The organism is Actinoplanes derwentensis, assembly GCF_900104725.1.
GTDB lineage: Bacteria > Actinomycetota > Actinomycetes > Mycobacteriales > Micromonosporaceae > Actinoplanes > Actinoplanes derwentensis.
Window position 1 is genome coordinate 1544610 of record NZ_LT629758.1, and the last position, 56794, is coordinate 1601403.

The window sequence follows — 56794 nt, forward strand, 5'->3', positions numbered from 1 at the left end:
AGGCCGCCAGCATGATCGGGCATATCGAGCTCAACCGCGAGATCAATCGGCGCGAGAGCGAGGCATATTTTCGGACGCTCGTGCTCAACGCGGGTGATGTCATCCTGATCGTCGACGACGTCGGCCGGCTCCGCTACAGCAGCCCGTCGGCAGCGGGCCTGTTCGGGACGGACGACCTGGCCGGCAAAGCACTGGAGGATCTCTTCGTTGTCGAGCAGAGATCCGAGATCCACTCGACCATCGAGGGCGTGTCCGCGGATGCGAAGATCGACACCGCGACCGACTGGACTGTTCTCGGAGCGGCCGGAGAGCACGCCGACGTGGAGGTGTCGCTCCGTAATCTCCGGCACGAACCCTCCGTCAACGGCATCGTGCTCACCCTCCGTGACGTGACCGACCGCCGGCGGATGCAACGTGAACTCGAGGAGCGCGCCTACCTCGACCCGCTCACCGGTCTGGGCAGCCGGCTGCGTTTCCAGGACGACGTCGAACGCGCGGCGCTGTCAGCGAACTTCACCGGTGTCCTGCTGGTGGACATCGACGAGTTCCGGACCGTCAACGAGGCGTTCGGCCATCACACCGCCGACGAACTGCTCCGGGCCGTGGGCCGCCGGCTGCGTGATTGTCTGCGGGCCCCGTCATCGGTGGCGCGTCTGGGCGCTGACGAGTTCGGCGCGGTGGTCGAGGGTGCCCGGGACGCTGCCGAGATCGACCGGCTGCTCGACGAGGTCATGTGCCGGTTCACGGAGCCGTTCGTGCTGGCCGGCAGCAGCCTGACCGTGCAGTTGAGTATCGGCGTCGCCACCACGGCCGACGCCGACAATCACGAGCAACTGCTCAGCCAGGCCGCTGCCGCACTGCGCAATGCCAAATCGACGGGCAAACGACGATGGCGCCGGTACGAGGCGGCCCTGCACCGCGAGATCATCGGGCAGGCGCAGTTGCGCGCCGAACTCGAGCATGCGATCACCGCGGACCAGCTGGTACTGCATTTCCAGCCGATCATCGAGCTGGAGTCCGGCCGGGTCGACGGCCTGGAGAGCCTTGTCCGCTGGCAGCACCCGGTGAAGGGATTGCTGCCGCCGGCGGGCTTCATCGAGCTTGCCGAGGAGTCCGGGCTGATCGTGCCACTCGGCATGTGGGTGCTCGAACACTCACTCCGGGAAGCCGTGAAATGGCAGGAACTGTTCCCCCAGGACCCACCGCACGTCAGTGTCAACGTGTCGGCCCGGCAGTTCCGCAGCCCGGGTTTCGTCGACCAGGTTCTCGTCCTGGTGGACCAGATGGGTCTGGCGCCACATCTGCTCACCGTCGAGATCACCGAGAGCCTGCTCTTGACGGAGCCGGAACAGGTCAGGGCGGAACTCTGCGTGCTGCGCAACGCGGGAGTACGGGTGTCCATCGATGACTTCGGCACCGGATACTCCTCGCTCAGCTACCTTCACCAGGTTCCCGCCGACATCCTGAAACTCGACAAGTCCTTCGTCGACACGATGAGTGTCTCGAGCCGTCAACATGACCTGGTCCAGGGCATCGTTCAGCTCGCGCACACGTTGGCACTCGACGTGGTGGCCGAGGGCATCGAGACCGTCACCGACCGCGCCCTGCTGACGGCGACCGGCTGCCGTTACGGGCAGGGCTATCTGATCTCCCGGCCGATACCCGAGCCCGACGTCGTCGCTTGGCTCACTGCGAACCTCGTGACTCCGGTGTCCACCTGAGTCATGGTCGCGTGCGGGTCAGGTCGAGCCACGCACGATCAGGTCGGTCGGCAGTATCGTCGGTTCCGGCTGGGCTGCCGTGCCCTGCAACATCGTCATGATCGCTTCGGCGGCCGCGGTGCCGATCCCGGTCTTGTCCTGGGCGATCGTGGTCAGTCCCGGCGGCACGAGCGCGGCCACCTCGATGTCGTCGAATCCGATGATCGCGATGTCGTCCGGCACACGCAGTCCGGCCTCGTGTGCCGCCCGCAGTGCCCCGACCGCCATCTCGTCGCCGGCCGCGAACACCGCAGTCGCCCGGGGAGCACGGCTGATCAGCTGCTTCATCGCGGTGTAGCCGCTGTCCAGGTACCAGTCGCCGGCCACCACGTCGTCGTCGGCGAGGGTGATGCCGGATGAGACGAGCGCGGACCGGAAGCCGTCGAGGCGCTGGACGGCCGGCCAGGTCGGCATCGGTCCGGTGATGGTGGCGATGTGCCGGTGACCGAGTTCGATCAGGTGCTGTGCGGCCTGGCGACCGCCCCCGGCATTGTCGGAGGTGATGTAGGTGCAGGTCGGGCCGGTGAACCGCAGGTCCAGGGCGACGCACGGCACCTCGGCGTCGGCGAGCGCCAGCACGGCCGGGTCGCGGCTGCCGTTGTCGATGATGACGACGCCGTCCACGTTGTGCCGGTGGACCGCGCGCAGGAAGCGCTGCCGGCTGTCCGGGCCGGCGTTCTGGTCCGGGGCGAGCATCAGCAGGTGCAGGCCGTGTGCGCTCAGCGCGCTCTTCAACGCGACCAGGATGTCCTGCAGGAACGGGTGCCGCCAGCCGGGGCGGCGGTGGTCGGTGTCCCAGACCAGGCCGACCATGTTGGACTTCTTCGTCGCGAGGGTGCGGGCCGATTCGTTCGGCAGGTAGCCGATCTCGGCGGCCATGTCGAGCACGAGCTGCCGTGTCTGCTGGCTGACCACCTCCGGCATGTTGAAGACCCGCGAGACGGTGGCGACGGAAACGCCGCACCGACGTGCCACTTCTCTGATGCTGGACACCCTGAACGCCCCTATGTAACCGGTTTCACGACCGTAACATCGACGTATCGCACAGGTCAACGCCGGTTGATCTCGTTACCTCTTCGTGACTTGACACTCGGGGCATCGATGACGGCAAACTCTTGGCTCAAGGGCCCACCCTTCGCCCCGGTTCCTCGCCAGCCGCGCACCCTGACCCGGCTGATCCCGTACCAAAGCCTCGCTCTGCTCTTGATCTTTGTCGTGTAACCGGTTTCATGTAACCGGTTTCGTCTGCGGAACGGAGACTTCGACATGCATTCGTCCAGAAGGGTGCGCCTGGTCGCTGCGGCGATGGCCACCGCGTTGGCGCTGACCGCCTGCGGCTCCGGCGGTGGTTCCGGCAGTGACGGCGGCGCCGATGGCGACGTCACGCTCAACGTCAACCTGTTCGGCAACTTCGGCTACCAGGAGCTCTACAAGGAGTACGAGCAAGCGCACCCGAACATCAAGATCAGCGAGCACACCGCTGCCTACAACGACCACCACCGTGATCTAGCCACCCACCTGGCCACCGGAAACGGCGCCGGCGACATCGAGGCGGTGGACACCGGCTTCATCGCCCAGATGCGCGGGGCCGGCAAGCAGTTCACCGACCTGGGCACCGACCGCGCCGCGGACTACCTGCCGTGGAAATGGCAGGCGTCGCTGACCAAGGACGGACAGCAGATCGGGTACGGCACCGACGTCGGCGGACTGGCCATCTGTTACCGGCGCGACCTGTTCGAGCAGGCCGGGCTGCCCGCGGACCGGGACGCGGTGTCCGCTTTGTGGGCGTCCGGCTGGGACGGCTACATCGAGGCCGGCAAGAAGTACACCGCGAAGGCGCCGAAGGGCACCGCGTTCTTCGACGGTGGGGGAGCGCTGTACAACGCCGTCATCGGGCAGGCCCCGCAGGGGTTCTACAGCGAGGACGACACCATCGTGGTCGGCACCAACCCCGAGGTGCGCAAGGCGTGGGACCTGGTGGTCCGGGCGATCCAGGAGAACCTGTCGGCCAAGTTGCTGGAGAGCTCGCCGGAGTGGAACAACGGCTTCGCCAAGGGCCAGTTCGCCACGATCGCCTGCCCGGCCTGGATGATGGCCAAGATCAAGGACCAGGCGAAAGCGTACGCCGGTAAATGGGACATCGCGTCCATCCCGGGTGGCGGCGGCAACTGGGGCGGGTCGTACCTGACCATCCCCAAGCAGGGCAAGCACATCGAGGAAGCCAAGCAGCTCGCCACCTGGCTGACAGCACCCGAGCAGCAGGCGAAGATCTTCACCTCCTCCGGGCTGCTGCCGTCCATCCCGGCGCTCTACGACAAGCCGGAGATCGCCGAGTACAAGGACCCGTTCTTCAACAACGCACCGGTCGGCACCATCTTCACCACCGCCGCCAAACAGCTCAAGCCGCAGTACCAGGGTCCGCGCACCGGTGACATCCAGACCACCATCCGCGATGGCCTCGTCCGGATCGAGCAGGGCAAACAGAGCTCCGACCAGTCCTGGACACAAACGGTCAGCGACGTCGAGCGTCTGAAGAAATAAGCCAACCTCGCCCGGCCGGCGGTTCTTGGGGGGACCGCCGGCCACTCCGGTTAGGACCGACGATGTCCCTTCCCACACTGGCCCGGCTCGACACGAAGGGCTCGCCCTACCTGTACGTCACGCCGTTCTTCCTGCTCTTCGGCGCGTTCGGGCTGTTCCCGCTGCTCTACACCGGGTACGTCTCGTTCAACGACTGGAACCTGCTCGACGGCGGTGAGCACACCTGGATCGGCTTCGCCAACTACACCGAGCTGCTGCACGATCCGTACTTCTGGAACTCGCTGGGTAACACGCTGAGCATCTGGGTGCTGTCCACGGTGCCGCAACTTCTCGCGGCGCTCTGGATCGCGCACCTGCTCAACCACCGGCTGCGCGCCCGCACCAGCCTGCGGATGGGCATACTGCTGCCGAACATCACCTCCATCGTGGCGGTGACCATCGTCTTCACCCAGATGTTCGGTCGTGACTTCGGCATGATCAACTGGCTGTTCGGCCTGGTCGGCGCGGGCCCGGTCGACTGGCAGGCGAACACCTGGAGCTCGCACCTGGCCATCTCGATCATCGTCGCCTGGCGCTGGACCGGCTACAACGCCCTCATCTACCTGGCCTCCATGCAGGCCATCCCGCACGACCTCTACGAAGCCGCCGAACTCGACGGCGCCTCCTCCGGCCAGCAGTTCCGCCGGATCACCGTGCCGATGCTGCGGCCGACGATCATCTTCACCGCCGTCATCTCCACCATCGGCGGCCTGCAGATCATGGCCGAGCCGTTGCTCTTCGCCGGCACCTCGACTCCCACCGGCGGTTCCGACCGGCAGTTCCAGACCGCCGCGCTGTTCATGTACGAACAGGGCTTCCGGGAATTCCGCTTCGGCTACGCCTCCGCTATCGCCTGGACGCTGTTCCTGGTCATCGCGATCTTCGCGGTCGCCAACCTCCTGCTGACCCGGCGCATCGCCAACGACGAGGACTGAGAGCCTTGACCGTCTTGACCCCAGAAAAGCCTTCCGCCCGTACGGCGACGGCGCCCCGTAGCCGTACGGCGAGCCGGCGGAGTTTCGGCTATCCGCGCCGCGCCTCAGTCTGGACCTACGCCGCCCTGCTCGCCGTCGTCGCCGGGTCGGTCTTCCCGCTCTACTGGTCCCTGGTGGTGTCCTCGCAGACCAGCGAGGCCGTCGCCCAGGTGCCCCCGGTCCTGATCCCGGGCGGCCACCTGTTCGACAACATCGCGCGTGTCTTCGCCACCACCGACTTCGCTCGCGCGCTGATGAACTCGTTCATCGTCAGTGCCTCGGTGACTGTCTCGGTGGTATTTTTCTCCACCCTGGCCGGCTTCGCCTTCGCCAAACTCCGCTTCCGCGGCCGCCAGGCGCTGCTGGTGCTGGCGATCGGCACCTCGGTGGTCCCGCAGCAGCTCGGAATCATCCCGCTCTACCTACTGATGTCCAAGCTCGGCTGGACCGACCAGCTGGCCGCCGTGATCGTCCCCGGCCTGGTCACCGCGTTCGGCGTGTTCTTCATGACCCAGTACCTGGGCCGCGCGGTCCCCGATGAACTTCTGGAGGCCGGCCGGATCGACGGATGCACCACGTTCGGCCTGTACTGGCACGTGGTGCTGCCGGCCGCGCGCCCCGCGGCGGCGGTGCTCGGGCTGTTCACCTTCATGCAGGCGTGGAACGATTTCTTCTGGCCCCTGGTGGTGCTGCAGAACAACGCCACCGTCCAGGTCGCCCTGTCCTCGCTGGCCAGTGGCTACACCACCGACTACACGCTGACACTGACCGGCACGCTGCTGTCCACGCTCCCGATCCTGGTGATCTTCATGGTCCTCGGCCGGCAGATCGTCGGCGGCATCATGCAAGGAGCGATCAAGGGATGACGATGTCGTTCGAACTGCCGCAGATGCCAGCCGGATTCGTCTGGGGCGCCGCCACCGCCGCCTACCAGATCGAGGGGGCGGTCGCCGAGGACGGCCGCGGTGAATCGATCTGGGACGTGTTCTGCCAGCGGCCGGGCACGGTCGTCGACGGCACCTCCGGGGCAGTCGCCTGCGACAGCTACCACCGGTGGCGCGATGACGTGGAACTGCTCGCCGGGCTGGGCGTCGACGCGTACCGCTTCTCGATCGCCTGGCCCCGAGTCGTGCCGGCCGGGCAGGGCGCGATCAACCAGGCCGGACTCGACCACTACGACCGGCTCGTCGATGCGCTGTGCGAGCGGGGCATCCGGCCGTTCGTCACGCTCTACCACTGGGACCTGCCGCAAGCGCTGGAAGACGCCGGTGGCTGGCGGGTCCGGGACACCGCGGACCGGTTCGCCGACTACGCGGCGGTCGTCGCCGGCCGCCTCGGCGACCGGGTTCAGGACTGGATCACGCTCAACGAGCCGTACGTCTCCTCGATGGTCGGCTACGCCGAGGGCAGACATGCGCCCGGCGCCACCGAGGGCCACGGCGCGCTCGCCGCCGCCCACCACCTGCTCGTCGGCCACGGCCGGGCCCTCGCGGTGCTACGCGCCGCCCGCCCGGAGGCCCGCGTCGGCATCACGCTCAACATCTCCCCGGCCATCCCGGCCACCGACTCCGCGGCCGACCGCGAGGCCGCGAACCGGATGGACCTGATGCTCAACCGGCAGTTCACCGACCCGGTGCTGGGTTGCGCCTACCCGGACGGGTTCGAGCGCCTCTACGCCGGAGTCAGCGACCTGTCCTTCCGTCTGCCCGGCGACCTGGAACTGATCGGTGCCCCGCTGGACTTTCTCGGCGTCAACTACTACTACCGCATCCATGCCGCCGACGCCCCGCTCGACCAGCCCGAGCCGGCGCGGCGCAGCGCCTTCGACATCGGGGTGCGGTCGGCGCCGCGTGACGGCGTTCCGCTCACCGATCTGGGATGGCCGATCGAGGCACAAGGCCTCTACGACACGCTGACCGGGTTGGCCGGGCGCTATCCCGGACTGCCGCCGATCTACGTGACCGAGAACGGCATCGCCCATTTCGGTGACGACCCAGCCGTGCCCGACCCGGAACGCATCCGGTTCGTCGCCCAGCACCTGAGCGCGGCAGCCCGCGCGGTCACCGACGCGGCCGTCGACCTGCGCGGCTACTTCTACTGGTCCCTGATCGACAACTTCGAGTGGGCGCGGGGTTACGCCCCACGGTTCGGCCTGGTGCACGTCGACTACCCGACCGGCGTACGCACCCCGCGCGCCAGCTACCACTGGCTGCGAGAGCGTCTTTCCGCCCGTACGGGAAAGGCGGTCTCGAATTCGCCCGGCTCGTTCCTGACACCGTGAAACAGCGGGTAGACCCGACCGGCTAGCTGATCGTGCCTGATGGCGCCGAGGATGTCGCCGCCACGCGCGCGAAATCCGCGAGTTGTTCCGCCGGCATGGGGCGCGCGAACAGATAGCCCTGGGCCACCTGGCAGCCCAGCATTTGAAGTTCGGTGGCCTGTACGGCGGTCTCGACACCCTCGGCGACGGTGTACATGCCCAGGACCTGACCGAGTCGGATCACTGCTTCGGCGACCGCGGCGCCACGGTTGGTGCCGTCGAGTTCCGCGACGAAACTGCGGTCGATCTTCAGGACGTCCACCGGTAGCCGGGTGAGCTGGTGCAGTGACGAGTAGCCGGTGCCGAAGTCGTCCACGGCGATCCGGATACCGTGTGCCCGCAGCGCTTCCAACGCGGGGATGGCGATTTCCTCGTCGACGATCGCCGACTCGGTGATCTCCAGGAGCAGGCTCTCCGCCGGCAGGCCCACCTCGGTGAGGATGCTGAGGACGTCCGGCAGGAAGGACGGCTCGCGCAACTGCAGGGGGGAGACGTTCACGCTCGCGCGGAGGCAGCCCAGGTCGGGGATCTCGGTGCGCCACGACTGAACCTGGGCACACGCCTGCCGCAGCACGGTCATGCCGATCTGGTGGATCACCCCGGCGCGTTCGGCGACGGGGATGAACTCGACCGGCGAGATCGGCCCGAGCTGTGGATGCTGCCAGCGCAGCAGGGCCTCCACCGCCACCGGCTGATGGGTGTCCAGGGCGACTATCGGCTGGTAGAGCAGACTGAGCTGATCGGTGCCGACCGCCTGGAGCAGCCCGTCGGCGAGGGCGGCGTCGCGGGTCCGCCGGTCGGTCATCGACGAGTCGTGCAGCCGCCAGCCGTGGCTACCGGATCTCTTCGACTCGTACATGGCCAGGTCTGCTCGGCGTTTGAGGTTTTCGGCGGTGTCGTCCGGGCGTGCGGTGGCCAGGCCGATGCTGGCCCGGATGGTGATCTCGTCACCGGCCACCGTCACCGGGTTGTCGGCCAGCACGGCGAGGATGCGTTCGGCCACCGCCACCGCCCGGTCGTCGTCGGCCATGTGGTCCAGCACGACGATGAACTCGTCGCCGCCGACGCGGGCGGCGATGTCCTCGTTGCGGGTCGCGCCGCGTACGAGCCGGGCGAACTCGACCAGGATGCGGTCGCCCACGTCGTGGCCGTACCGATCGTTGATCTGTTTGAAGCCGTCCAGATCGAGCAGCATGAGCGCCGGCTGGGCCCGGCGCTGCAGCGAGCGGTTGACGGCGTTCTGCAGTCCGGTGAGGTTGGTGAGGCCGGTGAGCGGGTCGGTGACGTTGAGCCGGCGGCTCTCCCGCAGCGAGACGATCTGCCGTACGGCGAGGGCGAAGGTCATGGTGGTCTCGGCGAGGATCAACCCACTCCAATGTTGTACGGGGTACCCACCCAGAGTGATCGTGACCAGCAGCGCGTTGCCGATCCCGACCGCGATGTACGGCAGATGAGCCGACCAGGCGGGCATCTGCGCGCGAGGAGAGGGATCGTGGGCGGCGGCCGAACCGGTACCGACCGCCATGGCGGCGACTGCCATCAGCAGCGAGGCGATCACCAGGGCGGCGTTCGCGAGGGGGGATCCCGCGGTGGTCTCGCCGCGCAACCGGATGGCGGTGAAGGCGACGTCGGCGATCGTGTAGAGCAGGATGCCCGCGATCAGCGTTGTCAACGGCGGTGTCAACTGGGTGACCGCGCCGCGCAGCACCACCGCGGTGACCGCCGCGAGTGCGACCAGGTTACCCAGCGGATAGCCGAGTTCGTAGATGAGATCCAAGCCGTCCGCGGTGCTGAGGGCCTTGTCGATCGCGAGGTACCAGATGAGCATGAAGCCGCTGCTCAAGATGATGACGACCTCGATGACGAAAGCCCACCTCTCGGTCTGGCGCAGCCGCAGGGCCGACACCGACAGAGCGGTGGCGGTCAGACAGCCGAACATCGCCAGCCCGCAGAGGACGGCGGCCCATTTCCACGCCGCGAGCCCGGTTACCGCGTTGATGGTGAAGGACGTCGTCGCGGCCAGCGACAGCGCCCGGCTGGCACCGGCGAGCCGCCAGGGCAGCGGGTTGGGACTGCGCCGGGCGGCTCGTACGCAGTAGGCGGTGCCGAGCAGATCCAGGAGCAGCAGTGACAGTCCGAGGATGGCGTTGCGGGCCCGGATGTCGGCGAAGGCCAGCACCTGTCCCATCAGGACCACCAGTATCAGCGCTCGCGCTGTCCTCGGCAGTCCGGTTCTCGGCATCCTCACCCAGTTCAGGTTGGCAGCGAAAACCGGACCCGGGTTCCACTCCCGGAAACTGCACCCACCTTGCAACTCCCGGCGACCCGTCCCGCTTGTCGTGGATGTCGATCAGTGCTGGGCGGCTTCGGCAGGTGTCCGTCGGGCCGATCCGAACTGCGTATATGTCACGAGTCCGCCGAGGGCGAGCGCTACTGCCGTTCCGGCTGCCGCGACGTCGTCCGGCGCTTGTAACTGCCAGGTCAGGACCCGGCCGAGGTTCGTTTCGGGCTGCGGGAACAGCACCGCGACCAGGGTCCACCCCAGCGGCAGGAACCAGGCGCGGGCGGAGCCCAGCACCGTGGCGCTCAGCGCGGTCAGGCCCAGTAGCCCCGCGGCGTCGCGGATCACCAGGACAGCGGGCCCGAAGCGGGCCCCGGTCGCTAGTGTGACCAGCAGCGGTGCCGTGACGACCAGCAGGGCTGTCAGCAGGTGCGCAGCCCGGCGCGGACGCCACGGCAGCGCGCCGGTGTTGTCGAGCTCGTCGTCGGGTCCGCTCAGAGTGGCGGTCAGAGCGGCTACCAGAATCAGCACGGTCATCACCACCATCTGTACGCCCACGGTTCGCGCGTCGGAGAAGAACGACCACAGGGCCCAGCAGCCGACTACGCCGGTAGCGACCGCGGCAAGCGCTTCCGGGGCGTACCGGGAACGCAGGTGAAGCACCAGCCACCTCATGGCCGTGCGCCGCCGAGCAGAATGCCGTCCGCCGCCGCGCAGTTCGTCGCGGCCGTGCGCAGCGCCGCCACCCGGGCCGCCGCCTCGTCGGCGGGCAGCTTCACCAGGGCCCGCCAGCGGGCGGTCGCGTCCTCGGCGAACCCTTGGTCGTCTTCGCCGTGCAACGCCGGTTCGCGGTCGAGGAGCCAGAACGCGGCGGCCATCGCGTCTTCACCTGCCGAGGTGTTCTCGCAGGACCAGGGGTTCCGGAACGCTTTGATCAGTACGTTGGCCGCCAGGTCCTCGCGGTCCTCGAGGTGGGCGTCCTGGCCGACGGTGATGTCGAGCAGCACGACGTCGGCCTCCCGTGGCGGGAAGACGTCGGGGGAGTAGGTGCTGGTGTCCTCGTGGACCCGGTTCGGTGCGCCCGGGACCGTCGCCAGCAGCGTCAGCGCCTCCCGAGCGGGGCCGGTCACCTCGGGCAACAGGCCGGCATGAACCCGGCTGAGGCACACCCGTGGCTCGTCAGCGGTGCACACGAGTTCCTGCGCTCTGGTGTCGACCGCGGTGACGACCCGATCCGTATGCGGCATGACCATGACACCGACTGCGAAGCCCAGGGCCACCGGCAGCAGCGCCGCCACCCGCAGCCGCCAGTCGGCGGAGATCAGCAGCAGCATCGCGGTGCCGGCGAGTCCGGCCAGCCAGAGAGCCTGTGCGGCGCTGGCCACGCCGGGCACCGTCTCGTACGGCTGGGGCATGTTCATGTCGAAGATCGGCGAGAGCAGCAGCGCCATCCAGCCGTTCGGGCTGGTGGCCCCGGGGATGAGCAGCAGCGCCGCCAGGCCCGCGACGCCCAGCAGCGGGGCGGTCACCGGCGAGGGCAGCAGACGGCCGACGGCCGACCCCAGCCAGACCGCGGTGACCTGTGCCAGCAGGCCGACGCCGACCACCGCGAAGACCGTACCCGGCAGGTACCGGGCGGTGCCGGCGATCCATAGTGCTCCGGCGAGTCCCATCGTGAGGTAGCCGGCCACCACCGCGATGGTCATCGCGAGGATGACCGGCATGATCCGCTGGGCCCGTGGTCGCGGGGTGGTGGCGAAGAGCTCCGCCACCGCGGAACGCTGCTCGCGGCGGGCCTGCCAGGCCCCGGCCGCGAGGGCCAGCGGCAACAGCAGCCCCAGATACAGGCGCATGGTCATGGCGAGCTGCATCCAGCCGTCGGCGAAATAGACCGCCTCGAGGAAGTAGATCAGCAGGGTGCCGGTCACCGCCAGGATCACGGCGGTGCCGATCGCCGCGGAACGCCGCAGCTCGATGAACAGGACGCGGCTCATCGGCCCGCCTCCGCCCGGGTGCGGCGCAGCATCGCCGAGTAGCCACGCTCGGCCGGGCTGTCGCCGGGATCGCCCGGGCCGCCCTGAGCGATCAGGTCGGGCGGGGTGCCCTGGAACACCACCCGGCCCTCGTTCATCATCACCACATCGGTGCACGCCGCCACCACGTCCTCGACGAGGTGGGTGGAGACCAGGACACAACTATCGGCACCGAGGTCGCGCAGTAGCTCGCGGAAGTCGAGGCGCTGCTCCGGGTCGAGACCGACGGTGGGCTCGTCGAGCAGCAACACGGCCGGGTCGTTGACGATGGCCTGGGCGATGCCGGCCCGGCGCAGCATGCCCCCGGACAGCGTCTTCATCCGCGCGTCGGCCTTCGCCGTGAGCCCTACCCGGTCCACGGCGCGCTGCACGGCACTCGGGACGACCTGTTTGGGCATCTCCTTCAGCCAGGCCATGTACTCCACGAACTCCCGGACCGTGAAACGCGGGTAGAAGCCGAACTGCTGAGGGAGATACCCCAGGCCGCGCCGGACTCTCCGCATGTCGGCGCGGGCGCTGATCTGCTCACCCAGCAGGGTCAGAGTTCCGCCGGCCGGTGCGACGGCGGTGGCCAGGGCACGCATCAGGGTCGTCTTGCCGGCGCCGTTCGGGCCGAGGAGCCCGTGTACGCCGGTGCCGAGGGCCAGGTCGAGGCCGTCGACGGCCAGGTGCCGCCGTCCGGCGCGGACCTGCAGGCCGGCGGCGTGCACAGCCCAGAAATGGGTGGCCGGGGCGGTTTCGGCCGCACTCACGATTCGCATCGTCGACTCGCAATCTCAGTTGTGGCTGGAGAGCCCGCGGAAGTGGTGGGAACGCATCGCGACGACACCGGCCAAGGCCAGGATGAGCAGCGCCCAGACGGGGGAACTCGCCGGCCGCAGCACCACCGGGAGGTCTGCGGTGAGCAGCGTCGGCAGCAGTACGGTCACCGACCAGGCACTGCCGAGCAGCAGCGCGGCGCGATTCACCCCGACGAACGTGCCCAGTGCGATGGTGGCGGTGGTGAAGGCGAGGCACGGCAGCAACGCCAGGGCGAGCGAGGCGCCGGAGCCGGAGCCGGAGCTGGCCAGGGCCAGAGCAGGGACGATGACGACCAAGACCGCGGCCGTACGGCGTAACAACATGGCGAGACCTGCTGCCGGCGTGGTGGCGAGCAGTTCCCATGCGGGATCGTGCCGGCGGCTCCAGGCGACGGCCACTCCCGGCAGAGGGGCCACCGGGGCCAGCAGCGTCACCAGCGACGGCATGCTCGGTGCGAGGGTCTGTAGCGCTACCGCGCAGCTCAGCGCCGCGACCGTCATGATCATCCAGGGCGACAGGTGCCATACGAGCCAGCGGCGGTGTGCCGCCCCGAAGCCTCGCCGCCGGGCCGGGGCGGGACCGGCGTCGATGCCGGCGTCGATGCCGGCGGCGACCTGTGCCAGCAGGTCGTGGCGTGGTGCGGGCAGGCTGTCGGCGACCAGGTCCCGGCAGTCGGCGCAGTTCTCCAGATGGATCTCCACCGCCCAGACCGTCACCTCGTCCAGGATCGCGTGCCGGTCGGCGTACCGCGCGATCGTCGCGGGGCTCGGATGCGGGGTCATGACAACGCCTCCCGGAGCGCGATCCGGGCCCGGCGGGCCCGCGTCTTCACCGTGTTCTCCGGGATCCCCAGCAGCAGCGAGGTCTCCCGTACCGACAACCCGTCGAGAGTCATCGCCCGCAGCACCTGACGGGCCTCCGCCGGCAGTTCCAGCAGCGCCTGTTCCAGTTCGTGGCTGATCCGCCCGGCGAGTGCCTCGTCCTCGGCGGCCGGAGCGACCGTCTCGGACAGTGCTATCGGCGGCCGTTGGGCCTGCCGGGCACGACGCCGGAACGCGTCGATCAACCGGTGCGCGGCGATGGTCCAGAGCCAGCTGACCGCGCTGCTCTCGACGCCCGCCGGAGCGAAGCCGCCGGCGGCCCGCCACACGGTCAGATAGGTCTCCTGCAGCACGTCGGCGACCACGTCGTCGTCGGCGCAGCGGCGCTGTAGACGGGCGAGCAGCCACGGCGAGGTGCGCCGATACAGCTCGGCGAACGCCTGCCGATCGCCTGCGGCGGTCCGGCGAACGAGTGTCGCCTCGTCCGGATCCTGATTCACATCCGTAAAGACGACCGCTCATACGTCGTGGTTTCATACCTTGATGTGACCTGGATCACGCCTTCGTTCTGATCATCCACCGGCTCGCCGACGTCACCCACGCCGCCCGGATCATCGTGCTGGAACACCGGCGTCTCATCGAGTCCGACACCCATCAGCAGTTGATGTCCACCGGCGGTGTGTACTCCCAGTAGTTCACGTTGCAGGCGGCCGGCTACCAGACCGGGCCCGCCGCTGCGGAGGGTGTGCCGTCTCGTCAAGAGAACACACCATGACCACGACCGAGGAGAGGTACATCGTGACGGCAGACGACGTGATCTGGAGTGAGGCAGACCGCTGGCGGGCGCTGCTCGACGAAAGGAACGGCACCGATCGTCTGGAGCTGACGTGCCGGATCCTCAAGATCACCGAAGAAGCGGGCGAGGTCACGCAGGCATGGCTCGGGGTACTGGGCCAGAACCCCCGCAAAGGGATCACCCACACGGTCGATGACGTGGTCGGTGAACTCGCCGACGTGGTGTTCACCGGCCTGGTAGCGATCGCCAGCCTGGGCGCCGACCCCCATGAAGCGGTCACCGCCGTCGCGGCGAAAGCCGCGAAGTACCGGTTGTCGCTCGACACCACGCCCGCGGATCCGCCCGGGGCCGGCACATGACGGACTGACCCCCGCCCCGGCAGCAGACCCACGACGGCGCGGCCCAGGTGGGGTGATCGGCCCAGACGTCTCTGTGCACGGAACACGGCCGGGGGCCGTGCGGGGCGAGGTCATGGTGTGGACGGCGGTCGCCTGGTGGTGTGCAGGAGGCGGTCGAGGCGGATCGCGAAGTAGCCGAGGCTCGCGAGGACGGTGACGACGAGCAGGTCGGTGATCGCCAGCGGCTGGGTGCCGAGCAGGGCTTGTAAGGGCGGCAGGTAGATGCCGGCGAGTTGCAGGGCGAGTGCGGCGGCGACGGCGGCGAGCAGCATCGGGTTGGCGCGGGTGCCGGGCCGGGCTCGGGAGCCGAGCGCGACGGCGAGTTGGGTGACGCCGAGGGCGAGGAAGGTCAGGGTCTGCCAGGGGCGGTCGGTGGCGTGCGCCCAGATGCCGACGCCGATGGTGACGGCTGCGATGACGGTGCCGACGCGAAGGATGCGTTGCCAGAGTCCGGCGCCGAGGATGGTCTCGGACGGCGGTCGCGGTGGCTTGTCCATGACGTCGGGGTCGACGGGTTCGCTGCCGAGGGCGAGTCCGGGCAGGCCGTGGGTGATCAGGTTGATCCAGAGGATCTGCGCGGGCAGCAGTGGCAGCGCCAAGCCGGCGAACGGTCCGGCGAGCATCACGGCGATCTCTGCGGCGCCTCCGGACAGGGCGTAGAGCAGGAAGCGGCGGATGTTGGCGTAGACGCGGCGTCCTTCTTCGGCGGCGGCGACGACGGTGGCGAGTTCGTCGTCGGCGAGGACCAGGTCGGCGGCCTGACGGGCGACTTCGGTGCCGCGTTTGCCCATGGCGACGCCGATGTCGGCGCGGTGCAGGGCGGGGCCGTCGTTGACGCCGTCACCGGTCATCGCGACGACCTGCCCGGCCGTACGCAGGGCGTCGATGATGGCGACCTTCTGCTGCGGGGTCGCCCGGGCGAAGACCCGCGCGCCTTCTCCGGCGCGTGCGCCAGGCTCATCGGTACGGCAGTCGACCACATCGTCACCGGCGCCGATGATGCCGAGTTCGACGGCGATCGCACCGGCGGTGGCCGGATGGTCACCGGTGATCAGCACCGGGGTGATGCCCGCGCGCTGACACGCGGCGATGGTCGCGGCGGCCGACGCCCGCGGCGGGTCGAGGATCGCGACCAGGCCCAGCAGGGTCAGACCACGCTCCGGGGCACCGAGGTCGGTGGCGGCCGGGTGGTCGGCCTGGGCCACCGCGAGGACCCGGTAACCGTCGCCGGCCAGCGCGTCCGCCCGAGCCGCCGCGCGGCCGATCAGCTCCGTGGGGTCGGCGAGGACCGCCGGTTGCAGGACTGCTTCTGGCGCGCCCTTGCAGACGATCCGGGTCGCGCCGTCGGGGAGCCGGTGGGTGGTCGACATGCGTTTGCGGACGCTGTCGAACGGTTCCTCACCGATGCGGGGGAACTGGCCTTGCAGGGTTGCGCGGTCGATGCCGAGTTTCGCAGCGGCGGTGAGCAGGGCGACCTCGGTGGGGTCACCGACCGGCAGCCAGTCCGGGTTGTCGCTGTCAGGCGCGTGCAGGGAGCCGTCGTTGCACAACACCGCGGCCCGCAGCAGCTGCGACAGGTCGGGGACGTCACCGCCGGCCACGACCGTACCCTCGCGTCTGATGTCGCCGTGTGGCGCGTAACCGGACCCTTCGACCTGGGCGTCTCCGGTGGGGGTCCACAGCTGTCGTAGGACCATCTGGCCCTCGGTGAGCGTGCCGGTCTTGTCGGTGGCCAGGACGGTGACCGAGCCGAGGGTCTCCACCGCGGGCAGGCGCCGGATGACGGCGTTGCGGGCGGTCATCCGGCGGGCGCCGAGCGCGAGGCTGAGCGTGACGACGGCCGGAAGCGATTCGGGGACGGCCGCGACGACCAGGGTGATCGCGGTGACGATCATCAGCTGGAGCGGCTGGCCGCGGAACACTCCGAGGGCCAGGACGATGGCGCACAGCACCAGGGCGCCGGCGGCCAGAAGCCGGCCGACCCCGGCCAGGCGGCGCTGCAACGGCGTCATGGCAGGCGCGGCGGTCATCATCGCGGCGATGCGGCCCATGGCGCTGGCCGCGCCGGTCGCGGTGATGACGGCCTGACCGCGCCCGCGGACGACCACCGTTCCCGCGGACACCTCCGCCGGCGGGCCGTCCGGGGCGGCGGATTTGTCGACCGGCGCGGACTCGCCGGTCAGTGCTGCTTCGTCGATCAGCAGGGCGCTGGCCTCGACGACGTGGGCGTCGGCGGGCACGATGTCGCCCTCAGCGAGGACGAGAAGATCACCGACGACCAGATCCGCGGCGGGTACCTCGCGTTGCGCGCCGTCACGCACTACCCGGGCGGCGGGTGCGGTCAGCGCGGAGAGTGCGGAGATCGCCCGCTCGGCTTTGACCTCCTGGATCACCCCGACCGTGGTGTTCACGACGATCACGAACAGGATCACCGACGCGTCGGTGAAATCGGCGGTGGCCAGCGTGAACCCGGCAGCGGCCAGCAGGACCAGCACGAGCGGGTCACGCAGTTGCGACACGACGCGGCGCCACAACGGCGGAGGCCGGCGGGCCGGCAGCACGTTACCGCCGTCGCGTACCAGTCGGTCCGCCGCCTGAGCCGAGGAGAGCCCGCCGGGTGGTCCTGCTGGTCGTGGCAGTGCGTCGAAGCTGGTGTTGCCGCTCGCCGGGACGTGGCGCTCCGGGTCGATGGTGTGGCTCATGCTGTTCATCCGTTCCTGCGAGCGGGCGGGTCCGCCGGCTCGCTGTAACCGTGGGCGGGCCGTGTCGGTCCTCGCTGGGTCACCGGTGTTCGATGGTCTGGTCCATCGGCAGGCGTGGCGCGCGTACCTGGCCCGCGGTGTCGGCGTCGAGGACCGCGAACCGGAGGATGAGGTACGGGTGGCCGAGGCCGGACAGCAGGTGCCGGACGGTTTCGCGGGTGGCGGTGACCTCGATGGCAGCGCTCGACGGCAGCACGGAGACACCGAGTTCGGTGGCCTTGAGCCACGCCGAGGACAGGGCCTCGCCGGCGCGTAGCCAGTCGAGGTCGCTGTCTCCGGGGCCGTACAGGATCGCGAAGACTGCTGTCCGGTCGTGGGTGTCCGCGATGGCCATGTCGCCGGGGTGGCCGAAGTCGCGGCCGGGCACCGTCGTCTGCGATGCCTTGTCCGGGATGGCCGTGGCGGGGATGCCGCTGCCCAGAGGGCGGGTACCGCCGGTCCAAAAGCGCAGTTCTGCCTGCCAGGTCTCGTCGTCGGACTCGATGCGCTGTGCGTGGTCCGAGGCGGCGGCGAGGTCGAGGACCTGGCGTGGGCGCAGCACGTGCAGCAACGTCTGCCGGGACCCGGCCGCGGCGACGATCGACCGCAGGGTGTCCGCGTCGATCGCCGCCCCGCTCACCGTGCGGCGGTCGGTGTGGCGCAGGGCGATGGTTTGCAGGTGCCGGATCGCTGCGGGTTCGACCGGAACCCGGCCGTCGACTCTTATCGTCGCGAGGTGTCCGGGCCTGGCGGTGTCGGGCAGCCGGTTCAGGGTGGCGTGCTGGCCGTCCGCAGCGAGGCTGATCAGGGCGTGGTGCAGGGCGGCGCCGCAGCTCAGGATCGCCAGGCGGCGGTCCGGGTCGGTGACCGGCAAGGCGCGGCTTTCGTCGAGGAACAGGTCGAGGTGATCGCTGTGCGCGCGCCATCGCCACGGTTGGGTGTTGTGGATCGATGGGGCGTGGCTCGCCGTGGTGGCGGCGCTCGTCAACGCCCGGGTCACTGCCCCGGCGTCGACGGTCCGTGGGGAAGTCATCGTGGTCTCCTCGACATGTGCGGTGCGGCGTACGGGATGTGCCGGGTCATGTCGTGGGCCAGGTCCAGTCGCGGATCTCGGGCAGGTCCTCGCCGGTACGGCGGACGTAGGCGCGGTGTTCTGCGCGTTTGTCGACCATCTGCTGGCGTAGTACGGCGGCACGCCGGGCGAGGCCGGGGACCCTGTCGATGACGTCCATGACGAGGTGGAAGCGGTCCATGTCGTTGACGACGAGCATGTCGAACGGTGTGGTGGTGGTGCCTTCCTCCTTGTAGCCGCGGACGTGCAGGTTGTGGTGGTTGGTGCGGCGGTAGGTCAGGCGGTGGATCAGCCACGGGTAGCCGTGGTAGGCCATGACGATCGGCCGGTCGGTGGTGAAGATGGCGTCGAACTCGGGGTCCGGCAGGCCGTGCGGGTGTTCGGAGACCGGTTGCAGGCGCATCAGGTCGACGACGTTGACCACCCGTACCTTCAGGTCGGGCAGATGCCGGCGCAGCAGATCGGTCGCGGCCAGGACCTCCAGGGTGGGAACGTCGCCGGCGGCGGCCAGCACGACGTCGGGGTCACCGTCGTCGTTGCTCGCCCAGTCCCAGATGCCGAGGCCGCGGGCGCAGTGCAGGGCGGCGTCGTCCATGTCGAGCCAGGTCGGCGCGGGTTGTTTGCCGGCGACGATGACGTTGATGTAGTCGCGGCTGCGCAGGCAGTGGTCGGCCACCGAGAGCAGGGTGTTGGCGTCCGGCGGCAGGTAGACCCGGACGACTTCGGCCTTCTTGTTGACGACGTGGTCGATGAAACCGGGGTCCTGGTGGGAGGTGCCGTTGTGGTCCTGGCGCCACACGTGTGAGGTGAGCAGGTAGTTCAGCGACGGTACGGGCCTGCGCCAGCCCAGGTGGCGGGTCGTCTTCAACCATTTGGCGTGCTGGTTGACCATCGAGTCGACGATGTGGACGAACGCCTCGTAGCAGGAGAACAGGCCGTGCCGGCCGGTCAGCAGGTAACCCTCCAGCCAGCCCTGACAGGTGGTCTCGGACAGGATCTCCATGACCCGGCCGTGCCGATCGAGGTGCTGGTCCACGTCGTCGACTCGGGCCTGCCACGCCTTGCCGGTGGTGTCCAGGACCGCGCCGAGCCGGTTCGACTCGGTCTCGTCCGGCCCGACGAGCCGGAAATTGCGGTGTACGGCGTTCGCGGTCATCACGTCGCGCAGCCAGCCGCCCAGTACCCGGGTCGCTTCGGCGGTCTCGCCGGCTTTGACCGCGTAGTCGCGGAAGGCGGGCAGTTCCAGGTCACGCGGGTACCGGCCGCCGTTGGTGTGCGGGTTCGCCGACATGCGCAGGTCACCGCGGGGCAGCCAGTCGACGACCCAGGATTGCGGGGCGCCGTCGGTGTCGAACAACTCCCCGGGCCGGTACGACATCATCCAGTCGTGCAGGGCCCCGAGGTGCGCGGCGTCGTCCCGGGCCGCGGTCAACGGAACCTGGTGAGCACGCCAGGTCCCCTCCACCGGTAGGCCGTCGACGACCTTCGGACCGGTCCAGCCCTTCGGGGTACGCAGCACGACCATCGGCCACCGTGGCCGGGCGGTGACATCGTCCTCGCGGGCGGCCCGCTGGATCTCGGTGATCTCGTCGAAGACCGTGTCGAGAGTGGCGGCGAGCAGCTGGTGGACGGTGTCCGGGTCGTCACCGTCGACGAGGTAGGGCTTGTGGCCGTACCCCTCGAGAAGGGCCTTGAGCTCTTCGTCGCCGATGAGGGCCAGGACCGTCGGGTTGGCGATCTTGTAGCCGTTGAGGTGCAGGATCGGCAGGACCGCGCCGTCACCGACCGGGTCGAGGAACTTGTTCGAATGCCACGACGCGGCCAGCGGCCCCGTCTCGGCCTCACCGTCGCCGATCACACACGCCACGACGAGATCGGGATTGTCCAAGGCGGCACCGTAGGCGTGTGACAGCGAATAGCCGAGCTCACCGCCCTCGTGGATCGAGCCGGGTGTCTCCGGGGCGACATGCGACGGGATGCCGCCGGGGAACGAGAACTGGGTGAACAGCCGCTGCATGCCCGTGACGTCCTGGGAGATCCGCGGGTATACCTCGGAGTAGGTGCCTTCCAGCCAGGTGTTCGCGACCAGGCCGGGACCTCCGTGACCTGGCCCGGTCACGTAGACGACCTCCCGCCCGCGGGCCGCGACGATCCGCGACAGATGGGCGTAGAGCAGATTCAGTCCGGGAGTGGTGCCCCAGTGCCCGAGCAGCCGCGGCTTGACCTGGGCCGGCTGCAGCGGCTCCCGCAGCAGCGGGTTACCCATCAGATAGATCTGCCCGACCGACAGATAGTTCGCGGCCCGCCAGTACCCGTCGATGCGGTGCAACTCGTCAGCGTCCAGCGGTTCACCCGCTGCGATGGGGAGGGTGCCGGTGTCGTTCGAGTGCGCGGTGCGGGTCGCGGTCATCAGGACCGCCGCCTTTCCTGTCATGCCGGCATGGGTGTCCAGCAGCGTGCCCGGGGCGCGTATCCGATCAGGTACGCGTCCTTTTGCCGTTGGCCGGCAGCACGGGCGGTGTGGTGATTGCTGCCGCGCTGTTCTCGCGGGCGACGAAGGTGCCGAGTTCGCCGATCGTGCTCATCGTCGAGGTGGGGACAGTCTGCGTGAGGAACGCACCTGATCACTGCGGAGGCGACGAGGCGCCGGGACCCTCGCAGTGGCCAAATACCAGGCCACCGGGGTCTCGGGCGACGCCTTGACCCTACGCCTGTTCACGTCGGCCGGTAGCGGGCGCCGGGTGGCCGGGCAGTCCAGGCGTAATGCGCGTACGGTCGGACTGTCGCCCGGGACCCCGGTGGCCGTTCGAGCCCCCCGTCCCGCCGACCTCTCCCACCGATCGTGGATCCTGCCACCGTCGACGTGGTCTCGAACGGCTTCGAGTCCCTACAGGATCACGGCTGCCGCCCTGAGTAGGTGGCGCCGCGATCCGATCGATCCGGGGGCGCGCTCGACGCGCCGCGGAACCTGCGCCATGAACACCGCAGAAGGAATGTGAGCGCGTTGGTCAACATCGCCGACGATCACGAATCCGCACCGACCGTGACCACTACTGAACGTCCAGAACGGGGAGCCAGGCACCAGACCAGCACCGCCACCGTCCCGGACACCGCCATCTCGATCACCGGCCGGACTGCCACCGCGACGCGATACCTGCTCGCCGGCATCCGGATCGCGCTGGGCTGGATCTTCCTGTGGGCTTTCCTCGACAAACTGTTCGGCCTCGGCCGCGGCACCCCCGCCGCGAACGCCTGGCTGGACGGCGGCAGCCCCACCGCCGGGTTTCTCGGCAAGGCAGCCAGCGGCCCCTTCGCCGGGGTCTACCACTCGATGGCCGGCAACACCGTCGTCGACGCGCTGTTCATGACGGCCCTGCTCGGCATCGGCACGGCGCTGATCCTCGGTATCGGCATGCGGCTCGCCGCGGCCTCGGGCGCACTGTTGACCGTCCTGATGTGGACCGCCGTCCTCCCGCCGGAGACCAACCCGTTCATGGACGACCACCTCATCTATGCCGCCGTCCTCATCCTGCTCGCGCTGCTCGGCGCCGGAACCACCTGGGGACTCGGCCGCCGATGGGCGGCGACTCCACTCGTACGACGCAACACCTGGCTCACGTAGCCCGAGCCCACGTCAACGTCGCGCCGGCCACCGCCGGTAGCCCGGCCGCGCCGTCACTACCAGAAGCCGCCAGGCCATGAGGCCATCGGAACCAGGCCCATCTCGCCCGCCCTTTCGAGCGGGATCCTCACGTCAGGAGCTCGACATGGTCGATCAGAAACCGGTACAGGATCATCGCATCGTCGTGGGCGTGGACAGCTCTGCCGGCTCGGTGGAAGCGCTGCGCTGGGCGCTGGCGTATGCCCGGCTGACCGGTGGGTCCGTCGAGGCTGTCGCCGCGTGGCAGGTGCCTCCCATGTACGTCTACGCCGCCGGCTGGACGCCTACTGGCATCGACGACGCCGGCATCATCAGGTACACCGAGAAGACTCTGGCCGAAACGGTGGCGCAGGCCCAGGACCAGCAGGACAGCCCCGTACCCGTCACCACCCGCGTCGTGCAGGGGCCCGCGGTGCAGGTCCTGGTCGAGGCCGGTAAGGGGGCGGAACTGATGGTTCTGGGCAGCCGCGGCCACGGTGCCTTCGCCGGCATGCTGCTCGGCTCGGTCAGTCAACACTGCGTCCAGCACGCCACCTGCCCCACCGTCGTCATCCCGAAGTAGACCGGCGCCCGGACCGGACGCATCGGGCACGTCAGCATTGTCGGCGACGGCAGGTGAAGAGGCTCAACCATGACCGCATCAGCAACCGCGCCGGAGAACACCACCGGTATCGAGGTGAACGCCCGGGAACCGGTCGCCGTGCTGCTCCGCGACCTGCGCACCTCACCACAGGGGCTGGCCGGCCGCGAAGCCGCCCGCCGGACCGTCGTGCACGGGCCCAACGAACTGGCCCGGCGCACCGGCCGGCGCTGGCCCGGCGAGTTGCTGTCGCAGTTCACCCAGCCCCTGGCCATCCTGCTGGCCGTCGCCGCCGGACTCGCCTGGGCCGGCGGCACCCCGGCACTCGCCGTCGCCGTGGTGGCGGTGATCCTGCTCAACGCGGGCTTCGCGTTCGTCCAGGAGATGCAGGCCGAACACGCCGTCGACGCCCTCGCCGCGTTCCTGCCCGCGACGGCCCGGGTGATCCGCGACGGCGCCCGGGCGGAGATCCCCGCCCGGGACCTGGTACCCGGTGACGTTCTGGTCATCGCCGAAGGTGACCGGGTCAGCGCCGACGCCCGACTCATCGACGGCGCGATCACCGTCGATGAGTCCGCGCTGACCGGCGAATCGGTGCCCGCGTCCCGCAGCGCTGAACCCACCGAGGTGACCGGCTCGCTGTTCGACGCCCACGACCTGGTCTTCAGCGGCACCACCTGCACCGGCGGCGAGGCCACCACCGTCGTGACCCGTACCGGCATGCACACCGAACTCGGCCGCATCGCCGCTCTGTCCCAACGAGGCTCCGCCCAGCCCAGCCCACTGGAGACCCAGGTACGCCGGGCGACGTGGATCATCGCGGTCGTCGCGGTCGCCGTCGGGGTGGCGTTCCTGCCCATCGGTGTCTGGGCAGGTCTCGGCTGGAGCGCCGCGATCAGCTTCTCCATCGGCCTGATCGTCGCCAACGTTCCCGAAGGCCTGCTGCCGACCATCACCCTCGCCCTGGCCGTCGGCGTCCGGGAACTCGCCCGCAAGGGCGCCGTCGTGAAACGCCTCTCCGCCGTGGAGACCCTCGGCTCGACCACTGTCATCTGCACCGACAAGACCGGCACCCTCACCGAGAACCGGATGACCGTCACCCGGATGTGGCTGCCCGGTATCGAACTCGGCGCCGGAGGGAAGATCGACGACCCGCGTGCCGCGGTTCTCGCCGCGGCGGCGGCCGCCTGCACCAGCGCCCAGCAACCGACCGACGCTTCACCCTCGGGCAGCGGTGACCCCACCGAACTGGCCCTGTTACGCCTGGCCGCACACCAGGGCGTCGCGGTGACAACTGCGGCACGTGCCGCCGCCCGCCGGACGATCTTCCACTTCGACGCCCACCTCAAACGCATGACCAGCGTCGACGCGACCGCCGGCGTCGTCGCTGTACACACCAAAGGGGCACCGGAGACGGTGCTGCCATGCTGCACCCCGTTGGACGAGCCGACCCGCCGCGAACTGCAACACACCATCGACCGGTACGCGGCAGACGGGCTGCGTGTCCTCGCCGTCGCGCACCGGATCTGTCCGGCGGGCGAACCCGCCCCGGTTCGCCGCGACGACGCCGAGACCGGCCTGACACTGCTCGGACTGATCGCGATGGCCGACCCCGCCCGTGAGGGTGTGGCCGAGGCGGTCGCCAGCGCCCACCGGGCCGGCATCCGCATCCACGTCATCACCGGCGACTATGGGCCCACCGCCGCAGCGATCGCCCACCAGGTCGGCATCGGCCGAACCGGTGGACGCATCGTGGCCGGTGAGGAACTCGACCGGCTCAGCGACGCCGACCTCGACCATCTCGTCGCCGGCGACGAGGAGATCGTGTTCGCGCGGGCTTCACCGGAGGCGAAACTGCGGATCTGCGAGGCCCTGCGCGCCGGCGGGAACATCGTGGCGATGACCGGCGACGGCGTCAACGACGCCCCCGCGCTGCGGCACGCCGACATCGGCGTGGCGATGGGCCGATCCGGCACGGACGTCGCCCGCGAAGCCGCGACGATGGTCCTGACCGACGACAACTTCGCCACCATCGTCACCGCCGTCGACGCGGGACGCCGGGTCTTCGCCAATGTCCGAAAGTTCGTGCTCTACATCTTCGCCCACGCCGTACCCGAAGTCGTTCCGTTCCTGGTCTTCGCCCTGTCCGGCGGCACGATCCCACTGCCGCTGACGGTATTGCAGATCCTGGCGATCGACCTCGGCACCGAGACACTGCCCGCCCTTGCACTGGGCCGCGAACCCGCCGAACCCGGCCTGATGGACCGCCCGCCCCGGCCACGCCGCACCGGCGTCATCGACCGTGGGCTGCTGCTACGCGCCTGGCTGCTGCTCGGCGGGATCTCGGCGCTGCTGGTCATGGGCGGCTACCTCTACACCCTCATGCGTGCCGGCTGGCATCCTGGCGACCCCACAGGGCCCGGCACCGCCCTGCACCAGGCCTACCTGCAGGCCACCACGATCACGTTCGCCGGAATCGTCGCCTGCCAGATCGGCACCGCCTTCGCGGCCCGCACCGACCGGGCGTCACTGTTCACCGTCGGCCTGTTCAGCAACCCCCTGCTGCTCTGGGGCATCCTCTTCGAACTGGTCTTCACCGCCGCCGTCATCTACACACCGTGGCTGCAGGACATCTTCGGCACCGCGGCACTCAGCCTCTCCCAGCTCGCGATCATCGCCCCGTTCCCGTTCATCGTCTGGGGCATCGACGAAGCGGCACGCTGGATGGCCCGGCACCGCACCTCGAGGAGGCCGACATGACGGTCTTCCCTATCACACCCGATCACACCCGGCCGGCGGATCACCACGCCGCGCCTCGAACCGGGAACCGGCTGCTCGGCGCCGGACTGATCCTGCTCGGTACCGCGGTCGGTGCGGTGGCGGTGCTGGGTCCGCTGGTGTCGGGTGTACTGCGGTACCGCAGTACACCCGACGAGCCTGAATCAGATCATCGGAGGCGACGCCGCCACGTTCGCGATCCGCGCCTGGCACAGCACCCCGCCGGCAGAGCTACCGGCTACCTCTACCGGCCGCTGTTTCGGCGGCACCTGGCCGACCTCGACTTGAAGCGCTGATCATGAGCCTCTCGCCGCCCGGCGCCGGAACACCGGATGCCGCCGATGCACCTGCCGGCAACGGGCCGGTGTCCGATGGCGTGATGCTGTACTGGCTGCCGCTCGGTGCCGGCGGTCATTGTGTGCGCCGCAACGGGCGCGTCTTCGAGCTGCTCGTCGCCCGTCACGAACGCCGGCAGGTCCGTGACCTCTACCACTCCGCGTTGGAAGTCCGCCTGGGCACGCGGCGTTTCGTCATCGAGATGACCCCGGTGCTGGGCGGTGGGGCCGCGAATCGCGGCGTCGTGTGCGAAGGCCCGGTCGGTTGCCGTCGGCTGCGCCGTTCAAAGCTGTTCCGGTACGAGATCAGGAGCTGGCGCGACGGCACCATCCCCGACGTGGCAGAGGCCGTGGCCAGCCCGAGCACTGTCAGCGTCGACGCCGGCCGCGCGCGAGAGGTCCTGCGGCTGGTACCGCTGGTTCCCACCCTTACCTGGGGCCGCGACGAAAGCCGCACCGGCGAGATGTGGAACTCCAACTCCCTCACGGCGTGGCTCCTGGCCCGCAGCGGCCACCACATGAACACCATCCGCCCACCCGAACGCGGACGCGCTCCCGGCTGGAACGCCGGCCTGGTGATTGCCGCCCGCCAGCAGAACACTTGAGCCTCGATCACGGCAGCCAGATCCCCGGTGGCCGAGGTTGTCGGTCAGGCTTCAGCCGTAGCTCGAGTCGCGTTGTGCTTGAGTGTCTGGCTGTGACCAGCCTGGCCTATCCCCCCACACTCCACGATGGCTATATTCGCGTGCGCCCGTGGCGTGACACGGATCTGAACTGCGTCGAGCAGGCCTCCCGCCGAACTGGACCGGCGCGACGTTCCGGGCCGACCGCGACGGCCTCACCTTGCGATTCGACGACACGATCGTGGAGAAACAGGCTCCGTGGGACTCGGAGGGCTCGGTCAGTTTCGACGTGCCCCGGCGGCCGTCCGGCGTGCTGTGGGCGGTCGTGATCGTCGGTGGCCTGGCCGGGGCGCTGGCTACCTGGCTGTTCACCGGCTGGGTGGCACGCCGGGTCGAAAGTCGCCCGGAGTTGCCCGTCCCCGCGGCCGTCGTCGCCGGCATCGCCCTGCTGATGTTGCTGCCCACCGCCGCATTCGCCTGGCTGTGGCCACTCGACGACAGCATGGCGTCCGGCGCGGAGCTCGGGTTGATCGGCCTGCACCTGTTGCTGTCCTGGACCCGGGTCCTGGTTCTGCTCACGGTCCTGGTTTTCGCGCTGCCGGCGGCGTTCCCACAGCCCAGGCGGTTGCTGGCCGCGGGGGTGGCGACTCTCGCCCTGGCGGCGGTGGTCTTCGCGGGGAGCGCCCGCGCCCTGTTTCCCGCGACGCCCGCGGTGACTGCCGGTTCGTGCGTCCCGGCGGTGCCGGCCGCCGACGATCCGCACAGTTCCTGGGCGTTCGTCTTCATCCGTTCGCAGACCATCGCCGAGCAACGCAACTACATCGAGGCGGCGATCAGCCGGAATCCCGGCGTCTACTCGTACGGTTTCGTCGCCGAGGATCCCGCTTCGCAGCCCTACCGCGACGCCTACCGCGACGGCCGCCCACTGCCCGCCGGTACCGGTACCGGCTCCGGCCTGCCGTACTTCTGGCAGGTCGACCTCAACAACCCCGGCGGCCTGATCGCCGGCTTGGCCGCCGAGGTCTCCGGCATGCCCGGAGTGATCGCCGTCCGCGCCTCCTGACGCGTTTCACTGCTTCCGCCCCGGGAGTTTCACCGGACGAAGAGCAGCGGTACGACAGAGGCCAAGAAGCGCGACATCGACGGCCGTTCGTCGATGTCCAAGGCCCGGCTCGAACACGCGTCGGCCCGCTGACCGGGCATCCGGCCCGGCCTCGCGGTGCCAAGCCGGATCATGCCGGCCACCGCGAACCAGGCAACCATCTGATCGTGGCCAGGCTGCATCGCCAGCGATGGTCGGTGGCGGCTACTCTCGCGGCATGACCACCGCGACTCCGTCTCACGAGTGCTGGTCATATGACGATCACCAAACCCTGGACGAGTACGCCACGGAGTTCCTGCGTGCCGGGCTCGCCGCTGGTGAACGGGTTTGGTACGTGCCCGGCCCCCGGTCCCGCACCGTCGCCGACTGGCTGCGCAGTGCCAGCCAGTCGGCGCGTCCGGACTCGGCTCGGATCATCGTCCGGCAGGACGCGTACACCGCCGGGTTGGTCGTCGACCCGGCCGAGCAGATCGCAACGTACGCGGCCGTGACGCAGGCCGCTCTCGCGGACGGCTTCACCGGCTTCCGAGTGGTCGCCGATGTCACGGCACTGGTGCGGACCCCCGAGCAGCGCGACGCGTTCGCCCGCTACGAGTACACCATCGGTCGCTACATGCGCGTCGCGCCGATGCGCGCGCTGTGCACCTACGACCGGCGCGAACTCGGCGCCCGGGTGGTCGACTCGCTGGCGTGCCTGCACGAGACGAGTCACGCCAGCGAGTTGACGTTTCAGCTGTACGCCGGCCTGACCCGAGCGGAGACGGTGCTCGACGGCGAGCTGGACATGGCCACCGAGGACCTTTTCAGCGACGCGTTGTGGCGTACCGATCTGGATCCGGCCGGCGGCGAGGTGACGGTGGACGCCCGTGGCCTGCGTTTCATCGACCACGGGTCTCTGCTCGCCGTGCAGCGTTACGCGCGAACGCGGCAGATCACCGCCGTGGTCCGTACCGGCCTGAGCTCCGCGGTTCGCCTTGCCGAGCTGCTTGAACTACCGAACGTGCGCGTGGAGATGGTGCAATGAGGACAGGAGCCGCCGCCGGGCACGCCGGTTATTACCACACGGCCGGTTGTTTCGGGTCGGACGAGGAACTGCTCGGCCTGGCCGTGCCCTTCCTGACGGACGGCGTCGTGAGCTGCGAACCCAGCGTGGTGGTCCTCGACGATCGCAATGCGGAGCTGGTACGGGCCGCGCTGCCGGCGGGTGCCGAAGTCACGTTTCTGCCGGGTGGTGCGGTGTACGAGCGGCCGGCCGCGGCCATCCGGGCGTACCGCAAGATTCTGGCCGGTCATGTGGCCGCCGGCGCGTCGCAGATCCGCATCTTCGGTGAACTGACCACGGTCACGCAGGGTGTGACCTGGGACTGGTGGGCCCGTTACGAATCCGCCATCAACCAGGCCTACGACGACTTCCCGTTGTGGAGCATCTGCGCCTACGACACACGCTCGACCCCGCGTGCCGCGCTGGCCGACGTCATGCGCACCCATCCCCGTACGGCCATGCCGGACGGGCAATACCTGCCCAACGCCGGTTTCACCGACCCGCACCTCTACCTGAGTGAACAGCGTCCCCTGGTCCCGGACCCCCTGCAGGCGAGCGAGCCCACCGTCGAGTTGCTGAACCCGACCCTGTCCGAAGCCCGCCAGGCAGTCCACGCAGCCGACCGCGGCCACGTCGCGTCCATGGAAGTGGAGGACCTGGTAGTGGCGGTCAGTGAGACGGTGGCCAATGCCCAGCGGCACGGCAGCGGCCCGGTCCAGCTGCGGCTGTGGAGCGGTACCGATCGTCTCGTCGCGACGATCACCGACGCCGGCGCCGGGCCCGACGACCCGTTCGCGGGCCTGCTGCCCGCCGGTGACGGCACGAACGGCGGGCTCGGACTGTGGATCGCCCACCAGTCCTGCAACCACGTCGCCCTGCACCGGCACGCTGACGGCTTCACGATCCGGCTGACCGCCGGCAACCCCCACCACTGACCGACCGCGTACGACGATCCAGCCCTGTCCCGACCGATCGGCGACGTGCGGTTCGACGTCACGGTGCCGGAACGTCAGCCGAATTTCGTCGGCGAGCGCGGCGACCTCGCCGGCAGCGCGACCGCCTGCTTCCGCTACACGCTCGAGTTGTACGCCGACACGACGTTCCAGGGAATCCACCCGGTGCGCTGACCGCGCCCGTTCCGGGGCCGGGCTCGGAGCGGGTCCGCGGGCTGTGGCCGGGGGAGCTACGGTGGGCGGATGTCTTCCAGACTGTCCCCTGCGGAATGGGTACGACGGCGCCGGGCCGATCTCGTCGACCGCCGGCTGGAGGTCGCCGGTGCGCGGGCGTTCGCCCGGCTCGACAGCCTCGGCGAGAGCTGGCACATCGTGGACTGGTCGGAGACCGGCCTGTCGCGCCGGCATGACGAGTCCGATCCGCTGGGCGCCCGCGCCGGTTTCCTGGCCGTCGGGCCCGGCGGAGTGTATGCGGTCACCGTCGCCGATCAGATGCTCTTCCGGGTCCTGATCGTCGGCGACGTGGTGCAGATCAACGGCAAGCGATTGGGGTACGTCGCCGAAGCCAAACGGGCCGCTAGCCGTGCCGCCACGGCCCTGTCCTCAGCGGCCGGGATCCCGGTGCCGGTCGTCCCGGTGCTGGCCTTCACCGGCGCGGGCACCCTGAGCACCCACGGCGTGACCACCACCTGCGCCATCGTCACCGAGCGTGAACTCGACAAGGTCCTCACGTCCAGCGGTCACCGGATCAGCCCGGACACGGCCACCCGCCTCGCCCGGATCGCCAGGGACTGCGCCCCGGCCGCCGGCCAGTCCCCTCCGGAGCGCTGACTCGGCAGGTCAGTCCGGCCGGCGTTCGCGGCCGGCGTCGAGCAGGCCGTCGACGAGCATCTCCGCCTCGTCTGCTGAGATCGCCATCGTGGTGCTGAGCAGTTCGACTGCCTGCGCGCGCTGTCCGGATTCCACGAGCCCCACGATCCGAAGCCAGGTGTACGCGTCAGCCATCGCATCGCTGTCCCCGCCGGGTGCCGCCGGCAATTCGTCGGGCGCAGCAGTGGCATCCGGATATCTCACGCCGGTGTCTTCGACGGGGCCGGCGGCACCGGATGCGGTCTCGCGCACGCGGGTGTCAGCGATCCGGTTGGCCGCGTCCAGCAGGCTGGGGTCCGCGGCGTCGACCCGCGCCTGCATCTCACGTACTTGGCCGTCCAGCAGGTCCCGGCTGTCGTTACGACGGCGCAGCGCCATCGTGATCACCGCGATGGCCACGACCGCAACGAGGAAACCCACCGCCAACTCCAGCAGGCTCACGTCGGTACCACCGGGACTCATGAGGTCAGGCCGCCTCGATCGCTTCGGTCTCCCACCACATGCAGGACATCGTAGTGCCGAGGTGGAGCAGCTCCGGGTCTCAGGCACGGCGAATGGAGAGCATTCAATCCGTCGGCGACTCGATCAACGACGCCTCTTGGACCCGCACCCGGATGGTAGTGGCGTGATCGGCGGAAGCGTCGAACGCATCACGGCGAGCCGAGATGGCGGGAACGAGACGGGCCCGGGTTGACTGACTGCGGGGCGGATTCAGCCGCCCGGGGGACTACTTCGGATTCGGCGGATCTGCGGTCGAGTCGGCGAGTGGAGGGAGACTGGTCTCGTCACTAGAGTCGCCGGTGTGACGAGAGAGCATTTCAATCTCATGGGTGCCCATGAGATCCGGATCCGGCTCGGCGGAGTGAGCCGCCAGCGTGCCTACATGATCACCACCCGGCCCGACTTCCCGAAACCGGTCGCTGACCTGTCACAGGGCAAAATCTGGCTCGCCGGCGAGGTCGAGAGGTGGATGGGTGTCCACCGCCGGCCGGCCGACAACGCTTGTACCGATGCAGTCGATGCCTGCCGGGCGGTCTGGTAGAGCTGGTTCATCATGGAGTCATGACGCGGAACCCGCTCCTGCCCGTGCTTGCCGGCTCCCGGGCCGTTCTGGTCGGCCGTGACGTACCCGAGCCGGACGTCGACTACGGCTCCGGCCGCGGCTGGGAGTCGGCCGAGCTGGCGACGACGCGGCTGAGTCAGGTCCTGGTCTCGCCGGCCCACCAGGCCTTCGAGATGACGGGCGTCACGGAGCTGGTCGGTAATCCATCCCCGGTCGAGGTGATGGAGGCGATGCGCCAGGCCGCCGCAGAGGCGTCCGACACCCTGCTGTTCTCCTTCTCCGCGACCGGCCCGATCAGCAACCAGTCCCAGCTGGCGACCGTCGCGCGGATCATGCAGAAGAGCGCGGCCACCCGCTTGGTGGTGCTGCTGGACTGCTCGGACTTCCCTTTCAGCGTGTCGCATTTCCTCCGCTTGGTCGACGCCGCCCCGAACCGCGTGTCGCTGCTCGCGGGCGAGCGAAGCATGCTGTTCGACACCGAGATCGACCCGTTGACCAGCAATCTCGCCGAGGCTATCGCGATCGGGGTTGAAGGCGGCCCTGAGGCGCTGGACCTGGTATCCCTGCGTGACGCGATCTGGGCCAAGTACATCGCGTTGCGGGAGACGGTCGACAACGAGTGGATCCTGGGTGAGAAGAGTCTGATCTGCCGTGGGGGAGAGCGGGTGGCGCTCGGCATCAACCCGGCGTTGCCGCCGGACGGGGCGGAGCCGCGCCGCGAAGTGTCCCGCAGCGTCGTACCACTCGGGAAAAGGAACATCCGTGAGAACCCTGATGTCAGGAATGCCGTGAGCCTGCTCATCAGAGCAATCCTGGCGGCGGCGCCGGCCTTATGGACGTCGAAGGTGGGCGCCGCGCCCGGCACCGTCAGTGTCCAAGAGCTGACGGCGGAGAACGAGGTACCGAAGCGCTACGTGTTGTTCCGAGCCGGCTCCGGTTGGCTGAGGGCGATCCATCACGGCGACAACTCTCCGCGGTCCACCCATACCCGTATTCACGTTGACGACGTCTACCAGCTCGCGCTGTTCCTGCGCCAGTTGCATGTGGACGGGGTATTCCCGGCACGGGGCTTCTCCGCGACAGCGGCCGTCAACGTCCCGTTCCCGCCGGGCAATGGGGGCATCGAGATCTACCTGCGGGCACTGATAGCGATGCAGGTTCCTGGGTGGACGGCGATCACGACCAGCGACCCGGCTGAAGTTCGCTGGAGGGCACAGGACCCCGAGGACCAGGGCCGGTCCGTCAGCATCGAGAAGCAGCCGGGAGACGAGGGCGGGGCCGTGACAGTGATCGGGACGACCGCGCTCGGAGTGGAGCAGCGGATCCTGCTGCCTCCCGAGGTGAGCCGGGACATCATGCACAGTGAACGGGCCGCCGACAACGTGCTCAAGGCCTTGACCACGATGGGGATCCTGCCGGTCGAGGCGCAATGGGGCAGTGCCTGAGCTGCGCCTCAGCAAATCCACAGTCGATTCGTCAGGGCGTGATGCGACGCTGCGACTCGCAATGCGGGCCGACGCCGGCGACATGTACCGGACGTGTCGGCCCACCGATCGTCAACGGGGACCGTCCCGCGAGAATCGAGGGCTGGGAATCACATGAAACGAGCACTGGCAATCTCTACGGCCGTGGCCACCATTCTGTTGGGAGCGATGCCGAGCGCCGCCCAAGCCGCCCGGCCCAAGTGGAGCAGCTCGGGTGTGAGTGGGGTGGAGGCCAAAGGCCAATACAGCAAGAGCGGGAGCCGTGTACACATCTACGGCACCCTGAAAGACACGGGGGGCGACAACAAGCAGGTCCGCCTCACGGTGCGTTTCAGCGGCGAGTGCTGCGCCCACAGCATCACGAACAAGAAGGGTGTCGGCAAGAGCGTCAAGGTTGACCTGACCTCGACACGGGCGGCACACCTGCATGTCAAGGAATGCAAGGGCGGCGGGCTCCACATCTGGACCTGCAGCAAGTGGAAGAAGATCTACTAAACCCTGCCAGCACGGTACGGGACCGGGCGCGGGCCTCGGGTGGGTCGCACGGCTGTCGAAGCCGATGTCGATCGACCCGGGGCCCGCGCCGCACATGGCCCGACGTCCTTGGCGGAGATTGCTACGGTCGTGACCGGACGGTCCATCGGGCGCTCTGCGGGGAGGTCGCGAGTTGGAGGAGGTGCGATTACTCGGGCCGGTGGAGATCGGTACCCGTACCGGATCGGTCCAGATAGGCGAGCCACGCCGGCTGGCAGTGCTGGCGGCCCTGGCGGTGGACACGGACCGGGTGGTGCCGACGACGACCCTGGTCGACCGGGTCTGGGGCGACGAGCCGCCCGGCCAGGCGGTGAAGACTCTCAGCACCTACATCACTAGGATCCGCCGGGTGCTGCACGAGTCCTTCCGGGATTCACCGGTGACCGTGGTCAACCAACCGGGTGGCTATCGGTTGACGGCCCGGCCCGACCAGGTGGACCTGTTCCGGTTCCGCGACCTCGTCGACGAGGCACGAGAGCAGGCCTGCCCCCGGGAGAAGCGGGCCATCGTCCTGCGGCAGGCTGTCGCGTTGCATCGCGGCGACCCGCTCACCGGGGCGAGCGGCGCGTGGGCGACCCGTACCCGGGAGCATCTGAACGGGGAACTGCTGGCGGCCCAAGCGGAGTGGGCCGAGGCGGAACTGGCCGTCGGCAACGCCGCGACGGTGCTGGCTCCGCTGGCCATCCTGACTGGCACCAATCCCCTGGTGGAGCCGTTGATCCTGGCGCTGGTGCGGGCGCTGGTGGCAGCCGGGCGTCCCACCGAGGCACTGGAACGGTGCCGTCTGCACCAGCAACGCCTCGTCACCGAGTACGGCACCGATCCCAGCCCACAACTGACGGCTCTCTACGCGTCGATACTGCGTTCCGACGATCTCGACGGACAGATCGGCCCGCCCCCGGCCGAGGCATCCCGGCCGGTGCCCGATCAGGACGGCCCGGGCCTTACCCGACCGCCCGCTCAGCTACCTCTCAGTGCTCGCGGCTTCGCCGGACGTGATGCCGAGCTTGCCGCGCTGGAGGGCATCAGCCGCTCCGGCGACGCGAACCCCGCAGCTCCGGCGGTCATCGCGATCTCCGGTATTGCCGGCATCGGGAAGCCGAACCCGGGAATCTGACACACTTTCGCGAACATCGACCTGTAAAACAGGTGACCCACGGCGGCAGCCGCCGACCATCGGTAATGGCTGGCCGCATCATGCGGCTGGCGCGCCGCATCCCCGTCGAGGGGCGTCCGGCTCAACGGCGTGTGCTCAGGACGTGGGTTGGTCACTGGGGAAAAAGACCTTCTCGGCCTGGTCGTGGTGGGTGTGCAGGTCCCAGTACAGCGGTGCGATCTCTTCGGGTGCGGTGGCGCCCGGCTGGCGGCCGATCCACGCGCCGATCGCGATGTGGCCGACCTGTACTCCTCGGGGTGCGGCGGCGGCGTGCAGACCGTGGGCCCAGCTGCGTAGCCACGCTGCGGCCGGGGCGACGTTGCCGAACATGTCGTGACCGAGCTCCGGGCGTACGGAGGAGGCGCCGGTGGTGAACAGGATCGTGCCTGATCCTCGGGCGAGCATCTCCGGGAGCACCTGGTTGACCGCCTCCACGGCGCCATGCACATAGAAGTCGAGCTGGATCTGCACGTTGTCGTGGGTCAGCTCGGTGGAGGAGGCCATCGGCAGCGTCGGGTTGGACGGCGAGTACTCGAGGACGTCGATCTGCCCGAATCGCTGTTTGACCGCTGCGAGGCCGGAGACGATCGATGGCCGGTCGAGGACGTCGGCGGCGAAGGCCGCCGCTTCGATGCCCTGGTCGGCCAGTGCGGCCACAACCGCCTCCAGCTTGGCCGGGGTACGCGACAGCAGCGCAACCTGGTGGCCCTCCTTGCCGAAGGTCTGGGCGATGGCGAGCCCCATTCCGGGACCGGCACCCATGATGGCGATGATCGGCATGACTTCTCCCTCGATGACAACAGCGTTGTGGACAGGGTGGTGAACAGCGGGTTCGGCCGGGCCGAGTGCCGCTGGGAATTCGTGAGGCGCAAGAGGTGCAGGCGGGGCGCCGCGTACAACTGCGCGGCAGTTTGCGGGGCCGGTCAGTGGCTGATCCGCAGCTCCTGCCGCGTGTATCGGTGGTCGTCGGCCTGAGCGAGCATGAACTGCGCGAGGTCGGCCCGGGAGATGCGCGAGCCGACCCGGTCCCCGGTTCCGCTCCCGGTGCTCACCTTGACCGTTCCCGTGCCGGGCTGGTCGTGGGGGGCGGTGACGACCACGATGGTCCAGTCCCGATCCGAGCCGCGAATGGCCTCGCCCACCTGAACCGTCTCGTTGACCATGGAGCGGGTGGCGGGCAGCCGCCCGAGCAGGGCGAAGCTCACGCTGCGTACCGCGCGCAGCAGGGGGTTGCGGGGCACCAAGATGCTCGGCCCCCAGCTGTAGACAAGCCTGCGGACGCCGTGGGTGCGCATCGCGGCCAGGATGGCGCCCGTTCCCGAGGCGAGGGGCAGATCCCGCGGCCCGCCGAACATCTTGGGGCTCAGCGCGGCGAGGACGGCGTCGGCGCCCCGAACGGCGTCGATGACGGCCGCCTTGTCGGTCAGTTCGCCCTGCGCGACCTCCAGCCGTTCGTGGCGCAGAGCGAGCTTCGCCGGATTGCGCATCAACGCCACCACGTCGTGCCCGGCGGCGAGCGCCTGCTCGACCAGGTGCGTGCCGGTGCGGCCGCTGGCCCCGACGATGGTCAGTTTCATCAAAGTCTCCCGAGCCTGGTCCGCGCGCCGAACAGCGGCACAACATCGCAACATGAGGACTGCCTCATGTTGTAAAGCCACCGTAGCACGGAAGTCGAGGCCCACCTCAAGTTGATAGGCTGTGGTGCATGTCCCCTGAACGCGCACCGGCCGCGACCCCCGCCTCCGCTCCCGCCCGGCCGCTGCGTCGCGACGCCCAGCGCAACCGCGACTCGCTGCTCGCCGCGGCTCGGGCTGTGTTCGCCGAGCAGGGGATGCAGGCGTCGCTGGAGCAGGTCGCCAAGCGTGCCGGGGTGGCCATCGGCACGCTCTACAACCACTTCCCCGCCCGGCTGGACCTGGTGCAGGAGGTCTTCGCCGACAAACTCGCGACCTGGGTCGCCGCCGCCGAGCAGGCCCTGAGCATGGACGACGCCTGGGACGGGCTGTGCCTGTTCCTGGAAACCATGTGCGAACTGCAGTCCCGCGACCGGGGCTTCAACGACTTCGCCTCGATCCGGCTGCCGGAGAACGCCTGCCTGGCCGGCCAGCAGACCCGGATCCATGAGCTCGGCGTGCGCATCGTCGAACGGGCGCGAGAGCAGGGCCGCCTGCGACCCGACCTGGTGCCCGAGGATCTCGCCTTCGTCATCTGGTCCCACAGCCGGATCATCGAGGCGACCGACGAGATCGCCCCGAACGCCTGGCGCCGCCACCTGTACCTCATGCTCGACGGCTTCCGCGCCGAGCGCGCCCACCCGCTGCCCGAACCGCCCCTGACCTCCGCACAGCTCTACCGCGCCATGCTCCGCCTCGGCGGCGCCGACCACGACACCGATTGACTACCCGGACCGCGATCGGCCCTGCGCTGGGACGGCGTCTCGGTGCACGTCTGCCCCGCGTCTCCTCCGCGTTGCGGTATCGCAAGCATGGGAAAGACCACCCTCGCCGTGCGCTGGGCGCACCTGGCCCGCAATCGGTTCCCCGGCGGCCAGCTCTACGTGAACCTCCGCGGCTTCGACCCCGACGGCATCATCACGGCCGACGACGCCGTGCGCCGTTTCCTCAGCGCTCTCGGCACACCGGCCCGCGACATCCCCTCCGATCCGGAGGAGCGCTGCGCCTTCTACCGTTCCCGGCTGGCCGGATCCCGGGTCCTGCTCGTGCTCGACAACGCCCGCGACGCCGCACACGTCCGGCCCCTGCTGCCCGGGGCGGCCTCCTGCCAGGTCGTGGTGACCAGCCGCAACCCGTTGACCGGACTGGTCGTCGCCGAAGGCGCACGTCCTCTCGTGCTCGGCGCCCTCGACGACACCCATTCCTACGCCGTCATCAGATTTCCTTCTGTGGATACTCCGGCCTTCAGGCCGGAGAGGAAACGGAACCCCTGCGGAGCAGGTCGGGGATAGCCGATCCGCCGTCAAGGCGGATAGGCGTCTACCACCCGCGACAAGCCCGCAAGATCGTTTCCAAACTATTGTGCTAACTTGTGAGCGTGACCTCAAGCGTGAAGCGGGCGTTCAAGTTCCGCTTCTACCCGGACCCGGAGCAGGCCGACCTGCTGAACCGGACGTTCGGGTGCGTGCGCAAGGTCTACAACCTGGCGTTGCAGGCCCGCACCGAGGGCTGGTACCAGCGCCAGGAGCGAGTCAACTACAACGCCACCAGCGCCATGCTGACCGCGTGGAAGAAGTCCGAGGAACTGGCCTTCCTCAACGAGGTGTCCTCCGTGCCCTTGCAGCAGTGCCTGCGGCACCTGCAAGGCGCGTTCTCCGCGTTCTGGGAGAAACGGACCCGCTACCCGCGCTTCAAGTCCAAGCGCAAGTCGCGGGCGTCGGCCGAGTTCACCCCGTCCGCGTTCCGCTTCAAGGACGGCAAGCTGACCCTGGCGAAGATGTCCGCTCCGCTGGACATCGTCTGGTCCAGGCCGCTGCCCGAGGGGCAGACACCGTCCACGGTGACGGTGTCGCGGGACTCGGCGGGCCGCTGGTTCGTGTCCCTGCTCTGCGAGGACATCCCGGCCCCGATGCCTGCCACCACGGCAGCGGTCGGGATCGACGCCGGGTTGACCCATCTGGTCACCCTGTCCACCGGGGAGAAGGTCGCCAACCCCCGCCACGAACGCACCGACCGCAAGCGGCTGGCCCGCGCGCAGCGAGAACTGGCCCGCAAGGACAAGGGCTCCAAGAACCGGGCCGAGGCCCGGCTCAAGGTTGCCCGCGTCCACGCCCGCATCACCGACCGGCGACGCGACATCCTGCACAAACTGACTACTCGGCTCGTTCGTGAGAACCAAACGATCGTGATCGAGGACCTGGCCGTACGCAACATGGTCAAGAACCACAGCCTGGCCCGCGCCATCAGCGACGCGGCCTGGCATGACTTCCGCTCCCTGCTGACCTACAAGGCCGAGTGGTACGGCCGGGACCTGGTCGTGATCGACCGCTGGTACCCGTCGTCCAAGGTCTGCTCGGCGTGCGGAGCCATCGCTGACAAGATGCCGCTGAACGTACGGGAATGGACGTGCCGGTGCGGCACGACCCACGACCGTGACGTGAACGCGGCACGCAACATTTTGGCCGCCGGGCTGGCGGTGTCTGCCTGTGGAGCCGGCGTAAGACCTCAACGGGGGAATCTCCGTTCGGGGCGGCAGGCTGTGAAGCAGGAACCCGGCGGGCGACCGCCGGAATCCCCGTCCTTTAGGACCCCGTTGGGGAACGGCCAAACCATCTGAATCCGCTTGTTGGCATGATTGTCGGGTTTGCCGGGTGGAAAGGGTTCAGGGTGTCGCTGGAAGCGTGGGATGACCGTGGGGTGCCGGAGTTGACCGCGCGGGTGGTGCGGGCGTCGTTCCCGAAGGGCACTCTCGCGGTGCGGATCCGAGACGCGCTCGGGCCGGTCTTTGGCGATTCGGCGTTCGCACTGGCGTTCCCGGCGGTGGGCCGTCCGGCGGCCTCGCCGGGGGTGTTGGCGCTGGTGTCGGTGCTGCAGTACGCGGAAGGGCTCAGCGACAGGCAGGCCGCTGACCAGGTCCGGGCCAGGATGGACTGGAAGTACCTGCTCGGTCTGGAACTCGATGATCCCGGTTTCGACTACACGATCCTTGGCGATTTCCGGGCCCGGCTGATCAAACATGGGCTGGAGGAGAAGGTCCTGGAGGTGATCCTGGACCACTGCTCGCGGCTGGGACTGCTGCGCGCCGGTGGCCGGCAACGCACCGACTCCACCCATGTGCTGGCAGCGGTGCGCACGTTGAACCGGATGGAGTTCGTCGGGGAAACCCTGCGGGCGGCCCTCGAAGTCCTGGCCAAGACCGCTCCACAGTGGCTCGCCCCACGCATCGATGCCGACTGGGCCGGGCGATACGGTGCCCGGATCGACTCGTACCGCTTCCCCAAGGGCGACGACGTGCGCATGCGGTGGGCTGAGCAGGTAGGGCGGGACGGCTATCTGATCCTGGACGCGGTCGCTGCACCCGGTGCGCCGGCATGGTTGCGGGAGATCCCGGCGGTCCAGGTCCTCGGCCAGGTGTGGGAGCAGCAGTACCAGCGTGCTGGTGAGGAGGTGCACTGGCGGGAGGGCAAAGACCTCCCGCCCAGTAGAAACCGGCTGGCCTCGCCGTACGACATCGACGCCCGCTACGGCCTCAAACGGGGTCTGGGCTGGTCCGGTTACAAGGTGCATTTCAGCGAGACCTGCGAGGCGGACCTGCCGCGGATCATCACTGGTGTGCTGACCACCGATGCCACAGTCACCGACACCGAGACAACCGGGACCATCCATCAGAACATGGCCTGCCGGCAACGAGTGCCGGGCGAACATGTGGTCGACGCCGGTTACGTCACCGCCGCGCACATCGTGACCGCTCGCGACGAACACGGTATCGATCTGCTCGGTCCGGTAGGACTGGATACCCACCAGGGCGAACGTTTCCCGCAGAGCGCCTTCCGCATCGACTGGCAGTCCAAGGCCGTGACCTGCCCGCAGGGCAAGACCAGTATCAGCTGGTCGGCCCAGCGCAAGAGCAGCGGCACCGAACTGGCACGAGTGCACTTCGCCGCCGGTGACTGCACGGGTTGCCCGGTCCGGGCCGAGTGCACCACTGCCAGCGTCAACAGTAAATGGGGTCGCAGCCTCACCCTGCTTCCCGCAGCTCAGCAGGAAGTCTTGGAGGCCAGACGTGGTGAACAGGTCACCGAGGCGTGGCAGCAGCGCTACCACATCCGCGCCGGAGTCGAGGCCACGATCTCCCAGGTCGTCCGGCACACCGGAATCCGGAGCACCCGATACACCGGTGCGGACAAGACCCACCTCGGTCACCTCCTCGCCGCTACCGCAGCCAACATCGTCCGCATCGACGCCTGGCTCACCGGAACACCACTCGGCCGAACCAGAACCAGCCACCTCACCCAACTCGACCTCGACCTCGCTGGCTGAAGGTCGTTACATACCGTTTTGGCGGGACTGTAACCCAAAAGGTGTTTTTGGCCTGATTCGCCGGACTTGAGGGTCGGCGGGATGGGCACTGTGAGTAATGGCATCAGGGATCACGAGCGCGCCGAAGAAGGTCACCGGAACGGACCGGACGCTGTCTCCGGAGCAGGTCGCCGTCGCGGCGATGATGGCTGACGCGAAGGCTCGCGGGCTGGAGCTGACCGGCCCGAACGGGTTATTGAAGCTGTTCACCAAGAATGTCTTGGAGACGGCATTGAATGAGGAGATGACCGAACATCTCGGTCACGAGAAGAATCGTGCCGAGGTGGGCCGGCCGTCGGTGAACGTGCGGAACGGCAGTCGCTCGAAGGTTGTCGTCTCTGATGCCGTCGGTGAAGTAGTCATTGATGTTCCCCGGGATCGGGAGGGGACATTCGAACCGAAGATCGTCCAAAAGCGCCAACGTCGTCTTTCTGAAGTGGACCAGGTGATATTGTCGCTTTATGCGAAGGGTTTGACTACTGGCGAGATCTCGGCGCATTTCGCGGAGATCTATGGTGCATCCGTTTCCAAGGAGACGGTATCGCGTATCACCGACAAGGTCCTCGATGAGCAGGCGCAGTGGTCGGCCCGGCCGTTGGACGCGGTCTACGCCGCCGTTTTCATCGACGCCGTCGTGGTCAAGGTTCGGGATGGCCAGGTCGCGAACCGGCCGATCTACGCGGCCATCGGCGTCACCCTGGACGGCTGCAAGGACGTACTGGGCCTGTGGGCCGGCGTCGGCGGAGAGGGGGCGAAGTTCTGGATGAGCGTGTTGGTCGATCTGAAGAACCGTGGCGTGCGGGACGCGTTCTTTGTGGTCTGTGACGGGTTGAAAGGCCTACCCGAAGTCGTGACGAACGTGTGGCCCCTGGCCGTGGTCCAGACCTGCATCATTCACCTGATCCGTAATACCTTCCGGCTGACGTCCCGCGCCGACGCCGACACGATAAAACGTGACATCAAGCCGATTTGCACCGCCCCGAACGCCGAAGCCGCACTCGCGGCACTGGACGATCTCGACGAGAAATGGGGGAAGAAATATCGGGCCATGATCCGGCTGTGGCGCAACGCCTGGAACGAGTTTATCCCGTTCCTGGATTACGATGTCGAGATCAGGAAAGTGATCTGTTCGACGAATGCCATCGAGTCGTTGAACGCCCGATATCGGCGGGCGGTCCGCGCCCGCGGGCATTTCCCGACCGAGCAGGCTGCGTTGAAGTGTTTGTACCTGGTCACACGCAGCCTGGACCCGACCGGAGCCGGCCGTACACGATGGACGATGCGGTGGAAACCTGCCATCGATGCCTTCGCCATCACCTTCAGTGACCGATGGCCAGGAGCCGAGACCTACTAACGAGAACGCCAAAAACACCGCTCGTGGTACACGCCCGTTTTGGCCGTTCCCCAACGGGGTCCTTTAGGGCGGGGAGAGGTCAAGGCAGAACGTCTCGGGTTGCGGCGCCTCGGAACGTGTCAAGGATTTGAGGCCAGCGAGAGTTATGCGGCTTGAGGTTCCGGCTCGGGTTTGTTGATCCAGACCTGTCCGGGCAGGTCGAGGATCTTCGGCAGGACCCGGTCGGTGCTGAACCGCTCCGGATGCGCTGCGCGGGCCGCGGCGAGGGTGTTCTCGCGGTCGGCGCGGACCGTGTGGTGGCGGCCGTGGTGGACCTCGGCGGGGGTGTGCAGGCCGATCCCGGAATGCCGGTGGCAGTTGTTGTACCAGGTCACGAAATCGGTCATGAACGTCCGGGCCTGGGCGAGGGACGCGAACCTGTCCGGGAAGACCGGCGTGTACTTCAACGTCTTGAACCAGGCCTCGCTGTACGGATTGTCGTTGGACACCTTCGGCCGGGAGTGTGACCGGGTCACGGTCAGATCTTCGAGCAGGTCAGCGACCGATTTCGAGGTCATCGACGTGCCCCGATCGGCGTGGACCACGTGCGGAACGCCGGGAACATCGAAGATCTCACGCATCATGTTCTCCGCGAGGGGCCCTGACTCCCGGGCATGGACACGGGCGCCGACGATGTATCGGGAGTAGATGTCGATCATCACGTAGGCGTCGAAGTAGGAACCTTTCACCGGGCCGGCAAGTTTCGTGATGTCCCAGCTGAACACCTGCCGCGGCGCGTCAGCGACCAGCTCCGGCCGGGTGCGGGCCGGATGCCGGGCCAGCCGGCGGCGCTCACGGACCTGCCGGTGCTCACGCAGGATCCGATACATCGTCGCGATCGAGCCGACATAAATACCCTGATCGAGCAGGGCGTCGTAGATCTGCGCCGGTGCCGCATCGACGAACTCCGGACCGTCCAGCACGGCCAGGACCCGGTCGCGTTCGGCCGGGGTCAACGCGTTCGCCGGCACCGGCTGCGGCGAACGTAACGGGCTCGGCCGACGGCGGTCGCGATCGGCGCTGGACCGGGCGATCCCGGTCATCACCGCCGCGACCCGAGTCGTCGTCCCCGCACCCGTCAACGCCTGGAAGGCGTCCATCAGCGCCTGCCGAGCCCGAACACGTCCGGACCGTCCGGCTCGCTCCTGGAGATGTCCTCCAAGAGCTCTTGCGCTTTTCCCATGATCGTCAGCGCCGTCTCCGTCCGCGCCAGCTTCGCCTGCGCCAGCTGCAGTTCCCGCCGCAGCCGTGCGATCTCGGCCTGCTCGATGCTGGGCCGCCCGACCGTCTCACCAGCCGGTTTGCCCTGCAACAACCCCGCGTCCCGGGACCGGCGCCACTCCGACATCAACGACGAGTACAAACCCTCGCGCCGCAGAAACGCCCCGCCCTGACCGGCCGCGACGGCCTGCTCGTAGCCGGCCAGCAATTCCAGCTTCTGCCCCGGCGTGAACGACCGGCGCGCCCGCGGCCCGTCAGCACGCGGACCCTTCTTGCGACCCATGACCCCATCCTGGGCCGTCACAACATCAACAGCACTACTCAACGAATCTCGATCCTGAACTCGCCCTGTCCGACGGACTTGCTATGAACCGCTGGCCTCAACTCACCCTGACAGACAGGGCCTGACTGCCGAACCCGCGCCCGTCCATCAGATCATCGACCGCTGCGCCGGCCTGCCACTGGCGCTCGCCCTGGTCTGCGCGCGGGCAGCAATCGCACCGGCCACCCCACTGGCCGAGCTGGCCACCGCTCTACGGGAAGCCGACGGCACCCTGGACGCGTTCGCCACCGATGATCCGACCACTGACGTCCGGGCCGTTCTGTCCTGGTCCTACCAGGCGGTCAGCCCGCCGGCGGCCCGGCTGTTCCGGCTCCTCGGACTGCATCCGGGCGCGGAGGTGTCCGTCGCCGCTGCCGCCAGCCTCAGCGGAGACACCGCAACCCGGATTCAGCCACTGCTCACCGAACTGGCCGCCGCCGGGCTTGTCGAAGAACACCGGCTGGGCCGCTTCACCTGCCATGACCTGTTGCGCGCGTTCGCCGGAGAACTCGCGGGTGAACGCAGCGAGCCCGTGGAGAGCAGAACCGCGATCCACCGGCTCCTCGACCACTACCTGCATACCGCCCACCGGGCTGCCGACCTGCAGTTCCCGAGCCGTACCGCCACTACGCTCGCGCCGGCACAACCCGGCGTCTCGATCGGCGCACTCTCGGACGGTCCGCACGGCGCCGCCTGGTTCACCGCCGAACACGAGAACCTCACCGCCGCCGTCCGGTACGCCGCCGCCCACCGCTTCGACACGCACGCTTGGCAGCTCACCTGGTCGTTGGCCACCTACCTGGACCGTCGCGGCCACTGGACCGACCTGCACCTCCTCGCCGTCGAGGCCACCGAGGCGGGCCACCGGCTCCACAACGACGACGCCCAGGCGAGAAGCCTACGGCTCCAGGCACGAGCCCAGCTGCGACTCGGTGACCCCTATGCTGCAGCGGACCTGCTGAGCCGGGCCCTCGCCTTCGACACCGGTGCGGCAGCCCGCGGCCACGCGTACTACGCGCTCGTCGAGGTGGCCATCGAACTGGGCGACACCGACGGCGCTCAGGCTCACCTGACCAGGGCGCTCGACGAGTTCCGCAAGGCCGGCGACGCGGTCTGGCAGGCCAATGTGCTCAGCGCCACGGGATGGCTCCACGTTCAGGCCCGACGCTACCGGCAAGCCGTGGTCGTCTGCAGCGAAGCGCTCGCGTTGCAGCAGCGCGTCGGCACTCCGCAGGAACAGGCGTCGTCGTTGGACACTCTCGGCCTCGCCCATCATCGGCTCGGTGATCTCGACGAGGCGACCGGCTTGTACGACCGGGCGATCGAGAGCTTCGAGCAGGCCGGGGATCTTCCCGGCCTCGCGGCAACCCTCACCCGCCGCGCCGATACTCACGCCAGCGCGGGCCACCCGACCGCGGCCCACGCCGACCGCGAACGCGCCGCCGGTATTCAGGAGCAGCTTCGTCTCGCATGAGGGCTGGCTTCTCGGTCCTCCTGCTCATCGTCAGGACGGCGGTAGTACCCGAGGCTGACGCCTTCGGAGAACCTCACGAGTTCTCGTCAGGCTGGCTGGCGCGGTAGGGAAGCCTGACCCCGAGGTCCGCTACGAGTTCCGCCGGCACGGTCGCGTCCTCCGGCCCCTCAAACGGCTGGGACCCGACGGCCACTTCATATCCATCCGGTGGGCTCGTCGGCGCGTTCACCCTGGCGTCGCTTCATCGACCTGCACGTCTACGCGCGGCATGCCGACGTGCTGTGCTGGCGGGATTAAGTTGATCAATGGTGGGGTAGTGGCGTGGCCTGTTTCGATCTGGAAGGCCGCCTGCCCTCGTGAATACGCACTCTTCCTGGTTGCTCCGTGCGTCCGTGACACTTGTTCTGGCCACCGCTTCGGTCACCGCGACCGCCTCGCCTGCTGCCGCGGCGGCGGGCGACTCCTTTTGGACCACCACACCAAGCCTGTTGGGGACCCCGGTCGTTTACGTCGAGGAGCATGTCGGTGCACGGTTCGACTCGGCGCTGCGTTCGTCGATCTCGTTCGTCGACAGGTACACCGGCTCGGACATGCGTCTGGGTAGATGCCGGACCGGATACCGCTGCATCCGGGTGGTCGAGAGCAATGCCACACAGGGCTACGGCGCTTGGACCAGTTGGACTTTCGGGCGGAAGACCTCGAAGATCCGTCTCTCAGGGGCACTCTCCCGCAAGGGATGGTATACGCGGCGGTCCATCATCGACCACGAACTCGGTCACGCCAACGGGGCCCCACACAACTCCCGATGCACTTCGCGGATGTGGCCCGACGACCGATGCCGCAACAATCGGCTGCCGGCCCGCACCTTCACGAAAGCCGAGCGCGTGAAGCTGGCCAGGTGGTGACCTTTCACCGACATAGACCCTGAACGGGTAGCACCCGCACGGACTGCCGGATCCCGCGGGTCACCGATGTTGTCGGTCCACCACTCGGCCACCCGGTCGATGCCGTGAACATCCACCCAGAGCCACCATCGGCACCTTGTTCGAGCGCAGCACCCGCTACGTCCTTCTCGTTCACCTGCCGCAAGGCCGTAACGCCGCCCATTTCCGCGACCAGCTCATCACCATGTTTCGACCCTTCCGGCAGAATTACGACAGTCGCTGGCCTGGGATCAGGGCGTCGAGAGGGGCCGGCATGCCGACTTCACCGCCGCTACCAGCACGCCGGTCTACTTGTGTGATGCGGCCAGCCGTTGCCAACGGGGTTCCAACGAAAACACCAACGGCCTGCTCCGCCAGTACTTCCCCAAGAGCAGCGACCTGAGCGCGCACACCGCCGACGACCCGACCGCGGTGGCGGCCGAACTCAACGACCGTCCCCGCAAGATCCTCGGCTGGGATACCCCCGTCCAGCAGTTCACCCGATTGCTCACCCAAGTCGCATGATCGAAAAATCCGCTTTTACCGAATTGAGTGCGTCCCGTTGTGGGCCCTCCGAGAGGCGCCATGACCGGGCATCTGCCCTTGTCGCAGTCATACTTGCCGTGATGAGGTTCAAGGGGTGGTGGCATGTGCTGCCAGACGAGGACCGGCAGCAATGGCTGATAGACCGGGCCGAGGCGGGACTACCTGAGGCCAAGGTCGTCTATATGAGCGCTGGTGTGCCCGGCTCGGAGACCCTAGGCGTAACGATCAACGTGCAACGGGAGGGGTGACCGGCTCTTGACGCGGCCGATCTTCTACCCCGCCGCGGCGCTTGGCGATCTCTCCCACTGGCTGCCGAGGGATGCGTGGGCGATCCACGATTAACGCACTGCCGAGTTGTGTGCGTCACAAAACGCTTTCGCCACGTTCTAGCTGGCGCCTACCGGCAATGCCCCATTGCGCCTCGACCGGCAGGATCCCCATCGTGGTCAAGGCCTCGACCACGTTGTCGGCGGCCCGTTCACTGTGCATGATGTCCCGGCTCACCTCGGGAGGCAGCAGGATCCGCTGCTCCACTCCGAGCGCGGTCGTCCCGATCACTGTCACGGCCCCGCCCTCGTCTCCCGGCTGCTTCTCGATGCTGACGGACCGGCCCTGGTCCTCGGGGTCCTGTGCCCTCCAGCGAACTTCAGCCGGGTCGCTGGTCGTGATCGCCGTCCACCCAGGAACCCGCATCGCTATCAGTGCCCGCAGGTAGATCTCGATGCCCCCATTGCCCGGCGGGAACGGGACGTTGACGGCCGCTGTCGCGGAGAAGCCCCGTGCCGGGAATACCCCGTCCACATGCAACTGGCGCACGCACAGTTCGTACTGGTCGTGTTCGTCGGCGTAGCCCAGAAAAATGCGGGAGTGGATACTCCGCAGCCGAGTGAAGCCGCCTTGATGGTTCACCTTCAGCCGACGTTGGCCGACTTTGATCAGCACGTAGCGTGTGGCTTCCTCGTTCTCCGCCGTCGGCTCCTTGACCGCGAAGGCGCCCGCCGCGAGGTCCGCCTCCGACGTCCATGACGCAGGCGCCGCTGCCCGGATTGCTGCGACGAGCACGACCGCGGCGGCAGTCTCGTCACTGTTACTCCTATCGGTGAGTGGTCCGACGCTGCGCCGCACTTCGCGGCGTTGTGGCTGCGCCCCGCTCGGCGGCAACGCCGGGTTGATGCCGAGCGCCACCCGATGTCCCGCGCGGCAGATCAGACTCTTCTCTCCCGGGATCCACTCGTTTTCGACCGCCTCCCGCAACTCGGTGTGCTTGGCCCGGACCGCGTCACGCAGCGTTGCCAGGTCCAGCGCTTCGGGGCCGCCGTCGACCCCGACGGCGAGAGCCTCGGCGAGATTGCTGGTCAACGGGTCGATCTCGCTGGTGAACAGCATGCTTCGCGCGCCCGCGAGCAGCGACACGCGGTCCGGTTCGGCGTCGACCATGCGGAGGAAGTGCGACACGGTCAACGCGAAGTCCGAGCAGTCCAGCAGCACCACCAGGCGGGTGGCCGCGCTGTCGCGCATGATCTGCGCGACGGTCGCCAGCTCGGACTGGTCGTTGATCGGGCCGGTCGCGCAGTAGGAGAACAGCAGGGTGTCGGACACCGCTGCGGCGGCCCCGCGCATCGCCTCGATGACCTCGGCCGGGGATGGATTACCGACCAGCTCCGCGACGCTCGTCATCTCGAAGGCCTGGTGGGCCGGCGAGACCAGGACCTGACTCAGCCGCTTCGTCGCCAGCTCGGCCGACTCCCAGCCGCGGCCGAAGCCATAGTCGACGTCCGGCTCGGGAACGTCACGGCCGACCAGAACGGCCCGGGAGCCGGCGAGCACGGGCAGGAGCGGGTTCCGCGTCATGACTCCATGATGAACCAGCTCCACCAGACCGCCCGGCAGGCATCGACATGAGCCAGACCCCAGCCCTGTTCACACCGCACGCCGCAACTCAACCGGAAAGGTTCAACGCGATCAACCACTGTCAATCGCGCTCCGCTCTCGCGGCATTGACCTCTACGATGTGCCCGCGTCAGGTCATCTTGGACATCCTGATGTGCCGCAGTCCGTGCGGTTGGCCACCGACTCCACGGTGTCCGTGTAGGGATCGAGGAGGAACCGGGCCACGAATGTCGGCTCGGTGATGGTCGTGTACGGATCGCCGGCGTCCATGACGTCAATCATGAGGGACAGCCTGCAACGTCCGAATCTGCCGCAGACAAAACGCGGAGCGTGCTTGGGTGCTGGTGGCGGATTGCCCATCGTGTTTTCGTGGCGGGATCCGTGTAGGGGCACCTCGATGCCGCGGAGAAAAGACTCGGTCGTCGCTGAGGTCGTTGCGGCAGGAGAGGCCGTCACCGGTCTTGGCCGTCTCTGGTCCAGGCGCGATGATCTGCGGCAGCGTGTGCGGTCCGGAAATGGGCCAGCACCGCACCGTGCTGTCAGCGGTTCGGGGTGCGCAGCACAGTGTCAAGCTTCCCGTCGCGGTCTGTGTCGAGATAGGTGAGGTCGGGCACCCCGTCACCGTCGAGGTCGACCTGCACCATGTCGGCGATGCCGTCACCGTCGAGGTCGGTGACTACCTCAATCGATCCGTCCGGGCGCCGACTGACAATGGAGTTAGCGGTGGTGGTGACTCGGCCTGCCGGTTCGGGGATGGGCGGCGTTCCGGGTGCGGAGGTTGGTAGGGGGTCGGGCCGGCTGGCGTACGCCCCGACCGGGCCGTCGGTGCCGGTCGGATCGATCTCCTCTTCAGAGGGGTAGACGTCGCCGTGCCAGGCCGGATCAGGATAGGTGCTCATCTTCCTGAGGTTCCCTGACCGAGCCGGCGGTAACCGTTGGCGCAGGAAGAAGCACACCGCTGTGCCGAGTACCGCGCCAACCCGGTTGCAGGGGTCGTACGCCCGAGCCTGGCAGACCGTTTGACCAGTACCGGAACGATCACTTCGCGGAAAGTCCAGAACACGCTGCCGCAACGTTGTTTGGTGTACGGATCTGCCGCTGATGACGCACGGTCGGTCATTGGCTTGGCCAGTCGGCACACGCGGTCAACGTGCCGGGCTTCCCTCCAGGAGCACACCCGTCCGCCCGCATGTTGCACATTTCTGCGCATTCCACCATGAAGGATCTTCGCTGTGGTCGACGTAGCAAGCGGCAGATTCAGGCAGTCGAAGCATTTGCCTCTATGAGTTCGGCGAATATCTCGGAGGGCTTCTTCCAATTGTGGATCTTACGGGGTCGGTCATTGATTTCGGAAGCCACCATTGCCAGGTATTTCGGATCTGATGTGATCGGGACGCCTTTCGGGAAGTACTCGCGCAGGATGCGGTTCGCGTTCTCGTTGCTGCCGCGCTGCCATGGTGAGTGCGGGCGGGCGAAGTAGACCGGCAGTCCGGCGGCGGTGATGCGGGCGTGTCCGGCCATCTCGGAGCCGCAGTCCCAGGTCAGCGAGCGGGCGATCTGTGGCGGCAGCGTTCCGGCGGCGGCGATCACCGCGTCGCCGACGGTCAGCGCGTCGCGTCCGGTCAGCGGGACCAGGACCAGCATCCGGGAGGTCCGCTCGACCAGGGTCGCGACTGCGGACCTGCCGGCCTTGCCGATCACGAGGTCGCCTTCCCAGTGGCCGGGCACCTGCCGGTCCTCGACCTCGGCGGGGCGTTCGTCGAGGTAGCGGGGCTCACGGATCCGCGGGGCCGGGGCCGGGCGGGGGCCCGAACGGCGGGCGGTCCGGCCGGTGCGCAGCTTCAGCAGTTCCCGAGCCAGGGTGGACACCGGCTGGGCGTAGACCCACTGGTAGATCGCTTCGTGTGACACCCGTACAGCCTGATCGTCGCGGTAGTCGCGCGGCAACCGGCCCGCGATCGACGCCGGCGACCAGCCGCCCTTGAGCAGCTGCGTGACCACCGTCCGCAGCCGTGATGACCGGTCGACCGCGTACGCCTTCGGCCGCAACCGACCGGTCAGCGCCGACTGGTCCGCAGTCACGGCCCGGTACTCCGCCCGGCCGCCGTGGCGGGCCACGTCCCGTGAGACCACCGACGGGTTCCGGCTGATCAGCCGGGCAATCTCCTTGAATTCCAGGCCCTCGGCCAAGCCACGGGAGATCTCTTCACGATCGACCAGGGTCAACATGTTGCGCACGGCGGGCATCCTGTCCCACCGACCCATCAAGATCAAATGCTACGACTGACTGAACTCGCCAGCCTCTTGGAAGTTGTCACCGCAAGAACATTCGGTCCCGCTCGGACTTCGATGCAAATGATGACTGGCGTGTCCTGGCCGGTCCGGCGTGAGCGGCCGGCGCCTCCAATTGATGCGCTGGCCCGCCCGCGCGTGAGCACGGGCAGCCATCGACTCTTCCCAGGTGCTGGCCATCGCGTCACGGTAGCGCTCCAGCAAGATCATTTCATTCTGCTGCCGCATACAACGCGCGGTCCGGGCTCAGCGCCACCGCACGCCGGCCCGTTCGACAGCACTCACCGTAGTCGCCCTCGGTGATACAGCGGGGTTGAGCCGCGGCTACGCCGACGAGCGACGGAGGTTGAACGGCAAGCCGTGAGCTGTGAGCTGCGGTCATGGGCTCTCGGCGAGGCGGGCCAGGGACGTTCGGGCGCTCTCGATCAGGGCGTCGCCGAGCGCGTCCAGGTCGTCGCAGGGACGCGACGGTATGTCGGCGTCGGTGCCGATGCCGGTCCGGAACAGCAAGTTCGAGTCGAGCACCTCCACGCTCGCGGAGCACACATCCTCGCCGTCCACGTTTCTCGCCTGCACGGTGAGGCGCGCGGCCCGTCCCAGATCCGGTACCTCCCGCGGGTTGCCTGTGGTCTCCTGGTTTCTCCAGGCAAGCCACGCACCGACCGCGTTGATGCTGTAGTCCATCTGCACCGAGCCGTAGCTGTCCCAGATACCGTTCTCGTTCTCGACGACGTAGGTGCAGGCGCCAGGCGTCAGGGACGGTTGCGGTCGCAGCTTGGGATCGCCGAGCCGAGTGGCGACGGCCGTAATGTCGAGACGAGAACAGGCGTCGCCGGTCTCACGGTAGCGTTCGTCGTTCCATGCGTGGGCGACCACGCCGCCCGCCGCGACGAGTGCGAGGATCGTCGCGGACGAGAGGGACGCGCCGATCCAGGCCGGCGCCAGGCTGGGCCGGGACGGCGGCGGGTCCCAGAACTCAGTCGAGGTATCGATCACCGCGAAACGGTATGCCACTCGGCGGCGGCGTGTGGACCTGCCTCGACTCCGGGTGGCCTGGCGAACAGGACCGCCATGAATACCAGGGCACAGACAACGGCAGTGGATGCCGGTCGAACCCACAGCAGGGTCTGTGCATGTCGCGGTGCTATTGAGAGGTTTTGCGGCTCTGAACAGCACGCCGAAGATCGGCGGACCACGCCGTACTCACCTACCTGCCGCAGTAATCGCGCGTTGCTTTGCGGGGTCGGCGGTACGGATTCACTTCTGTGGTGCACGACGCGTTTGCCGATGGTGGCGCTCACGCCGGGTTCAACTTTGACTTGGCCATACAGGGAGTCGTCACGTTCTCCGGCGTCGTCATACATGCTGGCCCGGACGATTTTAAGGATGATCTCGTCTACAAAGGGGCCGCCTTGCCAATCGAGAGCCGCTTCGGTGACGTGCTCCTCGGTGTCGATCACCGCGCCGGTGAGCGCGTCGACGTCGACGGTGAGCCTGCTGACGCCTTCGGCGCCGGTTCCTCGTACGGTCGTCTGTCAGGCGAGTTTGGCGGCGGCACCCTCGGCGGCGACCACGACGAGGCTGGTGCCCTCGACCGCGGTGACCTTCTTCAGCTGCTTCTTCGCCACCGTGGCGGCCGCTGCGGCGGTCAGTGTCGGGGTGATCGACAGCTCGCCGATCTCGGTGGATTGGGCGACCGAGGTGTAGACGGGCTGCCCGCCCGGGTCGGTGACGACGACCAGGTCGCCACCCTCGACAGGCAGGCCCTTGTAGGTACGGTCGTAGGCGACGTAGTTCAGGCCCTCCGCCTGGTACACCTGCTTCTGCTTGAAGGCATCGTGACCACTGGCTTTCAGTACGGCGGGGCGGCCGGCGATCAGGGCGTCGGCCTTGGCGGCCGCGACTGTGGCGTCGACCGGTCCGGAAGGCTGGGCTGTTGCCGGGGCAGTGACCGCGAACAGGGCTGACGCGGCGACGGTGCCGACTGCCAGCGAGATGGCCAAGGGGGTTCGGCGATCCACTCTGGAACTCCTCTTCCGCCCGGGGTGAGGGCGGGTGCAAGGTCCCGGGGCGCTTGAGGAGTTTCATTCATAGATGCAGATGTTTCGAATTAGGGGAAACCCTTGTGCCCAGCGTGGACGGCCGGGCGGAGGCTACTGCTTCCCGCCACCGCGTCAGGGCTTCGGGAACCTCACGAGTTCCTAAACATTGCTCGGCAGGCTGGCCAGCGCGGTAGGGAAACTCCCGCCGTATCGGACAGGAGGTTTTCATGCGTCGGAGTCTGGTGACCGTGGTCGCCCTGACTGCACTGTCGGCCTGCGGGTCGTCGCCTGCGACCACGACAGCCGCGCCGCCGAAAGTGGCGACGTTGCAGAGCGCTGCCGCTGCCCAATCCAGCGCCGCGCCGAAGAAGGAACGGCCCCGGGAGACGATCGGAATGACCGCGGAGGACCAGGAAGCCCTGCTCGGGCCCTACCTGAAGTGTATGCGGGAGCAGGGCTACGACCCGATACTCGCCCGCAAGAACGGCGACAGCGCCAACAGTGCGGCCGGTGATGAGGCCAACCGGATCTGCGAACCCCAGTACCTTCCGCTGCCGCCGTGGGAACGCGACCCGGCCAACCCGGAAGCCCGCGATTTCGCCGTCGGCGTTGTCAAATGTCTGAAGGGCAAAGGCGTCGAGTACGTAGCGGTCGGCGACGACGGCGTCGGTATCTCCCTGGGCGGTGACCAGAACGACTCCCGTTCGATCAGCCTCGGCCTGGACCACATGTCCGAATGCGAACGCGAAGTCGCGGCCAAGTCCTAGCGCCTGCCGTCCGTCTGGCCGCCGCCCGAAAGGCGGCGGCCAGACGGCGTTGTTCAGGCGGCCGCCAAAGCCTGAGTCGGAGTCAGCCGGGCCGCGCGCACGCACGGGTAGACGCCGGCGAGAACGCCGATGACGATCGCGCCGCCCACGCCGAAGGCCGCCGACTGCGCCGGAAGCACGACCGGCCAGCCCTGCCAAGTGGCGTAGCCGACCGTGGCCAGCAGGCCGAGTACCGTCCCGGCCGTTCCGCCCGCCGTGGCCAGCACCACCGACTCGGTGAGGAACTGGCTCCGGATCTGGCCACGGGTGGCACCCAGAGCCCGGCGCAGGCCGATCTCCGAGCGGCGTTCCAGCACTGAGACGACCATCGTGTTGGCGACTCCGATCCCGCCGACCACCAGCGCGACCGCGGCCAGCGCCAGGAACAGCACCGAGAAGTTGCTCTCGGTGGCCCGTTTCGCGGCCAGCGCGTCCGACGGCCTGGTGACGACCACCTGGCCCGGTCGTTCGGGGTGGATCGATTCGGCGAGCACCGCTCGTACCGCCTCGATCTGGTCCTCCTCGGCTTGGAGGTAGAGAACCGTGGGATGGCCGTCGAAGCCCAGTTCGGAACGGGCCGCGTTCCATCCGACCAGCACCGACCGGTCGATGTCCGGCGACAGCGGGGTCGGCGCCAGGATGCCGACCACGGTGAACCAGCGCTCGCCGACCACTACCTGTGGGCCGGACCCGGCTGGCGGCAGGCTCGTGATCCCCAGCCTGGTCGCCGCCACCGAACCGAGAACCACTGCGGGGAAACGTTCGGTGGCCGCCGTCAGCCACCAGCCCGTCTCGACGTGCGCGTTGATCACCGGTAGCAGGTCGACCCGGGCCGCCAGCACGGTCAGGCCCTTGCCGTCGGTGGGATCGGTGCGGTCGTTACGGCGTACCAGCGAATGGGTGTTGCCCACCGCGCTCGCCGCCTGCACCGGGCCGATCCGCCGGGCCATGGCCACCGCCGACTCCGGCAGCTGGGCCGGCGGATCCTGATCCGGTGCGGGCATCGCCTGAAGTGTGTTCGTGCCCAGCGCGGCCAGCTCCGCCACCAGCGCGGCCTGACTCGACGCGGGGATACCGGTCACCACGATCATGGTGGCGATCCCGATCGCGATGCCCAGCCCCGACAGCAGCGCCCGGCCGGGCCGCGTCCGCAATCCGATCAGCCCGAGAGCGAGCAGATCACCCAGCGCCAGCCGGACCGGCTTGATCGACCCGGTCATCGCATCGCCTTCCGCACCAGACGGCCGTCCCGGATCTCGACTCGTCGCGGCGCCGTGGCCGCGATGCCGGCATCATGGGTGATCAGAACGATGGTGACGCCCTCGGTGTTCAAGCGTGTGAACAGGCCCATCACGGCCTGGCCGGTCACGGTGTCGAGTGCGCCGGTCGGTTCGTCGGCCAGCACCAGCGACGGCCGGTTGACCAGGGCGCGGGCGATCGCGACGCGCTGCCGTTCGCCGCCGGACAGCTGATGCGGCCGATGCCCGGCCCGGTGTGCGAGCCCTACCCGGTCCAGTGCCCGCAGGGCGCGGGCCGCCCGCTCCCGGCGGGGGACACCGGCGTAGAGCAGGCCGGTGGCCACGTTGTCGGCGGCGCTCAACCCGTCGGCCAGATGAAACCGCTGAAACACGAACCCGATCTCCCTGGCCCGCAGCGCCGACAGCCGCCGGTCGCTCAGCGCGGCGACGTCGTGCCCGGCGATCCGGACGCTGCCCGAGGTCGGCCGGTCCAGGGTCCCGATGATGTTGAGCAGTGTCGACTTCCCGGATCCCGACGGCCCGACGATGGCCAGCATCTCCCCGGCCCGGACACACAGATCCACCCCGGCCAGTGCGGTGACCCGGCCCGGATAGACCATGCCTGCCCCGCGAACGTCGAGTACCGGTTCACCGGCGGGGGTCATTCGGCCACCGCCACTTCGGTGTCCTCGGCCAGGGCCGGGCCGGCTATCTCGACCCAGCCCTGGGCGAACATTCCGGTGGTGACCGCTACCAGGCCGGTCGGTGTCTGGACGGCGTAACCGCCTTCACTCAGGGCTATCAGAGCCTCTACCGGGGCAGCCAGTACATCGGTGCGGATCTCACCGGCGAAACCGACCTGAACGTCGGCAGAGTCGATCTTCGAGATGGCAGCCGGGTTGTTCACGATCACCGTGACGGACAGACTCGGGGCCTCACTGCCGACGGAACCCTCCGGTGTGCTCAGGGCGCGGCCTACCGAGAGCACCCGCCCAGGTGTGCTCTTGTCGTCGGGGAGGGTCACGGTGACTTTCGCGCCGCGTTCGATCGATGCGGACTCGGCCAGTTCGGCAGCCACGGTGATCACCTTGCGGGTCGGGGTGACCGACATGAGCGGGCCGTTCGCCGATGCGCCCGGCTGTACGAAGACCGAGTCCACCCGTACCGCTCCGGAAAGGATTTCGACGTCGCCGACCGCGACGGCACCGGTCACCGGCAGACCGAGATCCTCCTGCCATTTCTTGATCGCCTTGATCATGCGAGCAGTGAGCACCCCTTCGTCGCTGCGAACCGTCACCCGTGGCGGCCGCACCGCTGCCGCCGCCGAGGCTGTCTGGGAAGGTGGCCGGACCCGTTCGCCGGGGGAGGGCTGAGGACCGATCGGGTAGCCGAGAGCGGTCAGGTTCTCGGCGATGATCCGTACGTCCCGGCCGACCAGCCCCTCACCGGTCAGGGTCCGGTACAGCGGCATCTCCCCGTAGAACAGCGGCACCGGCCGGTCGTCGGCCCGGTACAACTGGCGGCCTCGCCGGATCTGAGCGCCCGCCTCCGGAAGCCAGGTGACTGTCGCTTCGCGGTGGCCGGCGAGCGCGCGCGGAGTGCCGTACCCAATCGTTCCGGTCATGGTCTTGGAAGTGTTGAGGTCGCGTCGCGCGAGCTTGACGGTGGTGGCGGTGGCGGCCGTCGGGGGTGTCTCCGGTGGCCGGGTGGACGACTGCCGGACTGCCAGGAAAGCGGCCCCGGCGACCAGGATCGCGATTCCCGCGGCGAGCCGGCGCCGGAAGCGCGGCGGGGCATCGTGGTTCTCGAGCATGCCGAGGAGCGTCGGCCAGGATGTTTAGAAACCTGTTAGGTCTG

At 68.6% G+C, this 56794-nt stretch carries 52 protein-coding genes and 2 pseudogenes (1 of these 54 running past the window's edge); 29 read left to right on the plus strand and 25 right to left on the minus strand.

Annotated features, from left to right (window positions below):
• Positions 1–1721, plus strand: partial view of a putative bifunctional diguanylate cyclase/phosphodiesterase gene (locus tag BLU81_RS06930; protein WP_157751354.1) — the 3' portion only. The gene continues 1291 nt to the left of window position 1, outside the view; the window shows 1721 of its 3012 coding nt (coding positions 1292–3012); its start codon lies off the left edge, out of view; it ends in the stop codon at positions 1719–1721.
• An 18-nt stretch (positions 1722–1739) separates the two neighbouring features.
• Here BLU81_RS06930 and BLU81_RS06935 read toward each other — a convergent pair whose 3' ends face one another.
• Positions 1740–2735 (minus strand): LacI family DNA-binding transcriptional regulator, encoded by a 996-nt coding sequence (locus tag BLU81_RS06935; protein ID WP_231954249.1) that lies wholly within the window; start codon positions 2733–2735, stop codon positions 1740–1742.
• Positions 2736–3026: 291 nt separating this feature from the next.
• On the opposite strand from BLU81_RS06935, the gene BLU81_RS06940 reads away from it, so the two are divergent.
• The 4 genes from BLU81_RS06940 to BLU81_RS06955 all read left to right on the plus strand — a co-directional run bounded on the left by BLU81_RS06940 (position 3027) and on the right by BLU81_RS06955 (position 7595).
• Positions 3027–4301, plus strand: coding sequence for an ABC transporter substrate-binding protein (locus tag BLU81_RS06940; RefSeq protein WP_092542672.1), 1275 nt, complete (start codon positions 3027–3029; stop codon positions 4299–4301).
• A gap of 62 nt (positions 4302–4363) precedes the next feature.
• Positions 4364–5275, plus strand: coding sequence for a carbohydrate ABC transporter permease (locus BLU81_RS06945; RefSeq protein WP_092542674.1), 912 nt, complete (start codon positions 4364–4366; stop codon positions 5273–5275).
• A gap of 125 nt (positions 5276–5400) precedes the next feature.
• The gene (locus tag BLU81_RS06950; RefSeq protein WP_197686383.1) at positions 5401–6180 is read left to right on the plus strand and encodes a carbohydrate ABC transporter permease; all 780 of its coding nucleotides are present in this window, start codon (positions 5401–5403) and stop codon (positions 6178–6180) included.
• Positions 6177–7595 carry a GH1 family beta-glucosidase gene (locus tag BLU81_RS06955; RefSeq protein ID WP_092542678.1) on the plus strand — a complete coding sequence of 473 codons (1419 nt, stop codon included), beginning with the start codon at positions 6177–6179 and terminating at the stop codon, positions 7593–7595. The genes BLU81_RS06950 and BLU81_RS06955 overlap by 4 nt, the downstream gene beginning before the upstream one ends.
• A 22-nt stretch (positions 7596–7617) precedes the next feature.
• Here the strand turns inward: BLU81_RS06955 and BLU81_RS06960 are convergent, their stop codons facing one another.
• The 7 genes from BLU81_RS06960 to BLU81_RS47655 all read right to left on the minus strand — a co-directional run bounded on the left by BLU81_RS06960 (position 7618) and on the right by BLU81_RS47655 (position 14225).
• Complete coding sequence (locus BLU81_RS06960) at positions 7618–9822, minus strand: putative bifunctional diguanylate cyclase/phosphodiesterase (protein ID WP_172890504.1); 2205 nt, start codon at positions 9820–9822, stop codon at positions 7618–7620.
• 162 nt (positions 9823–9984) lie between these two features.
• The gene (locus BLU81_RS06965) at positions 9985–10578 is read right to left on the minus strand and encodes a hypothetical protein (protein ID WP_231954250.1); all 594 of its coding nucleotides are present in this window, start codon (positions 10576–10578) and stop codon (positions 9985–9987) included.
• Positions 10579–10586: 8 nt separating this feature from the next.
• Entirely contained in the window at positions 10587–11909 is a 1323-nt protein-coding gene (locus BLU81_RS06970) for a hypothetical protein (protein WP_092542684.1), read from the minus strand.
• Complete coding sequence (locus BLU81_RS06975; protein ID WP_092542686.1) at positions 11906–12709, minus strand: ABC transporter ATP-binding protein; 804 nt, start codon at positions 12707–12709, stop codon at positions 11906–11908. Before BLU81_RS06975 ends, BLU81_RS06970 begins: the two co-directional genes overlap by 4 nt.
• A 15-nt stretch (positions 12710–12724) precedes the next feature.
• On the minus strand, positions 12725–13531 hold the full coding sequence (locus tag BLU81_RS06980; RefSeq protein ID WP_092542688.1) for a hypothetical protein: 807 nt from the start codon (positions 13529–13531) through the stop codon (positions 12725–12727).
• Positions 13528–14070, minus strand: a complete 543-nt coding sequence (locus BLU81_RS06985) for an RNA polymerase sigma factor (protein WP_092542690.1) — start codon at positions 14068–14070, stop codon at positions 13528–13530. The genes BLU81_RS06980 and BLU81_RS06985 overlap by 4 nt, the downstream gene beginning before the upstream one ends.
• Positions 14067–14225 (minus strand): hypothetical protein, encoded by a 159-nt coding sequence (locus BLU81_RS47655; RefSeq protein ID WP_157751356.1) that lies wholly within the window; start codon positions 14223–14225, stop codon positions 14067–14069. Before BLU81_RS47655 ends, BLU81_RS06985 begins: the two co-directional genes overlap by 4 nt.
• 116 nt (positions 14226–14341) lie before the next feature.
• On the opposite strand from BLU81_RS47655, the gene BLU81_RS06990 reads away from it, so the two are divergent.
• Positions 14342–14725 carry a MazG-like family protein gene (locus tag BLU81_RS06990; RefSeq protein ID WP_092542692.1) on the plus strand — a complete coding sequence of 128 codons (384 nt, stop codon included), beginning with the start codon at positions 14342–14344 and terminating at the stop codon, positions 14723–14725.
• A 110-nt stretch (positions 14726–14835) separates the two neighbouring features.
• Here BLU81_RS06990 and BLU81_RS06995 read toward each other — a convergent pair whose 3' ends face one another.
• From BLU81_RS06995 to BLU81_RS07005, 3 genes are all read right to left on the minus strand, one after another.
• Positions 14836–17466, minus strand: a complete 2631-nt coding sequence (locus BLU81_RS06995) for a cation-translocating P-type ATPase (protein ID WP_092556712.1) — start codon at positions 17464–17466, stop codon at positions 14836–14838.
• Positions 17467–17545: 79 nt separating this feature from the next.
• Positions 17546–18538 (minus strand): Acg family FMN-binding oxidoreductase, encoded by a 993-nt coding sequence (locus BLU81_RS07000; RefSeq protein ID WP_092542694.1) that lies wholly within the window; start codon positions 18536–18538, stop codon positions 17546–17548.
• Between the two features lie 46 nt (positions 18539–18584).
• Positions 18585–20987 carry a phosphoketolase family protein gene (locus tag BLU81_RS07005; protein ID WP_092556714.1) on the minus strand — a complete coding sequence of 801 codons (2403 nt, stop codon included), beginning with the start codon at positions 20985–20987 and terminating at the stop codon, positions 18585–18587.
• Positions 20988–21620: 633 nt separating this feature from the next.
• On the opposite strand from BLU81_RS07005, the gene BLU81_RS07010 reads away from it, so the two are divergent.
• The 6 genes from BLU81_RS07010 to BLU81_RS07040 all read left to right on the plus strand — a co-directional run bounded on the left by BLU81_RS07010 (position 21621) and on the right by BLU81_RS07040 (position 27617).
• The gene (locus BLU81_RS07010) at positions 21621–22199 is read left to right on the plus strand and encodes a hypothetical protein (RefSeq protein WP_092556716.1); all 579 of its coding nucleotides are present in this window, start codon (positions 21621–21623) and stop codon (positions 22197–22199) included.
• A 145-nt stretch (positions 22200–22344) separates the two neighbouring features.
• Positions 22345–22800 carry a universal stress protein gene (locus BLU81_RS07015; RefSeq protein WP_092542696.1) on the plus strand — a complete coding sequence of 152 codons (456 nt, stop codon included), beginning with the start codon at positions 22345–22347 and terminating at the stop codon, positions 22798–22800.
• A gap of 69 nt (positions 22801–22869) precedes the next feature.
• Positions 22870–25578, plus strand: a complete 2709-nt coding sequence (locus tag BLU81_RS07020) for a cation-translocating P-type ATPase (protein WP_092542698.1) — start codon at positions 22870–22872, stop codon at positions 25576–25578.
• Positions 25575–25892: a hypothetical protein gene (locus BLU81_RS07025; RefSeq protein ID WP_092542700.1), complete on the plus strand. Its 318-nt coding sequence runs from the start codon at positions 25575–25577 to the stop codon at positions 25890–25892. Before BLU81_RS07020 ends, BLU81_RS07025 begins: the two co-directional genes overlap by 4 nt.
• Positions 25893–25894: 2 nt before the next feature.
• Positions 25895–26536: a hypothetical protein gene (locus BLU81_RS07030; RefSeq protein WP_231954254.1), complete on the plus strand. Its 642-nt coding sequence runs from the start codon at positions 25895–25897 to the stop codon at positions 26534–26536.
• Positions 26537–26774: 238 nt separating this feature from the next.
• A complete protein-coding gene (locus BLU81_RS07040) occupies positions 26775–27617 on the plus strand; it encodes a permease-like cell division protein FtsX (RefSeq protein WP_157751357.1) in 843 nt (280 codons plus the stop codon).
• Between the two features lie 29 nt (positions 27618–27646).
• On the opposite strand, the gene BLU81_RS07045 is transcribed toward BLU81_RS07040, so the two are convergent.
• Entirely contained in the window at positions 27647–27790 is a 144-nt protein-coding gene (locus BLU81_RS07045) for a hypothetical protein (RefSeq protein WP_157751358.1), read from the minus strand.
• Positions 27791–27873: 83 nt separating this feature from the next.
• Between BLU81_RS07045 and BLU81_RS07050 the strand changes: the two genes are divergently transcribed.
• From BLU81_RS07050 to BLU81_RS07060, 4 genes are all read left to right on the plus strand, one after another.
• Positions 27874–28680, plus strand: coding sequence for an MEDS domain-containing protein (locus BLU81_RS07050; RefSeq protein ID WP_172890506.1), 807 nt, complete (start codon positions 27874–27876; stop codon positions 28678–28680).
• Positions 28677–29633, plus strand: coding sequence for a sensor histidine kinase (locus BLU81_RS07055; protein ID WP_092542708.1), 957 nt, complete (start codon positions 28677–28679; stop codon positions 29631–29633). The genes BLU81_RS07050 and BLU81_RS07055 overlap by 4 nt, the downstream gene beginning before the upstream one ends.
• Before the next feature lie 45 nt (positions 29634–29678).
• Positions 29679–29825, plus strand: a complete 147-nt coding sequence (locus BLU81_RS47660) for a hypothetical protein (protein ID WP_157751359.1) — start codon at positions 29679–29681, stop codon at positions 29823–29825.
• 69 nt (positions 29826–29894) lie between these two features.
• Positions 29895–30482 carry a hypothetical protein gene (locus BLU81_RS07060; RefSeq protein ID WP_092542710.1) on the plus strand — a complete coding sequence of 196 codons (588 nt, stop codon included), beginning with the start codon at positions 29895–29897 and terminating at the stop codon, positions 30480–30482.
• A 9-nt stretch (positions 30483–30491) separates the two neighbouring features.
• Here BLU81_RS07060 and BLU81_RS07065 read toward each other — a convergent pair whose 3' ends face one another.
• Complete coding sequence (locus BLU81_RS07065) at positions 30492–30962, minus strand: hypothetical protein (protein WP_157751360.1); 471 nt, start codon at positions 30960–30962, stop codon at positions 30492–30494.
• A 385-nt stretch (positions 30963–31347) separates the two neighbouring features.
• Between BLU81_RS07065 and BLU81_RS07070 the strand changes: the two genes are divergently transcribed.
• The 4 genes from BLU81_RS07070 to BLU81_RS07085 all read left to right on the plus strand — a co-directional run bounded on the left by BLU81_RS07070 (position 31348) and on the right by BLU81_RS07085 (position 34719).
• Positions 31348–31563, plus strand: coding sequence for a DNA-binding protein (locus BLU81_RS07070; protein ID WP_092542714.1), 216 nt, complete (start codon positions 31348–31350; stop codon positions 31561–31563).
• Positions 31564–31583: 20 nt separating this feature from the next.
• On the plus strand, positions 31584–33029 hold the full coding sequence (locus BLU81_RS07075; protein WP_092542716.1) for a hypothetical protein: 1446 nt from the start codon (positions 31584–31586) through the stop codon (positions 33027–33029).
• 183 nt (positions 33030–33212) lie between these two features.
• Positions 33213–33563: a hypothetical protein gene (locus tag BLU81_RS07080; protein WP_092542718.1), complete on the plus strand. Its 351-nt coding sequence runs from the start codon at positions 33213–33215 to the stop codon at positions 33561–33563.
• A 199-nt stretch (positions 33564–33762) separates the two neighbouring features.
• A complete protein-coding gene (locus BLU81_RS07085) occupies positions 33763–34719 on the plus strand; it encodes an AfsR/SARP family transcriptional regulator (protein WP_157751361.1) in 957 nt (318 codons plus the stop codon).
• 135 nt (positions 34720–34854) lie between these two features.
• Here the strand turns inward: BLU81_RS07085 and BLU81_RS07090 are convergent, their stop codons facing one another.
• Complete coding sequence (locus BLU81_RS07090; protein WP_092542722.1) at positions 34855–35538, minus strand: SDR family NAD(P)-dependent oxidoreductase; 684 nt, start codon at positions 35536–35538, stop codon at positions 34855–34857.
• 143 nt (positions 35539–35681) lie between these two features.
• Entirely contained in the window at positions 35682–36335 is a 654-nt protein-coding gene (locus tag BLU81_RS07095; RefSeq protein WP_157751362.1) for an NAD(P)-dependent oxidoreductase, read from the minus strand.
• Between the two features lie 128 nt (positions 36336–36463).
• Between BLU81_RS07095 and BLU81_RS07100 the strand changes: the two genes are divergently transcribed.
• The 5 genes from BLU81_RS07100 (at position 36464) to BLU81_RS07120 (ending at position 42144) form a co-directional block, all read left to right on the plus strand.
• Entirely contained in the window at positions 36464–37156 is a 693-nt protein-coding gene (locus BLU81_RS07100; RefSeq protein WP_092542726.1) for a TetR/AcrR family transcriptional regulator, read from the plus strand.
• Between the two features lie 87 nt (positions 37157–37243).
• Positions 37244–37723, plus strand: a complete 480-nt coding sequence (locus BLU81_RS07105) for a hypothetical protein (protein WP_092542728.1) — start codon at positions 37244–37246, stop codon at positions 37721–37723.
• Positions 37724–37809: 86 nt separating this feature from the next.
• Complete coding sequence (locus BLU81_RS07110) at positions 37810–39048, plus strand: RNA-guided endonuclease InsQ/TnpB family protein (protein ID WP_157751363.1); 1239 nt, start codon at positions 37810–37812, stop codon at positions 39046–39048.
• Positions 39049–39098: 50 nt separating this feature from the next.
• Positions 39099–40751 carry an IS1182 family transposase gene (locus BLU81_RS07115; protein WP_092540493.1) on the plus strand — a complete coding sequence of 551 codons (1653 nt, stop codon included), beginning with the start codon at positions 39099–39101 and terminating at the stop codon, positions 40749–40751.
• 181 nt (positions 40752–40932) lie between these two features.
• Positions 40933–42144, plus strand: coding sequence for an IS256 family transposase (locus BLU81_RS07120; RefSeq protein ID WP_172890777.1), 1212 nt, complete (start codon positions 40933–40935; stop codon positions 42142–42144).
• Between the two features lie 143 nt (positions 42145–42287).
• Here BLU81_RS07120 and BLU81_RS07125 read toward each other — a convergent pair.
• Positions 42288–43687, minus strand: a pseudogene (locus BLU81_RS07125) (IS3 family transposase).
• Positions 43688–44084: 397 nt separating this feature from the next.
• Between BLU81_RS07125 and BLU81_RS07130 the strand changes: the two are divergent.
• The 3 genes and pseudogenes from BLU81_RS07130 to BLU81_RS07140 all read left to right on the plus strand — a co-directional run.
• Entirely contained in the window at positions 44085–45200 is a 1116-nt protein-coding gene (locus BLU81_RS07130; protein WP_157751364.1) for a tetratricopeptide repeat protein, read from the plus strand.
• A 392-nt stretch (positions 45201–45592) separates the two neighbouring features.
• Entirely contained in the window at positions 45593–46105 is a 513-nt protein-coding gene (locus BLU81_RS07135; RefSeq protein WP_157751365.1) for a hypothetical protein, read from the plus strand.
• 121 nt (positions 46106–46226) lie between these two features.
• Positions 46227–46648 (plus strand): annotated as a pseudogene (locus BLU81_RS07140) (IS30 family transposase); the annotation flags it as partial.
• A 384-nt stretch (positions 46649–47032) separates the two neighbouring features.
• Here the strand turns inward: BLU81_RS07140 and BLU81_RS07145 are convergent.
• The 6 genes from BLU81_RS07145 to BLU81_RS50305 form a co-directional block, all read right to left on the minus strand.
• Complete coding sequence (locus BLU81_RS07145; protein WP_157751366.1) at positions 47033–48520, minus strand: hypothetical protein; 1488 nt, start codon at positions 48518–48520, stop codon at positions 47033–47035.
• A 578-nt stretch (positions 48521–49098) separates the two neighbouring features.
• Positions 49099–49458 carry a hypothetical protein gene (locus tag BLU81_RS07150; RefSeq protein WP_092542736.1) on the minus strand — a complete coding sequence of 120 codons (360 nt, stop codon included), beginning with the start codon at positions 49456–49458 and terminating at the stop codon, positions 49099–49101.
• A 358-nt stretch (positions 49459–49816) separates the two neighbouring features.
• Positions 49817–50788, minus strand: a complete 972-nt coding sequence (locus tag BLU81_RS07155; RefSeq protein WP_231954743.1) for an IS30 family transposase — start codon at positions 50786–50788, stop codon at positions 49817–49819.
• Positions 50789–51229: 441 nt separating this feature from the next.
• Positions 51230–51847 (minus strand): hypothetical protein, encoded by a 618-nt coding sequence (locus BLU81_RS07160; protein WP_092542740.1) that lies wholly within the window; start codon positions 51845–51847, stop codon positions 51230–51232.
• A complete protein-coding gene (locus tag BLU81_RS50300) occupies positions 51844–52311 on the minus strand; it encodes a hypothetical protein (protein ID WP_231954256.1) in 468 nt (155 codons plus the stop codon). Before BLU81_RS50300 ends, BLU81_RS07160 begins: the two co-directional genes overlap by 4 nt.
• Before the next feature lie 75 nt (positions 52312–52386).
• On the minus strand, positions 52387–52872 hold the full coding sequence (locus BLU81_RS50305; RefSeq protein WP_231954258.1) for a hypothetical protein: 486 nt from the start codon (positions 52870–52872) through the stop codon (positions 52387–52389).
• A 248-nt stretch (positions 52873–53120) separates the two neighbouring features.
• On the opposite strand from BLU81_RS50305, the gene BLU81_RS07170 reads away from it, so the two are divergent.
• Positions 53121–53660, plus strand: coding sequence for a hypothetical protein (locus BLU81_RS07170; RefSeq protein WP_157751368.1), 540 nt, complete (start codon positions 53121–53123; stop codon positions 53658–53660).
• A 53-nt stretch (positions 53661–53713) separates the two neighbouring features.
• Here BLU81_RS07170 and BLU81_RS07175 read toward each other — a convergent pair whose 3' ends face one another.
• The 3 genes from BLU81_RS07175 to BLU81_RS07185 are packed head-to-tail and all read right to left on the minus strand — an operon-like array spanning position 53714 to position 56750.
• On the minus strand, positions 53714–54919 hold the full coding sequence (locus BLU81_RS07175; protein ID WP_092542744.1) for an ABC transporter permease: 1206 nt from the start codon (positions 54917–54919) through the stop codon (positions 53714–53716).
• Positions 54916–55602: an ABC transporter ATP-binding protein gene (locus BLU81_RS07180; RefSeq protein ID WP_092542746.1), complete on the minus strand. Its 687-nt coding sequence runs from the start codon at positions 55600–55602 to the stop codon at positions 54916–54918. Before BLU81_RS07180 ends, BLU81_RS07175 begins: the two co-directional genes overlap by 4 nt.
• The gene (locus tag BLU81_RS07185) at positions 55599–56750 is read right to left on the minus strand and encodes an efflux RND transporter periplasmic adaptor subunit (RefSeq protein WP_092542748.1); all 1152 of its coding nucleotides are present in this window, start codon (positions 56748–56750) and stop codon (positions 55599–55601) included. Before BLU81_RS07185 ends, BLU81_RS07180 begins: the two co-directional genes overlap by 4 nt.
• Between the last annotated feature and the right edge of the window lie 44 nt (positions 56751–56794).

What these genes read in the sequence shown, in the direction of transcription:
- BLU81_RS07020 (WP_092542698.1), top strand. Translation starts at nt 22,870, where the DNA reads ATGACCGCATCAGCAACCGCGCCGGAGAACACCACCGGTATCGAGGTG.
- BLU81_RS07105 (WP_092542728.1), top strand. Translation starts at nt 37,244, where the DNA reads ATGGGAAAGACCACCCTCGCCGTGCGCTGGGCGCACCTGGCCCGCAAT.
- BLU81_RS07155 (WP_231954743.1), bottom strand. Translation starts at nt 50,788, where the DNA reads ATGTTGACCCTGGTCGATCGTGAAGAGATCTCCCGTGGCTTGGCCGAG.
- BLU81_RS07175 (WP_092542744.1), bottom strand. Translation starts at nt 54,919, where the DNA reads ATGACCGGGTCGATCAAGCCGGTCCGGCTGGCGCTGGGTGATCTGCTC.
- BLU81_RS07185 (WP_092542748.1), bottom strand. Translation starts at nt 56,750, where the DNA reads ATGCTCGAGAACCACGATGCCCCGCCGCGCTTCCGGCGCCGGCTCGCC.
- BLU81_RS47655 (WP_157751356.1), bottom strand. Translation starts at nt 14,225, where the DNA reads ATGGGTGTCGGACTCGATGAGACGCCGGTGTTCCAGCACGATGATCCG.
- BLU81_RS07075 (WP_092542716.1), top strand. Translation starts at nt 31,584, where the DNA reads ATGACGCGGAACCCGCTCCTGCCCGTGCTTGCCGGCTCCCGGGCCGTT.
- BLU81_RS06940 (WP_092542672.1), top strand. Translation starts at nt 3,027, where the DNA reads ATGCATTCGTCCAGAAGGGTGCGCCTGGTCGCTGCGGCGATGGCCACC.
- BLU81_RS07000 (WP_092542694.1), bottom strand. Translation starts at nt 18,538, where the DNA reads ATGACTTCCCCACGGACCGTCGACGCCGGGGCAGTGACCCGGGCGTTG.
- BLU81_RS06975 (WP_092542686.1), bottom strand. Translation starts at nt 12,709, where the DNA reads ATGCGAATCGTGAGTGCGGCCGAAACCGCCCCGGCCACCCATTTCTGG.
- BLU81_RS07070 (WP_092542714.1), top strand. Translation starts at nt 31,348, where the DNA reads ATGGGTGCCCATGAGATCCGGATCCGGCTCGGCGGAGTGAGCCGCCAG.
- BLU81_RS07030 (WP_231954254.1), top strand. Translation starts at nt 25,895, where the DNA reads ATGAGCCTCTCGCCGCCCGGCGCCGGAACACCGGATGCCGCCGATGCA.
- BLU81_RS07055 (WP_092542708.1), top strand. Translation starts at nt 28,677, where the DNA reads ATGAGGACAGGAGCCGCCGCCGGGCACGCCGGTTATTACCACACGGCC.
- BLU81_RS07120 (WP_172890777.1), top strand. Translation starts at nt 40,933, where the DNA reads ATGATGGCTGACGCGAAGGCTCGCGGGCTGGAGCTGACCGGCCCGAAC.
- BLU81_RS07025 (WP_092542700.1), top strand. Translation starts at nt 25,575, where the DNA reads ATGACGGTCTTCCCTATCACACCCGATCACACCCGGCCGGCGGATCAC.
- BLU81_RS07005 (WP_092556714.1), bottom strand. Translation starts at nt 20,987, where the DNA reads ATGACCGCGACCCGCACCGCGCACTCGAACGACACCGGCACCCTCCCC.
- BLU81_RS06990 (WP_092542692.1), top strand. Translation starts at nt 14,342, where the DNA reads ATGACCACGACCGAGGAGAGGTACATCGTGACGGCAGACGACGTGATC.
- BLU81_RS07150 (WP_092542736.1), bottom strand. Translation starts at nt 49,458, where the DNA reads ATGAGCACCTATCCTGATCCGGCCTGGCACGGCGACGTCTACCCCTCT.
- BLU81_RS06995 (WP_092556712.1), bottom strand. Translation starts at nt 17,466, where the DNA reads ATGAGCCACACCATCGACCCGGAGCGCCACGTCCCGGCGAGCGGCAAC.
- BLU81_RS06970 (WP_092542684.1), bottom strand. Translation starts at nt 11,909, where the DNA reads ATGAGCCGCGTCCTGTTCATCGAGCTGCGGCGTTCCGCGGCGATCGGC.
- BLU81_RS06945 (WP_092542674.1), top strand. Translation starts at nt 4,364, where the DNA reads ATGTCCCTTCCCACACTGGCCCGGCTCGACACGAAGGGCTCGCCCTAC.
- BLU81_RS07145 (WP_157751366.1), bottom strand. Translation starts at nt 48,520, where the DNA reads ATGACGCGGAACCCGCTCCTGCCCGTGCTCGCCGGCTCCCGGGCCGTT.
- BLU81_RS07090 (WP_092542722.1), bottom strand. Translation starts at nt 35,538, where the DNA reads ATGCCGATCATCGCCATCATGGGTGCCGGTCCCGGAATGGGGCTCGCC.
- BLU81_RS06980 (WP_092542688.1), bottom strand. Translation starts at nt 13,531, where the DNA reads ATGACCCCGCATCCGAGCCCCGCGACGATCGCGCGGTACGCCGACCGG.
- BLU81_RS07050 (WP_172890506.1), top strand. Translation starts at nt 27,874, where the DNA reads ATGACCACCGCGACTCCGTCTCACGAGTGCTGGTCATATGACGATCAC.
- BLU81_RS07015 (WP_092542696.1), top strand. Translation starts at nt 22,345, where the DNA reads ATGGTCGATCAGAAACCGGTACAGGATCATCGCATCGTCGTGGGCGTG.
- BLU81_RS07170 (WP_157751368.1), top strand. Translation starts at nt 53,121, where the DNA reads ATGCGTCGGAGTCTGGTGACCGTGGTCGCCCTGACTGCACTGTCGGCC.
- BLU81_RS07060 (WP_092542710.1), top strand. Translation starts at nt 29,895, where the DNA reads ATGTCTTCCAGACTGTCCCCTGCGGAATGGGTACGACGGCGCCGGGCC.
- BLU81_RS06955 (WP_092542678.1), top strand. Translation starts at nt 6,177, where the DNA reads ATGACGATGTCGTTCGAACTGCCGCAGATGCCAGCCGGATTCGTCTGG.
- BLU81_RS07095 (WP_157751362.1), bottom strand. Translation starts at nt 36,335, where the DNA reads ATGAAACTGACCATCGTCGGGGCCAGCGGCCGCACCGGCACGCACCTG.
- BLU81_RS07045 (WP_157751358.1), bottom strand. Translation starts at nt 27,790, where the DNA reads ATGATCCGGCTTGGCACCGCGAGGCCGGGCCGGATGCCCGGTCAGCGG.
- BLU81_RS06960 (WP_172890504.1), bottom strand. Translation starts at nt 9,822, where the DNA reads ATGGGACAGGTGCTGGCCTTCGCCGACATCCGGGCCCGCAACGCCATC.
- BLU81_RS07180 (WP_092542746.1), bottom strand. Translation starts at nt 55,602, where the DNA reads ATGACCCCCGCCGGTGAACCGGTACTCGACGTTCGCGGGGCAGGCATG.
- BLU81_RS07100 (WP_092542726.1), top strand. Translation starts at nt 36,464, where the DNA reads ATGTCCCCTGAACGCGCACCGGCCGCGACCCCCGCCTCCGCTCCCGCC.